Annotated in this window: 46 protein-coding genes, 1 tRNA gene and 3 rRNA genes (2 of these 50 running past the window's edge); 41 read left to right on the top strand and 9 right to left on the bottom strand. The window is 67.8% G+C overall.

Annotation, left to right across the window (positions count from 1 at the left end; all coding sequences use genetic code 11):
• The 3 genes from LEL84_RS05045 to LEL84_RS05035 all read right to left on the bottom strand — a co-directional run.
• Window positions 1-461: the 5' portion of a hypothetical protein gene (locus LEL84_RS05045; RefSeq protein ID WP_226513475.1), read on the bottom strand. It extends 229 nt beyond the left edge of the window; 461 of the gene's 690 nt are visible here — the first part of the coding sequence; it begins with the start codon at window positions 459-461; its stop codon lies beyond the left edge, outside the window.
• A 106-nt stretch (window positions 462-567) separates the two neighbouring features.
• The gene (locus LEL84_RS05040) at window positions 568-1,662 is read right to left on the bottom strand and encodes a DoxX family protein (protein ID WP_068971017.1); all 1,095 of its coding nucleotides are present in this window, start codon (window positions 1,660-1,662) and stop codon (window positions 568-570) included.
• Between the two features lie 238 nt (window positions 1,663-1,900).
• The gene (locus tag LEL84_RS05035; protein WP_211540574.1) at window positions 1,901-2,599 is read right to left on the bottom strand and encodes an MBL fold metallo-hydrolase; all 699 of its coding nucleotides are present in this window, start codon (window positions 2,597-2,599) and stop codon (window positions 1,901-1,903) included.
• A gap of 241 nt (window positions 2,600-2,840) precedes the next feature.
• Here LEL84_RS05035 and uvrA point away from each other — a divergent pair, with 241 nt between their 5' ends.
• Window positions 2,841-5,723 (top strand): excinuclease ABC subunit UvrA, encoded by a 2,883-nt coding sequence (gene uvrA / locus LEL84_RS05030; RefSeq protein WP_226513474.1) that lies wholly within the window; start codon window positions 2,841-2,843, stop codon window positions 5,721-5,723.
• A 114-nt stretch (window positions 5,724-5,837) separates the two neighbouring features.
• Here the strand turns inward: uvrA and LEL84_RS05025 are convergent, their stop codons facing one another.
• The gene (locus LEL84_RS05025; protein WP_058253855.1) at window positions 5,838-6,125 is read right to left on the bottom strand and encodes a hypothetical protein; all 288 of its coding nucleotides are present in this window, start codon (window positions 6,123-6,125) and stop codon (window positions 5,838-5,840) included.
• A 73-nt stretch (window positions 6,126-6,198) separates the two neighbouring features.
• Window positions 6,199-6,624 carry a DUF1844 domain-containing protein gene (locus tag LEL84_RS05020; protein WP_058253854.1) on the bottom strand — a complete coding sequence of 142 codons (426 nt, stop codon included), beginning with the start codon at window positions 6,622-6,624 and terminating at the stop codon, window positions 6,199-6,201.
• Between the two features lie 265 nt (window positions 6,625-6,889).
• On the opposite strand from LEL84_RS05020, the gene infC reads away from it, so the two are divergent.
• The 40 genes from infC to LEL84_RS04820 all read left to right on the top strand — a co-directional run bounded on the left by infC (window position 6,890) and on the right by LEL84_RS04820 (window position 54,831).
• On the top strand, window positions 6,890-7,531 hold the full coding sequence (gene infC, locus LEL84_RS05015; protein ID WP_162540013.1) for a translation initiation factor IF-3: 642 nt from the start codon (window positions 6,890-6,892) through the stop codon (window positions 7,529-7,531).
• Window positions 7,532-7,676: 145 nt separating this feature from the next.
• On the top strand, window positions 7,677-7,871 hold the full coding sequence (rpmI, locus tag LEL84_RS05010; RefSeq protein WP_012834577.1) for a 50S ribosomal protein L35: 195 nt from the start codon (window positions 7,677-7,679) through the stop codon (window positions 7,869-7,871).
• A gap of 43 nt (window positions 7,872-7,914) precedes the next feature.
• Window positions 7,915-8,295 (top strand): 50S ribosomal protein L20, encoded by a 381-nt coding sequence (gene rplT, locus LEL84_RS05005; RefSeq protein WP_010844357.1) that lies wholly within the window; start codon window positions 7,915-7,917, stop codon window positions 8,293-8,295.
• 47 nt (window positions 8,296-8,342) lie between these two features.
• A complete protein-coding gene (locus tag LEL84_RS05000; protein WP_226513473.1) occupies window positions 8,343-9,152 on the top strand; it encodes a TrmH family RNA methyltransferase in 810 nt (269 codons plus the stop codon).
• A 46-nt stretch (window positions 9,153-9,198) separates the two neighbouring features.
• Complete coding sequence (locus tag LEL84_RS04995; protein WP_319005271.1) at window positions 9,199-11,679, top strand: Tex family protein; 2,481 nt, start codon at window positions 9,199-9,201, stop codon at window positions 11,677-11,679.
• 110 nt (window positions 11,680-11,789) lie between these two features.
• Window positions 11,790-13,184, top strand: coding sequence for an acyltransferase (locus LEL84_RS04990; RefSeq protein ID WP_226513472.1), 1,395 nt, complete (start codon window positions 11,790-11,792; stop codon window positions 13,182-13,184).
• A gap of 124 nt (window positions 13,185-13,308) precedes the next feature.
• On the top strand, window positions 13,309-14,361 hold the full coding sequence (pheS, locus tag LEL84_RS04985) for a phenylalanine--tRNA ligase subunit alpha (RefSeq protein WP_226513471.1): 1,053 nt from the start codon (window positions 13,309-13,311) through the stop codon (window positions 14,359-14,361).
• Between the two features lie 63 nt (window positions 14,362-14,424).
• Complete coding sequence (pheT, locus tag LEL84_RS04980) at window positions 14,425-16,902, top strand: phenylalanine--tRNA ligase subunit beta (RefSeq protein ID WP_226513470.1); 2,478 nt, start codon at window positions 14,425-14,427, stop codon at window positions 16,900-16,902.
• Window positions 16,903-16,960: 58 nt separating this feature from the next.
• Window positions 16,961-18,010 carry an N-acetyl-gamma-glutamyl-phosphate reductase gene (gene argC, locus LEL84_RS04975; protein ID WP_058253847.1) on the top strand — a complete coding sequence of 350 codons (1,050 nt, stop codon included), beginning with the start codon at window positions 16,961-16,963 and terminating at the stop codon, window positions 18,008-18,010.
• Entirely contained in the window at window positions 18,007-19,269 is a 1,263-nt protein-coding gene (argJ, locus tag LEL84_RS04970) for a bifunctional glutamate N-acetyltransferase/amino-acid acetyltransferase ArgJ (protein ID WP_226513469.1), read from the top strand. Before argC ends, argJ begins: the two co-directional genes overlap by 4 nt.
• Window positions 19,266-20,183 carry an acetylglutamate kinase gene (gene argB, locus LEL84_RS04965; RefSeq protein ID WP_226513468.1) on the top strand — a complete coding sequence of 306 codons (918 nt, stop codon included), beginning with the start codon at window positions 19,266-19,268 and terminating at the stop codon, window positions 20,181-20,183. Before argJ ends, argB begins: the two co-directional genes overlap by 4 nt.
• Window positions 20,180-21,373, top strand: coding sequence for an acetylornithine transaminase (locus LEL84_RS04960; protein WP_137810674.1), 1,194 nt, complete (start codon window positions 20,180-20,182; stop codon window positions 21,371-21,373). Before argB ends, LEL84_RS04960 begins: the two co-directional genes overlap by 4 nt.
• Complete coding sequence (gene argF, locus LEL84_RS04955; protein ID WP_058253843.1) at window positions 21,370-22,293, top strand: ornithine carbamoyltransferase; 924 nt, start codon at window positions 21,370-21,372, stop codon at window positions 22,291-22,293. The genes LEL84_RS04960 and argF overlap by 4 nt, the downstream gene beginning before the upstream one ends.
• A gap of 13 nt (window positions 22,294-22,306) precedes the next feature.
• Window positions 22,307-22,813, top strand: a complete 507-nt coding sequence (locus LEL84_RS04950) for an arginine repressor (RefSeq protein WP_010844368.1) — start codon at window positions 22,307-22,309, stop codon at window positions 22,811-22,813.
• 159 nt (window positions 22,814-22,972) lie between these two features.
• Complete coding sequence (locus LEL84_RS04945; protein WP_058253842.1) at window positions 22,973-24,172, top strand: argininosuccinate synthase; 1,200 nt, start codon at window positions 22,973-22,975, stop codon at window positions 24,170-24,172.
• Window positions 24,169-25,641, top strand: coding sequence for an argininosuccinate lyase (argH, locus tag LEL84_RS04940; protein WP_058253841.1), 1,473 nt, complete (start codon window positions 24,169-24,171; stop codon window positions 25,639-25,641). The genes LEL84_RS04945 and argH overlap by 4 nt, the downstream gene beginning before the upstream one ends.
• Window positions 25,642-25,736: 95 nt before the next feature.
• On the top strand, window positions 25,737-28,733 hold the full coding sequence (locus LEL84_RS04935; RefSeq protein WP_226513467.1) for an AMP-binding protein: 2,997 nt from the start codon (window positions 25,737-25,739) through the stop codon (window positions 28,731-28,733).
• Window positions 28,734-28,738: 5 nt separating this feature from the next.
• Window positions 28,739-28,960 (top strand): Trm112 family protein, encoded by a 222-nt coding sequence (locus LEL84_RS04930; protein ID WP_058253839.1) that lies wholly within the window; start codon window positions 28,739-28,741, stop codon window positions 28,958-28,960.
• A gap of 59 nt (window positions 28,961-29,019) precedes the next feature.
• The gene (gene tyrS, locus LEL84_RS04925) at window positions 29,020-30,354 is read left to right on the top strand and encodes a tyrosine--tRNA ligase (RefSeq protein ID WP_226513466.1); all 1,335 of its coding nucleotides are present in this window, start codon (window positions 29,020-29,022) and stop codon (window positions 30,352-30,354) included.
• A 450-nt stretch (window positions 30,355-30,804) separates the two neighbouring features.
• Window positions 30,805-32,327, top strand: a 16S ribosomal RNA gene (locus LEL84_RS04920).
• A 426-nt stretch (window positions 32,328-32,753) separates the two neighbouring features.
• A 23S ribosomal RNA gene (locus LEL84_RS04915) occupies window positions 32,754-35,882 on the top strand.
• Window positions 35,883-36,068: 186 nt separating this feature from the next.
• A 5S ribosomal RNA gene (gene rrf, locus LEL84_RS04910) occupies window positions 36,069-36,185 on the top strand.
• The 16S, 23S and 5S rRNA genes sit together here, the layout of an rRNA operon.
• Window positions 36,186-36,317: 132 nt before the next feature.
• Window positions 36,318-38,534, top strand: coding sequence for an HAD-IIA family hydrolase (locus tag LEL84_RS04905; RefSeq protein WP_226513465.1), 2,217 nt, complete (start codon window positions 36,318-36,320; stop codon window positions 38,532-38,534).
• 11 nt (window positions 38,535-38,545) lie between these two features.
• The gene (locus LEL84_RS04900; protein ID WP_226513464.1) at window positions 38,546-38,836 is read left to right on the top strand and encodes a hypothetical protein; all 291 of its coding nucleotides are present in this window, start codon (window positions 38,546-38,548) and stop codon (window positions 38,834-38,836) included.
• 52 nt (window positions 38,837-38,888) lie between these two features.
• A complete protein-coding gene (locus LEL84_RS04895; RefSeq protein WP_226514245.1) occupies window positions 38,889-39,776 on the top strand; it encodes a TlyA family RNA methyltransferase in 888 nt (295 codons plus the stop codon).
• Window positions 39,777-39,846: 70 nt separating this feature from the next.
• The gene (locus tag LEL84_RS04890; protein WP_058253151.1) at window positions 39,847-40,866 is read left to right on the top strand and encodes an NAD kinase; all 1,020 of its coding nucleotides are present in this window, start codon (window positions 39,847-39,849) and stop codon (window positions 40,864-40,866) included.
• Between the two features lie 2 nt (window positions 40,867-40,868).
• Window positions 40,869-42,623 carry a DNA repair protein RecN gene (recN, locus tag LEL84_RS04885; RefSeq protein ID WP_226513463.1) on the top strand — a complete coding sequence of 585 codons (1,755 nt, stop codon included), beginning with the start codon at window positions 40,869-40,871 and terminating at the stop codon, window positions 42,621-42,623.
• Between the two features lie 102 nt (window positions 42,624-42,725).
• Window positions 42,726-43,913: a putative cytokinetic ring protein SteA gene (gene steA, locus LEL84_RS04880; RefSeq protein WP_058253215.1), complete on the top strand. Its 1,188-nt coding sequence runs from the start codon at window positions 42,726-42,728 to the stop codon at window positions 43,911-43,913.
• 3 nt (window positions 43,914-43,916) lie between these two features.
• The gene (locus tag LEL84_RS04875) at window positions 43,917-44,852 is read left to right on the top strand and encodes a copper transporter (RefSeq protein ID WP_065629797.1); all 936 of its coding nucleotides are present in this window, start codon (window positions 43,917-43,919) and stop codon (window positions 44,850-44,852) included.
• Between the two features lie 142 nt (window positions 44,853-44,994).
• A complete protein-coding gene (locus LEL84_RS04870; RefSeq protein ID WP_226513462.1) occupies window positions 44,995-46,794 on the top strand; it encodes a CTP synthase in 1,800 nt (599 codons plus the stop codon).
• A gap of 5 nt (window positions 46,795-46,799) precedes the next feature.
• Window positions 46,800-47,435: an NUDIX domain-containing protein gene (locus tag LEL84_RS04865; RefSeq protein ID WP_226513461.1), complete on the top strand. Its 636-nt coding sequence runs from the start codon at window positions 46,800-46,802 to the stop codon at window positions 47,433-47,435.
• Window positions 47,432-48,352, top strand: coding sequence for a site-specific tyrosine recombinase XerD (gene xerD, locus LEL84_RS04860; RefSeq protein WP_065629799.1), 921 nt, complete (start codon window positions 47,432-47,434; stop codon window positions 48,350-48,352). The genes LEL84_RS04865 and xerD overlap by 4 nt, the downstream gene beginning before the upstream one ends.
• A 133-nt stretch (window positions 48,353-48,485) precedes the next feature.
• A complete protein-coding gene (locus LEL84_RS04855; protein ID WP_388029988.1) occupies window positions 48,486-49,454 on the top strand; it encodes a ParA family protein in 969 nt (322 codons plus the stop codon).
• The gene (locus LEL84_RS04850; RefSeq protein ID WP_083207271.1) at window positions 49,451-50,377 is read left to right on the top strand and encodes a segregation and condensation protein A; all 927 of its coding nucleotides are present in this window, start codon (window positions 49,451-49,453) and stop codon (window positions 50,375-50,377) included. Before LEL84_RS04855 ends, LEL84_RS04850 begins: the two co-directional genes overlap by 4 nt.
• Window positions 50,374-51,132 (top strand): SMC-Scp complex subunit ScpB, encoded by a 759-nt coding sequence (gene scpB, locus LEL84_RS04845; RefSeq protein ID WP_065629800.1) that lies wholly within the window; start codon window positions 50,374-50,376, stop codon window positions 51,130-51,132. Before LEL84_RS04850 ends, scpB begins: the two co-directional genes overlap by 4 nt.
• A 6-nt stretch (window positions 51,133-51,138) precedes the next feature.
• Entirely contained in the window at window positions 51,139-52,071 is a 933-nt protein-coding gene (locus LEL84_RS04840) for a pseudouridine synthase (RefSeq protein ID WP_058253158.1), read from the top strand.
• Window positions 52,068-52,781: a (d)CMP kinase gene (cmk, locus tag LEL84_RS04835; RefSeq protein ID WP_058253159.1), complete on the top strand. Its 714-nt coding sequence runs from the start codon at window positions 52,068-52,070 to the stop codon at window positions 52,779-52,781. Before LEL84_RS04840 ends, cmk begins: the two co-directional genes overlap by 4 nt.
• On the top strand, window positions 52,778-54,217 hold the full coding sequence (der, locus tag LEL84_RS04830) for a ribosome biogenesis GTPase Der (RefSeq protein ID WP_058253160.1): 1,440 nt from the start codon (window positions 52,778-52,780) through the stop codon (window positions 54,215-54,217). The genes cmk and der overlap by 4 nt, the downstream gene beginning before the upstream one ends.
• Window positions 54,218-54,343: 126 nt before the next feature.
• Window positions 54,344-54,607 carry a GlsB/YeaQ/YmgE family stress response membrane protein gene (locus LEL84_RS04825; protein WP_065629874.1) on the top strand — a complete coding sequence of 88 codons (264 nt, stop codon included), beginning with the start codon at window positions 54,344-54,346 and terminating at the stop codon, window positions 54,605-54,607.
• Window positions 54,608-54,757: 150 nt separating this feature from the next.
• Window positions 54,758-54,831, top strand: a tRNA-Pro gene (locus tag LEL84_RS04820).
• A gap of 57 nt (window positions 54,832-54,888) precedes the next feature.
• Here the strand turns inward: LEL84_RS04820 and LEL84_RS04815 are convergent.
• The 4 genes in view from LEL84_RS04815 to LEL84_RS04800 are tightly spaced (at most 42 nt apart) and all read right to left on the bottom strand, a layout consistent with a single transcriptional unit that may run on beyond the window.
• Window positions 54,889-55,977: an ATP-binding protein gene (locus LEL84_RS04815; RefSeq protein ID WP_068972167.1), complete on the bottom strand. Its 1,089-nt coding sequence runs from the start codon at window positions 55,975-55,977 to the stop codon at window positions 54,889-54,891.
• 37 nt (window positions 55,978-56,014) lie between these two features.
• Window positions 56,015-56,488, bottom strand: coding sequence for a GNAT family N-acetyltransferase (locus LEL84_RS04810; protein ID WP_226513460.1), 474 nt, complete (start codon window positions 56,486-56,488; stop codon window positions 56,015-56,017).
• A 42-nt stretch (window positions 56,489-56,530) separates the two neighbouring features.
• Entirely contained in the window at window positions 56,531-57,472 is a 942-nt protein-coding gene (locus tag LEL84_RS04805; protein ID WP_226513459.1) for a diiron oxygenase, read from the bottom strand.
• Window positions 57,469-57,671 carry the end of a prephenate dehydrogenase dimerization domain-containing protein gene (locus LEL84_RS04800; protein ID WP_226513458.1) on the bottom strand. Its footprint extends 679 nt past the window's final position, so 203 of the gene's 882 nt are visible here — the last part of the coding sequence; the start codon falls outside the window, past its right edge; its stop codon occupies window positions 57,469-57,471. The genes LEL84_RS04805 and LEL84_RS04800 overlap by 4 nt, the downstream gene beginning before the upstream one ends.

Genomic DNA, 57,671 nt, shown 5'->3' with positions numbered 1-57,671 from the left:
CCGTGCCGGGACACGTACAGGTCGAAGGTCGCAGGCGGGGTCCACTCGTCCGGAAGGAGGGGAGAGGGACGGCCGAGAACGGGGTGGTCGCGCGTAGTCACTGTCTGTCGATCATAGTTGGGTTCGGTGGCGTCGAGAGCATCGATGTGTGTGTTACCCAGCCAGGCCGCGGTCGTCGTGATCGCGCCCTCACCTGCGAGGATCGGTGCGGCCGGGATGTATCCCCGGGCCGCGACATGGGCGGAATGGCCGACTGTGATGTTCGCGACGCGGACCGTGCGGAGGCAGATCCGGTCCGTCGACGGAACGTGGGCGAGCTTGCGACGTAGAACGTCGGGGGCGGCATTCGACCCGACCGCTACCACGAGCCGCGAGCCGGCCGACGGGACCGTCCCGAACGGCGGACCCGCGAGCGTCATCTCGTGCAGCGAGGCCTCTCTCAGCGCCGCGGACGCGGGCACCCAGGGATAATCCTCTGGCGGGTGCTCCGCGTCCGTGGTCGTGAGATCGGTTGTGCTCAGGGTCGTGCTCGTATCTGTTGCTCGTGCGCGTGGAGACCCCGAGGGATCAGCGACGTGCCTTGCGCAGACGCTTGCGACTCTGCTCGGCGGAGTCCTCGGCAGCTGCGGCGAGCTGGCGTGCGGTCTCGGCGAGCTCGGCCGACCGTGCGCGGGCGACGTCGGCGAGTTCGGCCGACCGATCGCGTGCCACGTCGGCGAACTCCGGTGCGCGCTTGCGGGCGGTGTCGGCGAGATCGGACGCACGGTCGCGGGCCGAATCGGCGATCTTCGGAGCCTTCTTCTTCGCCTGCTTCTGCGCCTTCGCGGCCTGCTTCTGGGCCTTCTCGGCCCGCTTCTGCGCTTCCTTCACGAGCTTCGGGCCCCGCTTGCGTGCCGTCTCGGCGAGATCAGACGAACGCGCGAGCGCCGTGTCGGCGAGCTCCGACGACCGGTGGAGAGCCGCGTCGGCGACGACCGGGGCGCGGTCCTTGATGCGATCCGCGACATCGGAGGCGGTCTCGGCGGCCTTTCCGGCCAACTCGAGGGAGCGCTTCTGCGCGGCTTCGGCGATCTCGGGTGCGTGCTCGCGGAACTTCGCCGCGGCGTCGGCGGACCGCTCGGAAACGATCTCGGCGCCGTCGTGGGTGCGCTCGACGAGGTGCTCCCAGGTCGACGACCCGGCGGCGGCACCGATCGGCAGCGCCGCGGCCACAGCGGATGCCTTCTGACGGCCGCGCCACGCGAGCGACGGCTTGCCCTCGGTGTCGACCGCCGCCAACAGGACTCCGCCGAGCAGGCCGACGTTCTTGATGAACGCGTTGCGCTGGGCTTCCTTCTTGACCGGGTCCGCCTCGTTCCAGAAGTCGGTGCCGGCTGCGGTCGTCGGGATCAGGGTGCCGGCCAGGACGACGGACGCGACGCGCGGGAACTTGCCGGTGGCGAGCAGGATTCCGCCGCCGATCTGGGCGGCGGCGTTGATCTGCACCAGGGTCTCGGTGTTCTCCGGGATCCGGCCGGCCACCTCGGGCGGGAGCGACGACCGGGCCTTGTCCACGACCGGCTCGGCGGACTGCGCGATCGGTTTGGGGCTCCGGATGGCGTCCACGCCGCTGGCGACGAACGCCGAGGCGAGGAGCGGACGGGCTATACGGCGGAGAATCATCGGTCACAACCTTCTTCAGTCGGGTTTGGCTATCGAGATCCGTCGGGTGAAGCGCGTTTCTGGCCCGTTCAACGCTACCCTGTCACAACGAATCTGCAGGTCACTCGGCGTGCCGTGACCGGTTTGCGTACCTACGGGGCATCGCGGGTCACGACTCGCCGAACGATCCGAGGAACAGGTAACCGCCCGCGACGGAGACCAAACACTCGGGAGTCGACCGGCGTCGCCCGCCTCCGTATCACCAGCGGCGCTCACGCCATTCGGGGAGTGACCCGCGCTCGGCGCCCAGGGTCGTGTCCTTGCCGTGGCCGGGGTAGACGACGGTCGAGTCGTCGAAGCGGTCGAACAGCTTCGTCGAGACGTCCTCGAGGAGGGTGTCGAAGTCCTCCGGCTTCCAGGTCTTGCCGATCCCGCCGGGGAAGAGGCAGTCACCGGTGAACAGGTGCACGGTTCGCTGACCGCTGTCGTCGACGTCGGTGAGTGCGAGAGCGATCGATCCCGGGGTGTGCCCGACGAGGTGGATGGCCTCGAACGTGAGGTCGCCGACCTCGAGGACATCACCGTCGTCGACGAGGCGGTCGGGGGTGATGGGCAGTTCACCGGCGTCGAGGCGCCCCGCCGCGGTCGGCACCCCGGTGGACTCGGTGACGGCGGCGAGGGCCTGCCAGTGATCGAAATGCTGGTGCGTCGTGAAGATGAGCTTCGGTGTGCCCTCGACGGCCGACAAGACCTCGGTGATCGTCTCTGCGTCGTTGGCCGCGTCGATGATCAGCTGATCGCCCGTCGCACGCGAGGTCACCAGGTAGACGTTGTTGTCCATCGGGCCGACGGACAGCTTGACGATGGTGGCCGACGACAGCGTGCGGCGCTGTGGGGTCTTCGACTCGGAGAGGTCGCCGGTGTAGTCGTCGCTGATCGGTGTCGCTGGGGAGGTCATGCCGACAGGCTATGACAGTGGGCAGCCGGAATGTGACGGTCGCGACCATGAAACCCGGCGTGGCGCGCGTATCCTGGACCATCGGTTCGGCGATGACACGCGGGCGGCGAGACCGATCGCCCGGTCGTCGGACTCCGAATCTCCCCGGGGCGAGTGCATGGCGACGTTTCTGTCGGTGGCCGTCGGTACTGTGCCCGTGCGCCGTCTGTGCGCCCTGTGACTCGAGAATGTAAGGACTGCAGTGGTTGATCGTCTGATCGTCCGAGGTGCCCGCGAACACAATCTGCGCGGCATCGATGTCGACCTGCCCCGGGACAGCCTCATCGTCTTCACGGGGTTGTCGGGATCGGGCAAGTCGTCCCTCGCCTTCGACACGATCTTCGCGGAGGGGCAGCGGCGCTACGTGGAGTCACTGTCCGCCTATGCGAGGCAGTTCCTCGGGCAGATGGACAAGCCGGATGTGGACTTCATCGAGGGCCTCTCGCCCGCGGTGTCCATCGATCAGAAGTCGACCAACCGCAATCCCCGGTCGACCGTCGGCACCATCACCGAGGTCTACGACTACCTCCGTCTCCTCTACGCCCGCGCCGGCAAGGCGCACTGCCCGATCTGCGGCGAGCCCATCGCCAAGCAGACACCCCAGCAGATCGTGGATCAGGTGCTCGCGATGGACGAGGGCACGCGCTTCCAGGTGCTCGCGCCGGTCGTGCGTACCCGCAAGGGAGAGTTCGTCGATCTCTTCGCCGAGCTCCAGACGCAGGGCTTTTCCCGCGCCCGCATCGACGGCGTCGTCCATCAGCTGACCGATCCGCCGAAACTGAAGAAGCAGGAGAAGCACGACATCGAGGTGGTCGTCGACCGCCTGGTCGTCAAGTCCAGCGCCAAGCAGCGCCTGACGGATTCGGTCGAGACCGGTCTGCGCCTGGCCGACGGCATCATCGTGCTGGACTTCGTCGACCTCGAGGAGGATGACCCGGAACGCGAGCGCCGCTTCTCGGAGCGGATGGCCTGCCCGAATGCGCATCCGATCGCGATCGATGACCTCGAACCGCGGTCGTTCTCGTTCAACTCGCCGTACGGCGCCTGCCCGGAATGCGACGGGCTCGGCATCCGCAAGGAGGTCGACGAGGAGCTCGTCGTGCCCGACCCGGAGATGTCGCTCGCCGAGGGTGCGATCGCGCCGTGGTCGACCGGGCACAACGCCGATTACTTCCTCCGGTTGATGTCGGGTCTGGCCGATCAGATGAAGTTCGACATCAATACGCCCTGGAAGAAGCTGCCGATCAAGGCGCGTAGGGCCCTGTTGAACGGCAGCGACCACCAGGTCCACGTCAAGTTCCGCAACCGGTACGGCCGCACCCGCTCGTACTACACCGAGTTCGAGGGCGTGCTCTCGTTCCTCGCGCGTCGCATGGACCAGACCGAGTCCGAGCAGATGAAGGAGCGGTACGAGGGCTATATGCGGGACGTGCCGTGTCCTGCCTGTCAGGGTGCGCGCCTGCGCCCGGAGATCCTTGCCGTCACGCTCGACCACCCGGAGTTCGGGCCGAAGTCGATCGCCGAGGTGTGCGCCCTGTCGGTCGCCGACTGCGCCGATTTCCTCGACCAACTGCGGCTCGACTCCCGGCAGGCCGCGATCGCGGGACGGGTCCTCAAGGAGGTTCAGGCCCGCATCCGCTTCCTGCTCGACGTCGGACTCGAGTATTTGTCGCTCGAGCGCGCCGCGGGTTCATTGTCCGGTGGTGAGGCGCAGCGCATCCGCCTGGCCACCCAGATCGGTTCGGGTCTCGCGGGCGTGCTCTATGTCCTCGACGAGCCGTCGATCGGTCTGCACCAGCGCGACAACCGTCGGCTCATCGACACGTTGACCCGTCTTCGGGATCTGGGCAACACACTGATCGTCGTCGAACACGACGAGGACACCATCCGCGCCGCCGACTGGATCGTCGACATCGGTCCCCGGGCCGGGGAGCACGGCGGGCACGTCGTGCACAGCGGCAGTTACAAGGACCTGCTGAAAAACCGGAAGTCGCTGACCGGTGCGTACCTCGCCGGTCGCGACACCCTGCCGGTTCCGGACATCCGGCGGCCGATCGATCGCAAGCGCCAGCTGACGGTCGTCGGTGCGCGGGAACACAATCTCCGTGGCATCGACGTGTCGTTCCCGCTCGGCGTGATGACCGCTGTCACCGGTGTCTCGGGGTCGGGCAAGTCGACGCTCGTCAACGACATCCTGGCCACCGTGCTCGCCAACAAGCTCAACGGTGCGCGTCAGGTGCCCGGGCGTCACACCCGCATCAAGGGTCTGGACAACCTGGACAAGCTCGTGCAGGTCGACCAGTCGCCGATCGGGCGCACCCCGCGGTCGAACCCGGCCACCTACACCGGTGTCTTCGACAAGATCCGCACGTTGTTCGCGGCGACGACCGAGGCGAAGGTGCGCGGTTATCAACCGGGCCGGTTCTCGTTCAACGTCAAGGGCGGCCGCTGCGAGGCGTGCACCGGTGAGGGCACGATCAAGATCGAGATGAACTTCCTGCCGGACGTGTACGTCCCGTGCGAGGTCTGTCACGGCGCGCGGTACAACCGCGAGACCCTCGAGGTGCACTACAAGGGCAAGACCATCTCCGAGGTGCTCGACATGCCGATCGAGGAGGCCGCCGACTTCTTCGAGCCCGTCACCTCGATCCATCGCTACCTGAAGACACTCGTCGACGTCGGTCTGGGCTATGTCCGGCTCGGGCAGCCGGCGCCGACGCTGTCCGGCGGTGAGGCACAGCGCGTGAAGCTGGCGGCCGAATTGCAGAAGCGGTCGATGGGCCGGACGGTCTACATCCTCGACGAGCCGACCACCGGTCTGCATTTCGAGGACATCAAGAAGCTGCTCGCCGTGATCAACGGTCTGGTCGACAAGGGCAACACGGTCATCGTGATCGAGCACAACCTCGATGTCATCAAGACCGCCGACTGGGTCATCGACATGGGGCCCGAGGGTGGCGCGGGCGGTGGAACCGTGGTCGGCGAAGGTACTCCGGAGGACATCGCCGCGACCCCGGGCAGCCACACCGGCAAATTCCTGGCCGAGATCGTCGACATTGGTCACGCGGTGGCGTCGGTCGGCTGAGTCGCCGAACGCGAATCGCCACTTCCGTTGTAGCAGCGCTGGTTTGTGACCGGCGCGCGTCAACGGGAGTGGCGATGTGCGTGTTCGGAGGGGAATGCGCGGCGGGGGAGTGCGCTACGAACCCATCGACTTGCGGATCTCCTCGAGTCGCTTCTTCGCGGCCTCGTCGCGTTTGCGCATCATCTCGTCGACGGACTGGCCCTCGGCGCTCGCCTCCGCCAGCTCCTGCGACCCGATCGCGGTGGTGATGCGGTTCTCGATCTTGTCGCGCACGAAGTCGAAGGTCGGGACGCCGCTGTCGGAGTAATTCGGATCGGGAACCGCTCCGGGCACCGGGCCGGTCGGCACGATCTCCGCATCGATGATCTCGTCGGACCGTCCGGGCTCCTCGGCATTCGTCATGGGTCCAGCGTAGGCCCTCCGCTGGTCGAGTAGCGCCGGCCGAGCGGAGCGAGGCCGCCGCGTGTCGAGGCCACTACCGCCGAGGCGCGCGAACCGGGCCGGTGTACTTCTCGCCCGGGCCCTCGCCGGGTTCGTCCGGGTATGCACTTGCCTCCCGGAACGCCAGCTGCAGGCCCTTCAGGCCGTCGCGGATCGGTGCGGCGTGGATGCCGAGATCGGCTTTCGACGCGTCGACGATGCCGGCCAGGGCGGTGATCAGGGTGCGGGCCTCGGGCAGGTCGATCCGGTCGGCCGGGGTCCCCTCGGCCAGGCCGAGCTTCTCGGCCGCCGCGCTCATCAGCATGACGATGGATCGGGTGATGACCTCGATGGCCGGAATATCGCCCAGGTCACGGACGTTGTCGGGATCGGTGTGCGCCGCATCTCCCAGGTCGGCGCCATCGCCCGTCGCACCCTCCGGGGGTAACGGTGCAGGTGACGAATAGGAGTTCTCGGCCATGGCTGTTAGACTCCCATAGCACGACCGCCCTGGTATGCGCCGGGGTCGTAAGTGGAGTTCCGCTCCCACCGTTCGACGCGAGGTTCTCGCAGTTGCACGGTCCGGTTCACGCCGATCGTCGCAGATCGCATCTCTGGATGCTGAGCTGTACGTCTTCGGCAGCGTGTGTCAGCACTGGCACGCGTGGACGAACCGGTCGGTATCGGAGCCCCGCGGACATCAGTCCCGGGGCTTCCTTGCTGAGGTGTCCCGCAGGTTCTCTTGCATACGTCCCTCGCCACGACGCGACGGTTACCACTGCAGGATTGAACAAGGAGGCCCCATCAGCACTGAGACCCGCATCAACGAGCGCATCCGCGTCCCTGAGGTCCGACTCGTCGGACCCAACTCGGAGCAGGTGGGCATCGTGCGTGTTGAAGATGCGCTTCGCTTGGCCTACGAGGCCGATCTCGACCTGGTCGAGGTGGCCCCGGACGCCCGTCCGCCGGTCTGCAAGATCATGGACTACGGCAAGTTCAAGTACGAAGCGGCCCAGAAGCAGCGCGAATCGCGTCGCAACCAGCAGATGACCGTGATCAAGGAGCAGAAGCTCCGTCCCAAGATCGACGACCACGATTACGAGACCAAGAAGGGTCACGTCATCCGGTTCCTCGAAGCGGGATCCAAGGTGAAGGTCACCATCATGTTCCGCGGCCGCGAGCAGTCGCGCCCCGAGCTCGGCTACCGACTGCTGCAGCGCCTGGGCAACGATGTCGCCGACTACGGCTTCGTCGAGACCTCGGCCAAGCAGGACGGCCGCAACATGACGATGGTCCTCGCGCCGCACAAGGGTGCGAAGACCCGCCAGAAGGCGCAAGAGAGCCGTGAGCGTTCCGGTGGCCCGAAGGCCGCCCCTGACGCGAGCTGATCCGCGAGCACTGAGCGGACGAGAACTGAGTCGATCGGCCGGACGAGAGTCCGAACCGCTCCGGCCGAGATCACGACACGCGAACACGGTACACACCGGACCTCGCCGGGTCCGGTGCCCGAGTTCGCCCGAGAAAAGGAAGAACATGCCGAAGAGCAAGACCCACAAGGGCACCGCGAAGCGCTTCAAGGTGACCGGCAGCGGAAAGATCGTCCGCCAGAAGGCCAACCGCCGCCACCTGCTCGAGCACAAGTCGTCCCGGCGCACCCGTCGTCTCGACGGCACCACCGTCGTCAGCGAGAACGACGCCCCGCGCATCAAGCGACTGCTCAACCGCTGACGCCAGCGACCCCAGACATCTGACAAGCAAAAGGATCTAACACATGGCACGCGTGAAAAGGGCCGTCAACGCCCAGAAGAAGCGTCGGTCCACCCTCGAGGCATCCAAGGGCTACCGCGGACAGCGGTCGCGCCTCTACCGCAAGGCGAAGGAGCAGCAGCTCCACTCGCTGAACTACGCCTACCGCGACCGTCGCGCGCGCAAGGGTGAGTTCCGCAAGCTGTGGATCTCGCGTATCAACGCCGCGGCCCGCGCCAACGACATCACCTACAACCGACTCATCCAGGGCCTCAAGGCCGCGGGTGTCGAGGTCGACCGCAAGGTGCTCGCCGACATCGCCGTGACCGATCCCGAGGCCTTCACCGGTCTCGTCGAGGTCGCCCGCAAGGCACTGCCGGCCGACGTCAACGCGCCGGCTGCCTGATTGCGCACCAGCACCCACGACCCGCGAGTCGCGCGGACGAACCTCCGATGACGGAGGTGCTGTCCGAGCGATCCTCGCGGGTCGTGTCGTATGCGAAGCTGCATCGCGCCGCCGAGCGGCGCGAGCACGGCCGCTTCCTCGCCGAAGGTGCCAATGCCGTCGCCTCGGCGCTGGCCGTCGGACGGGCCGAGGCGGTCCTGGTCGCCGACGACGAGCAGTTCCGTCATCGCGATCTCGTCGAGACCGCCGCGGCGGCCGGCCTCCCGGTGTCGGTGATCACCAGCCGCGCCGCCTCGAAGCTGGCCGAGACGTCCACACCCACGGGCATCTTCGCGATCTGCCCGTTGCTCGACGTGCCGCGCGACGCCGTCCTCACCGCCGGGCCGCGACTCCTCGCGATCGCGGTCGAGCCGCGGGAGCCCGGGAACGCGGGCACGCTCATCCGCTGCGCCGACGCGATGGGCGCCGACGCGGTGATCCTGCTCGGCGATGCCGTCGACCCCCACAACGGCAAGTGCGTCCGTGCGAGCGCGGGAAGCGTGTTCACGGTGCCCGTGGTGCGTGAGCGCGCCGTCGACGACGCCCTCGACGCCATCCGGGGGTCCGGCATCAGCCTGTTGGCGACCGCGGCCGATGGCGAGGTCGCCCTGGACGCGGCGGGCGACATCCTCTCCGGCCGCGTCGCATGGCTCTTCGGCAACGAGGCGCACGGCCTGTCGGTCGAGGTGCAGCGCTACGCCGACCACCGCGTGTCGATCCCCATCCGTGGCCGCGCCGAGAGCCTGAATGTCGCTGCCGCGGCGGCCATCTGTCTGTACGAGAGCGCCCGTGTCCACGGCGCGGCGGGTCGCGTCTGACCGCTGTCCGAGTCGGCCGGTAGGGTCGGCGATCGTGTCAGAAACTGTGTCACCCGACTCCGCGCCCGAACCCGCACCCGCGACCCCCGGCTCGCCGGCCGCTGCACCCCAGACGGTGCGCGCGCCCGATCCCGCGGTCGTGAACTCCCGCATCGCGTCGGCGATCGCGACCGAACTCGGGGTGGGCGCCGGTCAGGTGCGATCGGCGATCGAGTTGCTCGACGGGGGATCGACGGTTCCGTTCGTAGCCCGATACCGCAAGGAGGCCACCGGCGGGCTCGACGACGCGCAACTGCGTACCCTCGACGAGCGTCTCGGATACCTGCGCGACCTCGAGGCCCGACGCCAGGCCGTCCGCGAATCCATCGCCGCGCAGGGCAAACTCGACGCCGCACTCGATGCGCGCATCCTCGAGGCCGACACCAAGGCGCGCCTGGAGGACATCTACCTGCCCTACAAGCCGAAGCGCCGCACCAAGGCCCAGATCGCACGCGAGGCCGGACACGAGCCGGTGGCCGATGCACTGCTCTCGGACCCGACGACGGACCCGGCGACCTTCACCGCCGAGCAGCTCGACGGTGCCCGCGCGATCGCCGTGGAGCGGTTCGCCGAAGACGCCGACCTCGTCGGCGAACTCCGTGAGCTGATGTGGCAGACCGGAGTGCTGCGCACGGCGGTTCGCGACGGCAAGGAGTCGGCCGGCGCCAAGTTCGCCGACTACTTCGAGTTCTCCGAACCGTTCACCTCGCTTCCGTCGCACCGGGTGCTGGCCGTGCTGCGCGGCGAGCGCGAGGAGATCCTGTCGGTCACCCTCGACGCCGACCCGGAAGCGGCCGACCGGCCCGCCGGCCCCGGACCGTACGAGCAGCGCATCGCCGCCCGGTTCGGCATCGCCGATCAGGGGCGTCCGGCCGACCGGTGGCTCACCGACACGGTGCGCTGGGCATGGCGGACCAAGCTGTTCGTCGGGCTGTCCCTCGACGTCCGGATGCGGCTGCGTCAGGCCGCCGAGGCCGACGCGGTCGCCGTGTTCGCGACGAACCTCAAGGACCTCCTGCTGGCCGCGCCCGCCGGGTCCCGTACGACGATGGGTCTCGATCCCGGCCTACGCACCGGCGTGAAGGTCGCAGTGGTGAACGCGACCGGAAGGGTCGTCGACCACGCGACGATCTATCCGCACGAGCCCCGGCGCGACAAGTCCGGCTCGCTCGAGGTGCTCGGCGCACTCGTCGAGAAGCACGGCGTCGAACTCATTGCCATCGGCAACGGCACCGCCTCACGCGAGACCGATGCGCTCGCCGGCGAGCTGCTGGCCGCGATCAAGGAGGCCGGCAAGAAGCCGCCGACGAGCGTCGTCGTGTCCGAGGCGGGTGCCTCGGTCTACTCGGCGTCGGCGTACGCGTCGAAGGAATTGCCGGACCTCGACGTCTCCATCCGCGGCGCGGTCTCGATCGCCCGCCGGTTGCAGGATCCGCTCGCCGAGCTCGTGAAGATCGATCCGAAGTCGATCGGGGTGGGGCAGTATCAGCACGACATCTCCGAGACCCTGCTCGCGCGCTCACTCGGGGCGGTCGTCGAAGACGCGGTGAACGCGGTCGGCGTCGACGTGAACACCGCGTCGGTGCCGCTGCTGTCCCGCGTGTCCGGCATCACCGCGGGCCTCGCGGAATCAATTGTCGCGCATCGTGACACCAATGGTGCGTTCCGGGATCGCAAGCAGATCACCGCGGTGCCCAGGCTCGGCCCCAAGGCATTCGAGCAGTGCGCCGGCTTCCTGCGCATCGCCGACGGCGACAATCCGCTCGACGCGTCGAGCGTGCACCCGGAGGCGTACCCGGTCGTCACGCGCATCCTCGAGAAGGTGGGCACCGATGTCCGGTCGCTGATCGGCGACACCGCGACCCTCACCAAGTTGCGACCCGAGGAGTTCGTCGACGAGACGTTCGGTCGTCCGACCGTCATCGACATCATCGCCGAACTCGACAAGCCCGGGCGCGACCCGCGGCCGGAGTTCAAGACCGCAACGTTCGCCACGGGCATCGAGAAGGTCTCCGACCTGACCCCGGGGATGGTCCTCGAAGGTCAGGTCACCAACGTGGCCGCCTTCGGCGCATTCGTCGACGTCGGCGTGCACCAGGACGGCCTCGTCCACGTCTCGGCGATGGCACACCGCTTCGTCTCCGACCCCCACGAGGTCGTCAAGTCCGGCGACATCGTGAAGGTGAAGGTCATGGACGTCGACATCGACCGCAAACGCATCGGGCTGTCGCTGCGGCTCGACGACGAACCGGGCAGTGACGGCAAACCCTCCCGCGCGCCGCGCGGGCAGGGGCGGGAGGACAGTGCTCGTGGCGGCGGCAATCAGCCGCGGAGGAACGATCAGCGTGGCGGCGGACGGGGCAACCCGGGCGGCCAGGGCCGGGGCGCTCAGGAACAGGGCAACCGAGGCGGGAACCGGAACGATCGACGCCCGGCACCCAGCGGGGCGATGGCCGACGCGCTCAAGCGAGCCGGCTTCGGTAAGTAGGGTCGCGGCCCGGGCGGGCCGGTTGTGTATTCGCGGATGCGGGGATTGCCGACCCCGAGCGAGTAGTTTCCCTCAGGCCGTGCCGGTCGCCGCGGTCGAGACTCGACGCCATGCCCAGCATCGTCTCGGGACGGCCGGCGTCGACCGGTCTGCCCACGCCCCGTGAACTCGCCACCCTCACCGGGGACCGCGACCGCGTCATCGACCTGATCCGCATCATGTCGCTGGCGGTCGTGGTCGCCGGCCACTCGATCATGCTCACAGTCGACGTGACCGACGACTCGGTTCATCTCGGCAACACACTCGGCGACGTGCCCGCACTGCAGCCGGCGACCTGGCTGCTGCAGGTGCTGCCGCTGTTCTTCTTCGCCGGTGCCGCCGCGGCGACCCGCGGCTGGACCTCGCGCGGCGACGGTGACACACCGACCGCCGGGCAGTGGCTCGTCGCCCGAACGCAACGGTTGATGCGCCCGGTGTTCTGGTACCTCGGTGCCGTCGCGGCCGTGTACGCCGTCCTGTCCGGCACCGGTGCCACGGCGGCGGCCGACGTGGTCGCGCGTCTCGGGGTGCAGTTGCTGTGGTTCCTCGGCGCCTACCTGCTCGTGCTGGCGGTGGTCCCGTTCCTGCAGCGACTCCGGTCCGTCGGTGGTGTGCTGGCCGCCCTGGTGGTGTGTTGGGGGAGCACGGCGATCGTCGACGCCGTCCGACTGACGGACGGCCCCGCAGCGCTCGGCTACCTGAACTTCCTCGCCGTGTGGACGATCCCCGCGGTCCTCGGGGTCGCGTACGCCAAGAGGATCCTGCGGCCTGGGCTCGCCCTCCTCGCGGCCGCCGGTGCGCTGGCAGCCGACCTCGTCCTCGTCACGTGGGGACCCTACGAGGTCTCCCTCGTGACGGTTCCGGGCCAGCACCTGTCCAACATGAGTCCGCCGAGCCTGCTGCTCGCCGGACACGCGATCGTGTTGTGCGCGGGCGCGATTGCGGTGCGCCGGTTCCTCGCGCGGATCGCCGACCGTCCGCGCGTCTGGTGGTGGGTGGTGCTGGGCAACCGGGGCGCGATGACGCTGTATCTCTGGCATCTGCCGGTGCTCGCGGCGATCATCGGTCTGTGCGCCGCGGCCGGCATCGACCGCGCCGACGTCGGCGCGGCGTCCTTCCCGACGATCGTCGGGGCGCAGACCGTGTTGCTCCTCGCGGGCATGGTCCCGGTGGTCGCGATCCTGTCCCCACTCGAGAACCGGTCCCTGCCGTGGTGGGACGAACCGGTCGCCCGGCGCAGCGGACCGGTGCGGAACGCGGCCCTGCTGACGGCGCTGGCCGGGCTCGGCGTGGCGGTCCTGATGCTCGCGCGCGGCGGTCTGACCGGCGACGGTGTGTGGTGGCTGATCATGGGCCTTGCCTGTGCCACCTGCTCGCGTTGCCTCGCGGTTCCCGCCGGTCGTCCGACGGCAGCGCCAGGGCTTCCCGGTGACGACGCCTCCCTGCAGGTCAGCGCCCCGCGGTAGTCGACTACCCTCGACGGGAGTCATCGTCGGCGCCGGAGGTGTCCGCCGGCCCGTTGGGTCGGCGTGCACAGCGCGACGACGATGCCGACCATCCATCGATCGACGCACGAGGAGCACGCCCACCGTGGCCACTTCCGCCGACGCAACGGCATTCCCGGGACCCGACGACCTCGAGGCGGCCGCGACGTCGGCCATCGAGGACTTCGAGGCGGCGGCCGACCTCGATCAGCTCGCCGCGGCCAAGTCGGCGCACCTCGGTGACCGCTCGCCGATCGCACTCGCCCGGCGCGCGCTGGGTTCCCTCCCCAAAGAGGAGCGTTCCGAAGCCGGCAAGCTGGTCAACCAGATGCGCGGCCGGGTGTCGGCGGCCCTGGAGGCGCGCACCGCCGTCCTCGACGCCGAACGGGACGCGGCGGTCCTCGTCGCCGAATCGATCGACGTGACCCTGCCGAGCGGCCGGCGTCCGGTGGGTGCGCGACATCCCATCACCGTCATCGCCGAGCAGGTGGCCGACGTGTTCGTCGGTATGGGCTGGGAGATCGCGGAGGGCCCGGAGGTCGAAACCGAGCACTACAATTTCGACGCGCTCAACTTCCTGCCCGACCACCCCGCCCGGTCGATGCAGGACACCTTCTACATCGCGCCCGAGGGATCGCGGCAGGTCCTGCGGACGCACACCTCGCCGGTGCAGGTGCGCTCGATGCTGAGCCGCGACCTGCCCATCTACGTGGCGTGCCCGGGCCGGACGTTCCGGACCGACGAGCTCGACGCCACCCACACCCCGGTCTTCCATCAGATCGAGGGACTCGCCGTCGACAAGGGACTCACACTGGCGAACCTGCGGGGCACCCTGGAAACCTTCGCGCGGGCACTCTTCGGACCGGAGACGACGACCCGCATGCGGGCGAGCTACTTCCCGTTCACCGAACCCTCCGCCGAGGTCGACGTGTGGTTCCCCGCCAAGAAGGGCGGACCCGGCTGGGTCGAGTGGGGCGGCTGCGGCATGGTCAACCCGAATGTGTTGCGCGCCAGCGGTATCGACCCGGATATGTACTCCGGCTTCGCGTTCGGCATGGGCCTGGAACGCACCCTGCAGTTCCGCAACGACATCTCCGACATGCGGGACATGGTCGAGGGGGACATCCGGTTCACCCTCCCGTTCGGTCCGGCCGCCTGACCGGCATCGCGCAGATCCCGCCCCGACGACTCCTCACGACGCGACGAAAGTAGTTGATACACAGTGCGTGCACCACAGTCCTGGTACACCGAGGTCCTCCGCGCCGGCGACCCGCAGTGGTCGGCGACCACCGATCAGATCGACGCCGGTTTCGTCCGTGTCGGGTTCGAGATCGAGGACATCGAGGCGTTCCCGGAGATCACCGGACCGCTGGTGATCGGTCGAGTAGAGACTATCGAGGAGCTCACCGAGTTCAAGAAGCCGATCCGGTTCTGCACGGTCGCGGTTGGTGAGGACGAGCCCCGCGGAATCGTCTGCGGTGCACGCAACTTCGCCGAGGGTGACCTGATCGTCGCCGCGCTGCCAGGGGTTGTGCTCCCCGGTCCCTTCGAGATCGCCTCGCGCAAGACCTACGGCCGGGTGTCCGACGGCATGATCTGCTCGGTCTCCGAGCTGGGTATCGGCACCGATCACAGCGGCATCCTCGTGCTCGCGCCCGGGACCGCCGAACCGGGCGCGGACGCCCGCGAGGTCCTGGGCCTCGCCGACGCGGCGATCGACGTCAACGTCACCCCCGACCGCGGCTACGCGTTCTCGGTGCGCGGCCTGGGCCGCGAGCTCGCGGGCAGCTTCGGGGTCCCGTTCGTCGATCCCGGACTCCGGGCCGCGGACCTGGCGGACGACGGGTCGGCCCCGGCGTGGCCGGTCGCCATCGACGAGAACTCTGGCGCGATCCGCTACACCGCTCGGGTCATCACCGGTGTGGACCCGACTGCGATCTCCCCGTGGTGGATGCAGAAGCGGCTCATGGTCGCCGGTATCCGCCCCATCTCCGCGATCGTCGACATCACCAACTACGTCATGATCGAACTCGGTCAGCCGCTGCACGCCTTCGACGCCGACCGTGTCACCGGAGCCGTCACGGTCCGGTCGGCCCAGCCGGGGGAGAAGCTCACCACCCTCGACGACACCGTCCGCGTCCTCGACCCCGAGGATGTGCTGATCGCCGACGAGACCGGACCGATCGCCCTCGCCGGTGTCATGGGCGGCGCGAGCACCGAGGTGGGTCCCGAGACGACGACGGTGCTGCTGGAGTCGGCGACCTTCGATCCGGTTCGGGTCTTCCGCACCGCGAAGCGCCACAAGCTGACCTCCGAGGCCAGCAAGCGGTTCGAGCGGATCGTCGACCCCGAGATCACCGCGGTGGCCTCCGACCGCGCCGCCCGGCTGATCGTCGAGATCGCCGGCGGACGCATCGCCTCACCGCTGTCCGAGACCCATGTCCAGACCCCGATCCGGTCGACCATCGCCATCGCTGCCGACGAACCGGACCGGGTCGCGGGCGTCAGCTATCCGCCGGGAACCACCCTGACGCGGCTGACCGAGGTCGGTTGCGTGGTGACCGGGACCGACGAGCTGGACGTGTTCCCGCCCTCGTGGCGACCCGATCTGCGGCAACGCGCCGACCTGGTCGAGGAGGTCCTGCGTCTGGAGGGCTTGGAGGACATCCCCGCCGTGGTTCCGCGCGCGCCCGGCGGCACCGGACTCACCCCGGTTCAGCGACGCAGGCGCAGCGTGGGACGCACCCTCGCGCTCGACGGCTACGTCGAGGTCCTGCCGTATCCGTTCATGCCGGCCGGCGTGTTCGACCTCTGGGACCTGCCCGCCGACGATGAGCGCCGGCGCACTGTGAAGGTCCTCAACCCACTCGAATCCGATCGCCCCGAGCTCAACACGACGTTGCTTCCGGGTCTCCTCGAGATGGCGGCCCGCAACATCGCACGCGGTCAGCGGGATCTGTCGCTGTTCACCATCGGTCAGGTCGTCATCGCCGGCGATCACGTCGCCGCGGTGGACGCGCTCGACGTCACGCGCCGCCCGACCGACGAGGAGATCGCGGCGCTCGACGCATCGCTGCCCCATCAGCCGCTGCACGTCGGCGTCGTCCTCACCGGACTGCGCGATCCCGCGGGCCCCTGGGGGCCGGGACGCGCCGCCGACCACCTCGATGCCTTCGAGGCGGCGCGCACGATCGGTCGCGCGGCGGGGGTGACCGTCGAGCTCACCGCCGACGATCAGCGCCCATGGCATCCCGGCCGCTGCGCGCGGCTGACGGTCGACGGCCGCACGGTCGGTTACGCCGGCGAACTCCACCCCGCGGTGCTCGAGCGGGCCCATCTGCCGAAGCGGACCTGCGCGGTGGAGATCGACATCGACGCACTGCCCTTGGACGCGCGACTCCCGGCGCCGTCGGTGTCGGTGTTCCCCGCGGTCCTGCAGGACGTCAACGTCGTCGTCGGAGGGGAGGTCCCGGCTGCGGACGTCCAGAAGGCGCTTCGTGAGGGGGCCGGCGACCTGCTCGAGGACATCGCGCTGTTCGACGTCTTCACCGGTGAACAGGTCGGCGCGGGCAACAAATCGTTGACGTTCTCGCTGCGGTTCCGCGCCCCGGACCGTACCCTCACCGAGGACGAGGCCAACGAGGCCAAGCTGGCCGCCGTCGATGCAGCCGCCGCGCGGGTGGGGGCCCGTCTCCGCTGACCCCATCGGCGTGTCACCCCGCCGTGAATTGATTTGCAGCCTGCTGCATAATGATCACATGGCTTCGACAAGCAAGGTGAGGGTGGCGGTGGCCGGCGCGAGCGGCTACGCGGGTGGCGAGATACTCCGGTTGCTGTGCGGGCACCCCCGTCTGCGATCCGGCGAACTCGAGATCGGCGCGCTCACCGCGGGTGGCAATGCCGGGACGCTCCTGGGTGCGCACCATCCCCATCTGCTCCCGCTGGCCGACCGGGTCCTGGAGGACACGACACCGGAGATCCTCGCCGGACACGACGTCGTCTTCCTGGGCCTGCCGCACGGCGCATCCGCGGTGATCGCCGATGCCCTGCCGCCGACGACGCTGATCATCGACTGCGGGGCCGACTTTCGGTTGCGCGACGCCGGTGAATGGACGTCGTACTACGGCGGAGACCACGCCGGGACCTGGCCGTATGGTCTGCCCGAGTTGCCCGGCAACCGGGAAACGCTCCGGGACGCGAGCCGGATCGCGGTGCCCGGTTGCTATCCGACGGTGTCGATCCTGTCGTTGCTCCCGGCCATCGCCGCGGGCATCGCCGATCCGCACGTGACCGTCGTCGCGGTGAGCGGGGCATCGGGTGCCGGACGGTCGCCCAAGGTCGACCTGCTGGCGTCCGAGGTCATCGGGTCCGCGCGGGCCTACGGCGTGGGCGGGGTCCACCGGCACACGCCGGAGATCTCCCAGGCGCTCTCGGCCGCCGCGGAACAGCCGGTGACCGTCTCGTTCACGCCCATCCTCGCCCCGATGGCCCGCGGCATCCTCGCGACGTGCACCGCGCGCACCGGGGCCACCGCGGAGGAGGCCCGCGCCGTCTACGAGAAGGCCTATGCGGACGAGGAATTCGTGCACGTGCTGCCGGAGGGGCGGCTGCCTGCCACCGGTTCGGTGATCGGCTCCAACGCCGTCCAGCTCGGCGTGACCGTCGACGAACGCGCACAGACCCTCGTGGTCGTCGGCGCGGTCGACAACCTGACCAAGGGGACCGGCGGCGCCGCAGTCCAATCGATGAACCTGGCGCTGGGCTGGACCGAGAACGAGGGACTGAGCACCGTGGGAGTGGCACCGTGACCGGATCGCAGGGCAGCGCGGAAACAGAGCAGGACCGGATCGAGGGCGGCGCCCCCGGAGATCACCCGCGGCTCGTGCGGAACCAGGGCGTCACCGCGCCCCTGGGGTTCCGGGCCGCCGGAATCGCGGCGGGCATCAAGGCATCCGGTGCGCTCGACCTCGCACTCGTCTTCAACGAGGGCCCCGACCATTCCGCCGCCGGCGTCTTCACCCGCAACCAGGTGAAGGCGGCACCGGTGCTGTGGTCACAGCAGGTCCTCACCACCGGCCGGCTGCGCACCGTGATCCTCAACTCCGGCGGCGCGAACGCCTGTACCGGACCGGGCGGCTTCCAGGACACCCACAAGACCGCGGAGGCGGTGGCCGACGCGCTCAGCAACTGGGGGACCAGCACGGGCGCCGTGGAGGTCGCGGTGTGCTCCACCGGACTGATCGGCGACCGGCTGCCGATGGACAAGGTCCTCGCCGGGGTCACCGAGATCGTCCAGGACATGGGCGGCGGCCTGTCCGGCGGCACCGACGCGGCCCACGCGATCATGACCACCGACACCGTCCCCAAACAGGCTGCGCTGCACCATCCGCAGGGGTGGAACGTGGGCGGCATGGGCAAGGGCGCCGGAATGCTGGCACCGTCGCTGGCGACGATGCTGGTCGTGCTCACCACCGACGCGGTGGCCACCGCCGAGCAGCTCGACACCGCCTTGCGCAGGGCGACGGCACGCACCTTCGACCGGCTCGACATCGACGGCTCGTGCTCGACGAACGACACGGTTCTGCTGCTGAGCTCGGGCGCCAGCCAGATCCCGGTCGAGCAGAGCGATCTCGACGACGCGGTGTTCGCCGTCTGCGACGATCTCGCCGCCCAGATGATGGCCGACGCCGAGGGCGTCACGAAGCGGGTCGTCATCACGGTCACCGGGGCGCACACCGAGGACGACGCGCTGACCGTCGCCCGTGCCGTCGCGCGAGATTCGCTGGTGAAGACCGCCCTCTTCGGGTCGGATCCGAACTGGGGGCGGGTACTCGCCGCGGTCGGCGCGTCGCCGGTGACCGTCGATCCCGACCGGATCGCGGTGTCGTTCAACGGCAACCCGGTGTGCGAGAACGGTTTCGGGGTCGAGGGCGCGCGAGATGTGGACCTGTCCGGCCCCGACATCGCCGTCGTCGTCGACCTGAAGCTGGGAGAGTCGGCGGCCAGTGTCCGGACCACCGACCTCTCCCATGCGTACGTCGAAGAGAACTCGGCGTATTCGTCATGAGCGAGACAAAATCGGGCGTCCACCCGATCGACCCCGCGGCCGGCCTGGCCAAGGCGAAGGTCCTCGCCGAGGCCCTGCCCGCGCTGCAGCGACTCGCCGGTGCGACCGTCGTCGTCAAGTACGGCGGCAACGCCATGATCGACGACGAGTTGAAGAAGGCGTTCGCGGCGGACATGGTCTTTCTGCGCGCCTGCGGCATGCATCCCGTGGTGGTTCACGGTGGTGGCCCGCAGATCTCGGCGATGCTGAAGCGACTGGGACTCTCGGGTGAGTTCAAGGGCGGGTTCCGGGTGACGACCCCCGAGGTCATGGACGTCGCCCGCATGGTTCTCTTCGGTCAGGTCGGGCGGGAGCTCGTGGGGCTGATCAACTCGCACGGACCGTATGCCGTCGGCATCACCGGTGAGGATGCCCACCTGTTCACCGCGACGCGGCGCACGGTGCTCGTCGAGGGTGTTCCCACCGACATCGGCCTCGTCGGCGACATCGCGTCGGTCAACACCTCGGCGGTGCTGGATCTGGTTGCCGCCGGCCGCATCCCGGTCGTCTCGACGATCGCGCCGGACCGCGACGGGGTGGTGCACAACATCAACGCCGACACCGCGGCCGGTGCTCTCGCCGAGGCGCTGGGGGCGTCCCGGCTGGTGATGCTGACCGATGTCGAAGGCCTGTACACGGACTGGCCCGACCGCGGATCCCTGGTGTCCCAGATCGACACCGACACACTCACCGCGCTGTTGCCGTCGCTGGATTCCGGCATGGTCCCCAAGATGGAGGCCTGCCTGCGCGCCGTCACCGGCGGCGTCGACCGCGCACACGTGATCGACGGGCGTGTCGCCCATTCCGTACTGGCCGAACTGTTGACCGAGAGCTCGACCGGCACCACCGTCGTCGCGCCTGAGGAGGACGCATGACCGCGCCACTGCAGCAGCGCTGGGCACAGTCGCTGATGAACAACTACGGCACACCCCCGATCGCCCTGGTGGAGGGCTCGGGAGCGTATGTCACCGACGCCGATGGCAAGCGCTACCTCGACCTGCTCGGCGGGATCGCGGTGAACGCCCTCGGCCACGCCCACCCGGCGATTGTCGACGCGGTCACCCGCCAGCTCCAGACGCTCGGGCACGTGTCGAACCTGTACATCGCCCCGCCCGTCGTCGAACTCGCCGAGGCATTGCTCGGCCGGTTCGGTCATCCGGGTCGCGTGTTCTTCTGCAACTCCGGCACCGAGGCGAACGAGGCCGCGTTCAAACTGGCCCGACGGACCGGCCGGCCCGAGATCGTCGCGGCGGAGCAGGCCTTCCACGGACGCACCATGGGTGCGCTCGCGATGACCGGTCAGCCCGCCAAACGCACTCCGTTCGAACCGATGCCGCCGGGCGTCCGGTTCGTTCCCTACGGTGACGTCGACGCGCTCGACGCCATGGTCACCGACCAGACCGCCGCGGTGATCCTCGAACCGATCCTCGGCGAGGCCGGCGTCGTCGTGCCCCCGGCCGACTACCTGGCGGCCGCTCGCCGGATCACCGAGGAGCGCGGCGCGCTGCTGATCCTCGACGAGGTGCAGACCGGCGTCGCTCGCACCGGTACGTTCTTCGCCCATCAGCAGGTGGGCGTGGTCCCCGATGTGATGACGCTTGCGAAGGGGCTGGGCGGTGGCCTCCCCATCGGCGCGTGCATCGCCACCGGCCCGGCGGCCGATCTGTTCGGGCCGGGCCAGCACGGCACCACTTTCGGTGGCAATCCGGTCAGTGCGGCCGCCGCGCTGGCCGTCCTGAGGGTCATCGAAGCCGACGGTCTCCTCGATTCCGTTGCCGCGGTGGGGAAGTCGATCGCGACCGGCATCGAGGACCTGCAGCATCCGCTGGTCTCGCATGTGCGTGGATCCGGCCTGTTGCTCGGTGTCGTGCTGACGCAGCCGCTCTCGCAGCGCGTCGAGGCCGCCGCCCGGGACGCGGGGTTCCTGATCAACGCACCCGCGCCCGACGTCCTGCGCCTGGCCCCGCCGCTGATCCTCACCGAGGAGCAGGGACAGGATTTCGTGCGCGCGCTACCGACACTGCTCGACACCGCCGCCACATCGAACGAGGGGGACAAGCCATGACCAGACATTTCCTGCGCGACGACGACCTGACCCCGGCCGAGCAGGCCGAGGTGCTCGCACTCGCGGCCGAGGTCAAGGCGAAGCCGTTCGACTTCCGGCCGCTGGAGGGCCCCCGCGGGGTCGGGGTGATCTTCGACAAGAACTCCACCCGCACCCGGTTCTCGTTCGAGGTCGGCATCGCCCAGCTCGGCGGTCATGCGGTCGTCGTCGACGGCCGGACGACACAGCTCGGCCGCGAGGAGACCCTGGAGGACACCGGCCTCGTCCTGTCCCGCTTCGTCGACGCCATCGTGTGGCGGACGTTCGGGCAGGACCGGCTCGAAGCGCTGTCCTCGACCGCCACGGTGCCGGTCGTCAACGCGCTGTCCGACGAGTTCCACCCCTGCCAGGTGCTCGCCGACCTGCAGACGATCGCCGAGCACAAGGGCCAGCCGGCGGGCCTGACGATGACGTACCTGGGTGACGGCGCGAACAACATGGCGCATTCGCTGGCGCTCGGCGGCGTCACGGCCGGCATGCACGTCGTCCTCAGCTCGCCGGACGGCTTCCAGCCGGACCCGGCGGTGATCGCCGACGCCGAGAAGCGTGCCGCGCAGACCGGCGGCTCGGTGACGCTCGAGACCGACCCCGTCGCCGCCGCGACGGGGGCCGACGTCCTGGTGACCGACACCTGGGTGTCGATGGGGCAAGAGGACGACGGAAAGGACCGCACGGCGCCGTTCCGGCCGTACCAGATCAACGATGACCTGCTCATGCATGCCGCCGATGATGCGATCGTGCTGCACTGCCTGCCGGCCCATCGTGGCGACGAGATCACCGCCTCGGTGATCGACGGACCCCGCAGCGTCGTGTTCGACGAGGCGGAGAACCGCCTGCATGCGCAGAAGGCGCTGCTGATCTGGCTGCTGGACCACCAGTGAGCGGACACCCACGATGACCGCCGGAGCCGAACCCTCGGAGAGCCGCCTCGCCGCCACCCGGGCGGGGCGTCATGCGCGCATCATCGAGATCCTGTCCACGCATCAGGTACGCAGCCAGTCGGAGCTGCAGCGGTTGCTCGCCGAGGAGGGCGTCGACGCCACCCAGGCCACCCTGTCACGCGACCTCGACGAGCTCGGGGCCGTGAAGCTCCGGGCCGCGGACGGCGGCGCCGGGGTCTACGTGGTGCCCGAAGACGGTTCGCCCGTCCGCGGGGTGTCCGGCGGCACCGACCGGCTCGGCCGGCTCGTGTCGGACCTCCTGGTCTCGACCGACAGCAGTGGCAACCTCGCGGTGTTGCGAACGCCCCCGGGCGCCGCGCACTACTTGGCGGCTGCGCTCGACCGGGCGCGCCTGCCCGACGTCGTGGGGACGATCGCCGGGGACGACACGATCTTCGTCGTCGCGCGCGAGCCGCTCGACGGAGCGGAACTCGCCCGCCGGATCGAGGGCCTCGTGTAACCCTCGCCGCATCGACATTCTCGGTTCCGCCTCCGCGGAACCGGCAGACCACACCAAACGAACAGCCGAGACGCCGCCAACCGGATACCCGGGCGGTGTCGTCGGAACACCGGGGCCGATGATGGACTCGGTCATCGCGCAGAACAGGAGCTTCACCTCATGGCAGAACGTGTCGTACTCGCATACTCGGGCGGCTTGGACACCTCGGTCGCGATCAGCTGGATCCAGAAGGAGACCGGCAAAGAGGTCGTCGCCGTGGCACTCGACCTCGGTCAGGGCGGCGAGGACATGGAGGTCATCCGCCAGCGCGCACTCGACTGCGGCGCGGTCGAGGCCGTCGTGGTCGACGCCCGCGACGAGTTCGCCGACGAGTACTGCCTCGGCGCGATCACCTCGAACGCTCTCTACATGGACCGTTATCCGCTCGTCTCGGCGCTGTCGCGCCCGCTGATCGCCAAGCACCTGGTCACGGCCGCCCGTGATCACGGCGGCACCGTCGTCGCCCACGGATGCACCGGCAAGGGCAACGACCAGGTCCGCTTCGAAGTCGGTTTCGCCACCCTGGCGCCCGATCTGCAGGTGCTCGCGCCGGTCCGCGACTACGCCTGGACCCGCGAGAAGGCGATCGCCTTCGCCGGGGAGAACGACATCCCGATCAACGTGACCAAGAAGTCGCCGTTCTCGATCGACCAGAACGTGTGGGGACGCGCCGTCGAGACCGGCTTCCTCGAGGACCTGTGGAACGCGCCGACCAAGGACGTCTACGACTACACCGAAGACCCCACCGTCAACTGGAACTCGCCTGACGAGGTCATCATCGGCTTCGACAAGGGCCGCCCGGTCAGCATCGACGGCCGCCCGGTGAGCGTCCTCGAGGCGATCCAGGAACTCAACCGTCGGGCCGGCGCCCAGGGCGTCGGACGCCTCGACGTGGTGGAGGACCGCCTGGTGGGCATCAAGAGCCGCGAGGTCTACGAGGCGCCCGGCGCCATGGTTCTCATCCGCGCACACGAAGAACTCGAGCACGTGACCATCGAGCGCGAGCTCGGCCGCTACAAGCGCGGCACCGACCAGAAGTGGGCCGAGCTGGTGTACGACGGTCTCTGGTTCTCGCCGCTGAAGCGGTCGCTGGACGCGTTCGTCGCCTCCACGCAGGAGCACGTGACCGGCGAGATCCGGCTGACCCTGCACGGCGGCACGATCGCCGCGACCGGCCGCCGCAGCTCGGAGTCGCTCTACGACTTCAACCTCGCGACCTACGACGAGGGCGACACCTTCGATCAGTCCGCGGCCCGCGGCTTCGTCGAGCTGCACGGCCTGTCGTCGAAGATCGCCGCGAAGCGGGACCTGAATCTGTGAGTGCGGGCACCGGCGGCGGCAGCGGCCCGGAGACCGGCGGGACGACCAACCAGGGTTCGCTCTGGGGCGGTCGCTTCGCCGGTGGACCGGCGGAGGCGATGGCCGCGCTGAGCAAGTCGACCCATTTCGACTGGGCCCTGGCCCCGTTCGACATCGAGGCGTCCAAAGCGCATGCACGGGTGCTGAACAAGGCCGGGCTGCTCACCGCCGAAGACCTCACCGGAATGCTCGACGGGCTCGATCGCCTGGCCGCCGATGTCGCCGACGGCAGCTTCGGGCCGGCCGAGTCCGACGAGGACGTCCACGGCGCCCTCGAGCGTGGCCTGATCGAGCGCGTCGGTCCCGAACTCGGGGGCCGGTTACGCGCGGGGCGCTCACGCAACGACCAGGTCGCGACCCTGTTCCGGATGTGGCTGCGCGCCGCCATGCGGCGGGTCGCGTTGGGCCTGCTCGACGTCGTCGACGCGCTCACCGCACAGGCGGCGGCCCATCCCGACGCGATCATGCCGGGCAAGACGCACCTGCAGGCCGCACAGCCGGTCCTGCTGGGGCACCATCTGCTGGCGCACGCGCAACCACTCCTGCGCGACATCGACCGGCTCGCCGACGCGGATCGTCGAACCGCGGTGTCGCCCTACGGTTCCGGCGCCCTGGCCGGCTCCTCCCTGGGCCTCGATCCGGCGGCGATCGCCGCCGACCTGGGCTTCGACGCACCCGCGGAGAACTCGATCGATGCCACCTCATCGCGCGACTTCGCTGCGGAGGCCGCGTTCGTCTTCGCGATGATCGCAGTCGACCTCTCCCGGTTGTCCGAAGAGGTGATCATCTGGAGCACACCGGAATTCGGCTACGTGACGCTGGCCGACGCGTGGTCCACCGGCAGCTCGATCATGCCGCAGAAGAAGAACCCGGACGTCGCCGAACTCATGCGCGGCAAGGCCGGTCGTCTCATCGGCGACCTCACCGGATTGCTCGCCACACTGAAGGCGCAGCCGCTGGCGTACAACCGGGACCTGCAGGAGGACAAGGAACCGGTCTTCGACGCGGTGGCCCAACTGGAGCTGCTGCTGCCCGCGGTGACCGGCCTGGTCGCCACGCTGGAGTTTCACACCGATCGCATGGCGGAACTCGCGCCGGCGGGTTTCACCCTGGCCACCGACATCGCCGAATGGATGGTCCGACAGGGCGTGCCGTTCCGGGTGGCGCACGAGGCCGCGGGTGCGTGTGTCCGCGAGGCCGAGTCCCGGGGCGTCGGCCTGGACGAACTCGACGACGCGACGCTGGCCGGTGTCCATCCGGCGCTGACGCCGGCGGTGCGTGACGTCCTGACCGTCCGCGGTTCGGTCGAGTCGCGCAACGCGCACGGCGGTACCGCACCCGGACAGGTCCGGCGGCAGATCGACGTCGTCACGGCCCAGACCGCCGATCTCCGGACACGCTGGACCGCTGGGCACGGCGGGCGCCACTGATCCCGCACGACTGGGTACAGTGACCTGTGTCACCGACGCCGCGTCAATCAACGCGCTGGTGAGGCCGGTACACCGACGACAGGAGGATCGACACGATGGCGGTGTGGGACGGGGGCCCCGATCTCGTGGGGGTGGTCGGCAGGGTGTTGGCCACTGCGCAGAACGGCCTCGAGGTGCTGCGGTTCGGTGGACTGGAGACCGGCACCGAACCGGCGCCCTTCGCGGTCGTCGAGACACACAAGATGTTCCGGCTGCGTCGGTATTTCCCGAACGATCCGTCGACCGGTCCGAACATCGTCCTGGTGCCGCCGATGATGGTGTCGGCCAACGTCTATGACGTCACCGAGCACAACGGTGCGGTGTCGATTCTGCACCGCAACGGCATCACGCCGTGGGTCGTCGACTTCGGTTCACCCGACTCCGAAGAAGGCGGGATGGAACGCAATCTCGCCGACCACGTGGTCGCGATCAGCCACGCGATCGACCTGATCGTCGAGGCGACCGGCCGTGACATCCACCTCGCCGGGTATTCGCAGGGCGGGATGTTCGCCTACCAGACCGCGGCCTACCGCCGGTCCAAGGGGATCGCGAGTCTGATCACGTTCGGCAGCCCCGTCGACGTCCTCGCCGCACTGCCCCTGGGGCTGCCCGCGGGACTGGTGGCCCCGGCGGCCGAGTTCCTGGCCGACAAGGCGTTCTCACGCAACCTCTGGGTGCGGGATTGGATGGCGCGCACCGGCTTCCAGCTCCTGGATCCGGTGAAGACGGTGCGCAGCCGCATCGACTTCCTGCGCCGTCTGCACGATCGTGAGGCGCTGCTGCCACGGGAGGACCAGCGCCGCTTCCTGGAGGCCGACGGCTGGGTCGCATGGTCCGGCCCGGCGATCGCCGAGCTGCTCCGGCAGTTCGTGGCGCACAACCGCATGGTCTCCGGCGGCTTCGTGATCAACGGCGATCTGGTGTCCCTCGCCGAGATCACCTGCCCGGTGCTCGCGTTCGTGGGCGATGCCGACGACATCGGGCAACCGGCGGCGGTACGGGGCATCGTCCGCGCCGCGCCCGACGCGGAGGTGTACGAATCCACCCTGCCGGCCGGACATTTCGGACTCGTGGTCGGCAGCGCGGCCGGTGAACACACCTGGCCGACGACCTCCGACTGGGTGAACTGGCTCTCCGACAACGGTCCGCGCCCCGAACTCGTCTCCGAGATGTCGCTCGTCGAGCCGGGTCACGGCGGCGGGGTCAGCCTGTCGTCGCGACTCACGCACGGTGTGGGGTCGGTGGCCGACGCCGGCACCGCCGCCTCACGCGAGTTGCTCGGCCTGGCCAACTCCCTGCAGCGCACCTCGCGGGCGGTCGCCTCGGAGTCGGTGCGGACCGTCCCCCGACTGTTCCGGCTGGGACAGATCCAGAGCGGGACGCGCATCTCCCTGTCGAAGCTGATGGCCGAGAACACCAAGCGCGGCGGCGACAAGGAACTGTTCCTCTTCGAGAACCGTGTGCTCACCCACGCCCAGGTGAACACGCGTATCGACAACGTGGTGGCCGGGCTGGTCGACTGCTGCATCCGCCCCGGTCAGCACATCGGCGTCCTGATGGACACCCGGCCGAGCGCCCTGGTCGTCATCGCGGCGCTCTCGCGTCTGGGCGCGGTGGCGGTGCTGCTCGCCGCGGACGCCGACGTCCGCGAGATGATGCGGCTCGCCGACAGTTCGGTCATCGTCACCGACCCCACCAATCTCGATCTCGCCAGTGCCGCCTCTGACCGTGTCCTGGTGCTCGGCGGCGGCAGTGGCGACTCCCGGGCGATCGACGGTGCGGACGGCACCTCGATCGTCGACATGGAACGCATCGATCCCGACGAAGTCGTGATGCCGACCTGGTACCGGCCCGACCCCGGCCTCGCGGGTGACCTCGGGTTCATCCTGTTCAGCCGGGCTTACGGCAAGCTCGTTCCATGGCCGGTGACCAACCACCGGTTCGCGATGTCGGCCTTCGGCGCCGCGGCCGCGGCGGCGCTCACCGACCGCGACACCGTGTACTGCCTGCCGCCGCTGCACCACGCGTCGGGGCTGCTCACGACCCTGGGGGCGACGGTGGTCGGGCGGTCGAGGATCGCGCTGTCGAACGGCATCGATCCCACGAACTTCGCCGTCGAGGTGCAGCGCTACGGCATCACCGTCGTGTCCTACACCTGGTCGATGCTCAGCGGCATCGTTCGCGACCCCGACTTCCACATCAACCAGCACAACCCGATCCGGTTGTTCATGGGCTCGGGTATGTCGGCGGGACTCTGGGAGGACGTGTGCTCGAGTTTCCCCCGCGCGCGCATCCTCGAGTTCTTCGCGACCGCCGACGGCTCGGCGATCCTCGCGAACGTCTCCGGGGACAAGTTGTCCTCCGTCGGCCGGCCACTGCCGGAGACGAACCCCGTCGAGGTCGCGGCCTACGACATCGTCGGCGACCGGTTGCTCATCGACGACTTGGGCTTCGTCCGCCGGGCGGAGACGGGGGAGCCCGGTCTGCTCCTCGCCAAGGCCAAGCACAAGTTCGACACCAACGGGACGGTGCTCCGCGACGTCTTCACGACGCGTGATCGGTGGGAGGTGTCGGGTCACTTGTTCGTGCGCGACGCCGACGGCGACCTGTACTTCCTCGGAGCGACCGACCGCGTGCTCCGGACCGCGGACGGCCCGGTGTTCATCCCCCCGATCGCCCACGCCCTGTCCCGACTGAAGAGCGTCGACCAGGTCGTCGTCTACGGTGTCGGCGAACCCGGCCACCAGGTCGTCGTCGCGGCGATGACCCTCCGGCCCGGGGTCACGCCGGACTCGCTCACGGTCACACAACTGCGGATCACGCTGGGGGAGTACCGGGCCGAGGAGCGCCCTCATCTCGTCCACGTCGTCGACGAGATCCCGCAGTCGGCGTCGTTCCGCCCGCTCAGCACCGGTCTGGTCGAGGAGGGACTTCCGAAACCGGGTGCGCGCGTCTGGTATCGCGACGACGAAGGGCGCTATCGCAGGTACACGAGGACCGTGGCGGAGAAGCTGGACTGGAGCGGGACCTCGACGCGCAATGCCCTAGGCTGATCCGGGTGACGACACGCGCTGAGGCCATCGACCCGATCGTGCGCGAACGCCTGGCCTGCCCGCAGGACCACGGTCCGCTGGTCGACGCCGGCGACGAGCTCTACAACCCGCGGCTGCATGTCGCCTACCGCATCGACTCCGACGGCATTCCGGTGATGCTCGTCGACGAGGCGCGCACGGTCGACGACGCCGAGCACGAGCGCATCGTCGGTTCTCAGCCGGAGTAGCCCGCCTGCGGGCGTCACCTCGACCGCACCTCGATCTCGACGGATGACAAGATCGAGGGGTGAGTGCTGACAACGTCGAACCCCCCCGACCGGCCGAGTCCTCCCGGCCGACTGCCGTCCCCGCCACCGTCGACATCCTCGACGAACTGCAATGGCGCGGGCTGATCGCCCAGTCCACCGATCTCGGTGCACTGGGGGAGGCGCTCGCGAACGGACCGGTCACGTTGTACGCGGGCTTCGACCCGACGGCGGCGAGTCTGCACGCCGGCCACCTCGTCCCGTTGCTGACCCTCAAGCGTTTCCAATTAGCGGGTCATCGTCCGATCGTCCTCGCGGGCGGTGCCACCGGTCTGATCGGTGATCCCCGCGACGTGGGGGAGCGGACGATGAACTCGGCGGACACCGTGGCCGAGTGGGCCGCGCGTATCGATGCGCAGCTTCGGCGGTTCGTCGACATCGACGACACCCCTACGGGCGCCGTGGTGGTGAACAACCTGGACTGGACCGGCAAGCTGTCAGCGGTCGAGTTCCTCCGCGACCTGGGTAAGCACTTCTCGGTGAACGTGATGCTCGCGCGCGACACGGTGAAGCGACGCCTCGAGGCCGACGGCATGAGCTACGCGGAGTTCAGCTACCTGCTCCTGCAGTCGAACGACTTCGTCGAACTGAACCGCCGGTACGGATGTGTGCTGCAGATCGGTGGTTCCGACCAGTGGGGCAACATCGTCGGCGGCGTGGATCTGGCCCGTCGACTCGACGGCTCGGCGCTGCACGGGATGACGGTTCCGCTCGTGACCTCGTCGGACGGCAAGAAGTTCGGCAAGTCCACGGGTGGGGGCAGTCTGTGGCTCGACCCGGACCTGACGAGCCCCTACTCCTGGTACCAGTACTTCGTGAACACGGCGGACGCCGATGTCATCCGTTACCTGCGCTGGTTCACCTTCCTGGGGCGCGAGGAGATCGACGAACTCGAACGTGCCACCGCCGAGACCCCGCACCTGCGGCGCGCACAGCGCACACTCGCCGCCGAGATGACGACCCTCATCCACGGTCAGGCCAACACCGATGCGGTCCAACTCGCCAGCCAGGCACTGTTCGGGCGGGCCGAGCTCGATGAACTCGACGAGGCGACCCTCGCGGCCGCAGTCGGGGAGACCTCGATCGCCGAATACGGCGAGGCCCGTCCGACGATCATCGAGTTGCTGGTCGACACGAAGCTATCGGAGTCCAACAAGGCTGCTCGCCGTGCAGTGTCCGAGGGCGGCGCCTACGTGAACAACACCAAGATCACCGACCCGGAGTGGCAGCCGGCCGACGCCGATCTGCTCCACGGGCGGTGGTTGGTGGTGCGTCGCGGCAAGAAGAGCTTCGCCGGCGCCAGACTAGGCCTCTGACCTGGCGATTTGACGCGTTGTTCGCGCCTGTGTAACTTAATCGACGCACCGCAGAGAGCAACTCCCCCGGAGCCGCAAGCCCCGGGGAAGTAACAGTGCCCGAGCCACTCGCTCAGGCCGCCTGTGCGGGCCACTCCCGAGAACAAGATCGCGAGTATTTTTCGCGCTCTGGGAGAGCTCATCGGAGCCGGCTTCACATCGAAGGCGTCTGGTGGGTGTGTGTTCTTTGAGAACTCGATAGTGTGTTGGTGGATTGTTTGATGCCATATTGTGGTGTCAGATGGTTTGCTTGGATGATGTGTCCGCGGCTTTGATTGTCGCGTGATGCTGATGAGTTTATTTTTTGATGCCAGTTTTTTTTGAGGATTATTTTGGTCAGGTTTTGCTTTCCTGGTTGAAGATTTTGTGTTGAAACGCCGGCCTTTCGGGTTGGTTTGGTTTCTACATTTTTTCATGGAGAGTTTGATCCTGGCTCAGGACGAACGCTGGCGGCGTGCTTAACACATGCAAGTCGAACGGAAAGGCCCAGCTTGCTGGGTACTCGAGTGGCGAACGGGTGAGTAACACGTGGGTGATCTGCCCTGCACTCTGGGATAAGCCTGGGAAACTGGGTCTAATACCGGATATGACCAACTGTCGCATGGTGGTTGGTGGAAAGCTTTTGCGGTGTGGGATGGGCCCGCGGCCTATCAGCTTGTTGGTGGGGTAATGGCCTACCAAGGCGACGACGGGTAGCCGACCTGAGAGGGTGATCGGCCACACTGGGACTGAGACACGGCCCAGACTCCTACGGGAGGCAGCAGTGGGGAATATTGCACAATGGGCGCAAGCCTGATGCAGCGACGCCGCGTGAGGGATGACGGCCTTCGGGTTGTAAACCTCTTTCACCAGGGACGAAGCGTGAGTGACGGTACCTGGAGAAGAAGCACCGGCCAACTACGTGCCAGCAGCCGCGGTAATACGTAGGGTGCGAGCGTTGTCCGGAATTACTGGGCGTAAAGAGCTCGTAGGCGGTTTGTCGCGTCGTCTGTGAAATTCTGCAACTCAATTGCAGGCGTGCAGGCGATACGGGCAGACTTGAGTACTACAGGGGAGACTGGAATTCCTGGTGTAGCGGTGAAATGCGCAGATATCAGGAGGAACACCGGTGGCGAAGGCGGGTCTCTGGGTAGTAACTGACGCTGAGGAGCGAAAGCGTGGGTAGCGAACAGGATTAGATACCCTGGTAGTCCACGCCGTAAACGGTGGGTACTAGGTGTGGGTTCCTTTTCACGGGATCCGTGCCGTAGCTAACGCATTAAGTACCCCGCCTGGGGAGTACGGCCGCAAGGCTAAAACTCAAAGGAATTGACGGGGGCCCGCACAAGCGGCGGAGCATGTGGATTAATTCGATGCAACGCGAAGAACCTTACCTGGGTTTGACATACACCAGACGCGGCTAGAGATAGTCGTTCCCTTGTGGTTGGTGTACAGGTGGTGCATGGCTGTCGTCAGCTCGTGTCGTGAGATGTTGGGTTAAGTCCCGCAACGAGCGCAACCCTTGTCCTGTATTGCCAGCGGGTTATGCCGGGGACTTGCAGGAGACTGCCGGGGTCAACTCGGAGGAAGGTGGGGATGACGTCAAGTCATCATGCCCCTTATGTCCAGGGCTTCACACATGCTACAATGGCTGGTACAGAGGGCTGCGATACCGTGAGGTGGAGCGAATCCCTTAAAGCCAGTCTCAGTTCGGATTGGGGTCTGCAACTCGACCCCATGAAGTCGGAGTCGCTAGTAATCGCAGATCAGCAACGCTGCGGTGAATACGTTCCCGGGCCTTGTACACACCGCCCGTCACGTCATGAAAGTCGGTAACACCCGAAGCCGGTGGCCTAACCCCTTGTGGGAGGGAGCTGTCGAAGGTGGGATCGGCGATTGGGACGAAGTCGTAACAAGGTAGCCGTACCGGAAGGTGCGGCTGGATCACCTCCTTTCTAAGGAGCACACAACAACACGTGTTTCAGCAGGCGTCTGTTCTGCGGCACGTGTGTGTTCGAGGGTGAAACATCAAACACGCCACGCAAGGTGCCGGCCTCATATGGGCAGGCGCTGGTGGTGAGCTTGCCGGGTGACTGGCTCGCTGCTCCCAACACACTATCGGGGTTCTGAGAGAACACACGTTTTCTCTGAGCTGGTCATCGTGAGGTCGTGCTGATGCATCCTGTGATGGGGTGTGGAGCGGCCAAGTGGTGATCGGCGTGTGTTGTTTGAGAAGTGCATAGTGGATGCGAGCATCTTTATTTCCAACCAATGCTCCAACGTTGTTGGGGTGCTTGGTCTGTGATTTAGCAGATAATGTTTTGAGTGTTTGTGTGATGTCTACATTCGATCCTCCTTGTGGGGGTTGTTTGTAGGTGTTGTTGTAAGTGTGTAAGGGCGTTCGGTGGATGCCTTGGTACCAGGAGCCGATGAAGGACGTGGTAGGCCGCGATAGTCCTCGGGGAGTTGTCAAACGAGCTGTGATCCGAGGGTGTCCGAATGGGGAAACCCAGCACGAGTGATGTCGTGTTACCACCAGCTGAATGTATAGGCTGTGTGGGGGGAACGTGGGGAAGTGAAACATCTCAGTACCCATAGGAAGAGAAAACAATTGTGATTCCGTGAGTAGTGGCGAGCGAAAGCGGAGGAGGCTAAACCATGCGCATGTGATACCGGGTAGGGGTTGTGTGTGTGGGGTTGTGGGGTTCGTCTTCTTCCATCTGCCTGTGGAAGCGTGAGTGAGAAAACTGTGTGTTAGGTGAAGTGGCCTGGAATGGTCTGCCGTAGTCGGTGAGAGTCCGGTAGCTGAAAACACATGGTCTTGCGTGACGGTGTCCCCAAGTAGCAGCGGGCTCGTGGAATCTGCTGTGAATCTGCCGGGACCACCCGGTAAGCCTGAATACTTCCTGGTGACCGATAGCGGACTAGTACCGTGAGGGAAAGGTGAAAAGTACCCCGGGAGGGGAGTGAAATAGTACCTGAAACCGGACGCTTACAATCCGTCAAAGCCTGTGCCTTCGGGGCGGGTGATGGCGTGCCTTTTGAAGAATGAGCCTGCGAGTTAGTGTTCGGTGGCGAGGTTAACCCGTGTGGGGTAGCCGTAGCGAAAGCGAGTCTGAATAGGGCGAGAGAGTCGCCGGGTCTAGACCCGAAGCGGAGTGATCTACCCATGGCCAGGGTGAAGCGTCGGTAAGACGTCGTGGAGGCCCGAACCCACTTCAGTTGAAAATGGAGGGGATGAGTTGTGGGTAGGGGTGAAAGGCCAATCAAACTCCGTGATAGCTGGTTCTCCCCGAAATGCATTTAGGTGCAGCGTCACATGTTTCTTACTGGAGGTAGAGCTACTGGATGGCCGATGGGCCCCACAGGGTTACTGACGTCAGCCAAACTCCGAATGCCGGTAAGTGAGAGTGTGGCAGTGAGACTGCGGGCGATAAGGTTCGTAGTCGAGAGGGAAACAGCCCAGATCGCCGGCTAAGGCCCCTAAGCGTGTACTAAGTGGAAAAGGATGTGGGGTCGCGAAGACAACCAGGAGGTTGGCTTAGAAGCAGCCACCCTTGAAAGAGTGCGTAATAGCTCACTGGTCAAGTGATCCTGCGCCGACAATGTAGCGGGGCTCAAGTACACCGCCGAAGCCGCGGCACTCACACGTTAGCCCGTCGATCTTCTATGGAGGGTCGACCAGGTGTGTGGGTGGGTAGGGGAGCGTCCTGCATCCGTGGAAGCGCCGGAGTGATCCAGGTGTGGAGGGTGTGGGAGTGAGAATGCAGGCATGAGTAGCGAAAGCAGAGTGAGAAACTCTGCCGCCGAATGACCAAGGGTTCCTGGGCCAGGCTAATCCGCCCAGGGTGAGTCGGGACCTAAGGCGAGGCCGACAGGCGTAGTCGATGGACAACGGGTTGATATTCCCGTACCCGTGTATCCGCGCCCATGCTGAATCAGTTGTACTAACCATCCTGATCCCCCGGGAGCACCTTCGGGTGCCGAGTGGGGTGATGCATGGGACCTTGGCTGGTAGTAGGCAAGCGATGGGGTGACGCAGGAAGGTAGTGGGGCCAGTCAGTGGTTGTACTGGTGTAAGCCTGTAGGGCGAGTGATAGGCAAATCCGTCACTCACATAGCCTGAGAGGTGATGCGTAGCCGTTGTGGCGAATTCCATGATCCTATGCTGCCGAGAAAAGCCTCTAGTGAGTTGGTACACGGCCCGTACCCCAAACCAACACAGGTGGTCAGGTAGAGAATACTAAGGCGATCGAGAGAACTGTGGTTAAGGAACTCGGCAAAATGCCCCCGTAACTTCGGGAGAAGGGGGACCCAGACTGGTGACGATCTTTTCGGTCTGAGCTGGTGTGGGTCGCAGAGACCAGAGAGAAGCGACTGTTTACTAAAAACACAGGTCCGTGCGAAGTCGTAAGACGATGTATACGGACTGACGCCTGCCCGGTGCTGGAAGGTTAAGAGGACCGGTTAATCACTTCGGTGGTGAAGCTGAGAATTTAAGCCCCAGTAAACGGCGGTGGTAACTATAACCATCCTAAGGTAGCGAAATTCCTTGTCGGGTAAGTTCCGACCTGCACGAATGGCGTAACGACTTCTCTGCTGTCTCAACCACAGACTCGGCGAAATTGCAGTACGAGTAAAGATGCTCGTTACGCGCGGCAGGACGAAAAGACCCCGGGACCTTCACTATAGCTTGGTATTGGTGTTCGGTTCGGTTTGTGTAGGATAGGTGGGAGACTGTGAAGTGGGCACGCCAGTGTTCATGGAGTCGTTGTTGAAATACCACTCTGATCGTATTGGACTTCTAACCTCGGACCCTGATCGGGTTCAGGGACAGTGCCTGGTGGGTAGTTTAACTGGGGCGGTTGCCTCCTAAAAGGTAACGGAGGCGCCCAAAGGTTCCCTCAGCCTGGTTGGCAATCAGGTGTTGAGTGTAAGTGCACAAGGGAGCTTGACTGTGAGACGTACATGTCGAGCAGGGACGAAAGTCGGGACTAGTGATCCGGCACCGGCAAGTGGAAGCGGTGTCGCTCAACGGATAAAAGGTACCCCGGGGATAACAGGCTGATCTTCCCCAAGAGTCCATATCGACGGGATGGTTTGGCACCTCGATGTCGGCTCGTCGCATCCTGGGGCTGGAGTAGGTCCCAAGGGTTGGGCTGTTCGCCCATTAAAGCGGCACGCGAGCTGGGTTTAGAACGTCGTGAGACAGTTCGGTCTCTATCCGCCGCGCGCGTAAGAAACTTGAGGAAACCTGTCCCTAGTACGAGAGGACCGGGACGGACGAACCTCTGGTGTGCCAGTTGTCCCGCCAGGGGCACTGCTGGTTAGCTACGTTCGGAAGGGATAACCGCTGAAAGCATCTAAGCGGGAAGCCTGTTCCAAGATGAGGTTTCTCACCCCCTTCGCGGGGTTAAGGCCCCCCACAGACCATGGGGTTGATAGGCCAGAACTGTACGCACAGCAATGTGTTCAGGTGACTGGTACTAATCGGCCGAGGACTTACCAACAACACCCACAACATCACCAAACACGGTTTTGGTGTGTTCGCATCCACTATGTACTTCTGAAACAACACACTCCTCCGGGTGGCTTCGCCCCCCGGACACCCCCCAACAACACCACGGTGTGACCGGGGTGGTGAGAGGTGACAAACAAACACACGCACACTACGTGAGCGTGTTGTTTCACAAAGTTACGGCGGCTATAGCGGAGGGGAAACGCCCGGCCCCATTCCGAACCCGGAAGCTAAGCCCTCCAGCGCCAATGGTACTGCACCCTAATCAGTGTGGGAGAGTAGGACACCGCCGAACACAATTTCAGAAAGGCCCCGTATTCGATGATTTCTTTCGTCGGATACGGGGTCTTTTTCGTGCGTCGGTCGCCTGATGCGTCATCGCCGGGCGGCACTACTCAGCAAGGTTCGAGGGCATAGATTGGCAGCTATGAGTGATCGTGATCGTCCGCGCCGCGACGGGCGCGGCCAGCGGGACACACGTGGACAGCGGGATGGCGGTCGAGGTGGCCGGAATGATCGTCCGGGGCGTGACCGCGGATCTGATCGCGGCAGCCGGCAGCCCGGGCCACCGCTACCCGAGGACATCGCGGCGTCGGATCTCGATCCCGAGGTGCGCCGTGATCTGCTGACGCTCGACAAGGCCAACGCCGAGATCGTCGCGCGGCACCTGGTGATGGTGTCGCGCATCCTGCTCGAGGATCCCGTCCAGGCGCTGGAACATGCACGTGCCGCTCGCGCCCGTGCTTCCCGGGTCGGCGTCGTTCGCGAGACCGTCGGCATCGCTGCCTACAACGCGGGCGAGTGGCAGGAGTCGGCGACCGAACTCCGCGCAGCCAAGCGCATCACCGGCAACCCGGCCCTGCTGCCGCTCATCGCCGACTGCGAACGCGGACTCGGGCGCCCCGAACGTGCCGTCGAGATCGCGCGCGGTGACGAGGGACGGTCACTGACCGGCGACGATGCCACCGAGATGCGGATCGTCGAAGCCGGTGCCCGCATGGACCTCGGCGAACCCGAGAAAGCCGTCGTCACCCTGCAGGCCGAAAACCTCAAGCCCGGGCAGCTCGGTACCGGCCCGGCCCGGCTCTTCTACGCGTATGCGTCCGCCCTGGAGGCCGCCGGTCGTCGCGACGACGCGATCACCTGGTTCATGAACGCGGCGGCCGCCGATGTCGACGACGTGACCGATGCCGAGTTCCGGCTGACCGAACTGGCCAACGACGACCAGCCGTCCGAGAGCGCGGGAGTGAACGGCGCTGCGCCAGGCGAGCTCGACAGCCCGCTGTCGGTGCCGGCTGTCGAGCGGGACATCGACTCCGATGCGGACCCGATCCCGCCCGCCTCGGCGCCTGCGCCCGATGTCACTCCCGCAATCGATTCACCTGCTGCGTCCGGTGCCATCGAGAACGACACCATCGAGAAGGACACCATCGAGGCCGTTCCGGGTACGGCCGACCTGTCACAGACCTCGAATTCGGTGGCGGTGTCAGCCGTTGCCGAGGAAGAGGGAGATGCCGGCGATGACGTGATCGCCGAGTCGACCATCGTGGAAGGGGTGCCCAATCCCCTCGCCACCCTGGACGAGTCGTCGGGAACCGAGTCTGCGGCCGAACCCGCCATCACATCGCCGTCCGATTCCGTGACCCTTGTCGATCGTCACGACGCACTGCTCCTCGACCTCGACGGCACGGTGTTCGCCGGGCACCACGCGCTGCCGAATGCGCTCGATGCCCTCGCCCGGCTGAACATCCCGCGGTTCTTCGTGACCAACAACGCGAGCCGGCGGCCGTCCGAGGTGGCCGCGCACCTGCGTGAGCTGGGGTTCGAGGCGACCGACGACCTCGTCGTCACGAGTGCACAGTCGGGCGCGCGGCTGCTGTCCGAACATCTCGAGCCGGGTTCGCGTGCACTGGTGATCGGTACCGACGGACTCGCGCAGGAAGTCCGCGAAGTCGGTGTCGGGGTGACGCGTAGTGCCGACGACCGACCGGCCGCGGTGATCCAGGGACACTCGCCGGACACCGGTTGGGCGCAACTGTCGGAGGCGGCGCTCGCGATCCGGGCCGGCGCGCTGTGGATCGCGACGAACATCGACGCCACCCTGCCGTCCGAGCGGGGCCTGCTCGTGGGGAACGGTTCAATGGTCGCCGCGCTGCGCAACGCGACGGGCAAGGAGCCCATGGTGGCCGGCAAGCCCGCCGCACCGTTGATGGCCGACGCGATCGCGCGTGCTCGGGCGAGTGCGCCGCTCGTGGTCGGGGACCGGCTGGACACCGACATCGAGGGCGGCCATGCCGTCGGTATCGAGAGCGCTCTGGTCCTGACCGGTGTGAGCACGGTCGACGATCTGCTGTCGGCGCCCCCGGAGCAGCGGCCCACCTACGTTCTCGACGACCTCGCCGGCCTGTTCGTCGACATCGACGCCGTGCGGGTGTCCGACCAGCCCGGTTGGGACATCACCGTCGAGGGTTCGACCGTGCGGGTCGCCGGTTCCGGCGCGGAGGCGGGACTGGTGCCCGCGCTCGCCGCCGCCACCTGGGCCGCGGTCGATGCGGGGTCCGCGGATCCGGACGAATTGCGGGTGATCGCGGAGGGGGCCGCGAGGACCAAGCTCGAGTCCCTCGGTGTCACAGTCGTCGGCTAGCGTGGTCCACGATGACTCACCCGACCGCCTCCGCGGCTGACCCAGGACCGTCCCGGCCCACGCCGGGAGCGATGCCGCGTCGGCAGTTCGACCCCGTCGCCGATGCATTCGCCACCGCCGATGGGGTCGGGGAGCTGCCCGACGTGGAGGCCGAGGTCACCGAGATGCTCGCGCAGGTCGACGAGATCCGTGAATCGGCGGGTGACGCCTTCTCGCTGGCGGCGCTCGAACGGCAGGCGGCGCTTCTCGAGCAGGCCCATGACTCGCTCACCGCGGCCCTCGACGCCGTGGACCGACGATGAGACCGGCCTCGGTGCGGACGCCGGAGTCGTCCACGAGGGAGCGGTTCTGACCATGGTCGCCAGAGCACGACTCGATGCCGAACTCGTCCGCCGAGGTCTCGCCCGATCGCGCGAGCAGGCGCGTGAGCTCGTCGATGCCGGGTCGGTCCGGGTCAACGGGACCATCGCGTCGAAGGCGGCCACCGGGGTCACCCGTGACACCCCGATCGTCGTCGACGAGGGTCCGCGAGACGACTGGGCGTCACGAGGCGCGCACAAGCTCCTCGGTGCGCTCGAGGCGTTCGAGCCGGGTGGCCTGACGGTGGAAGGGCGTCGGTGCCTCGACGCCGGCGCATCGACCGGGGGATTCACCGATGTGCTGCTGCGCCGCGGGGCCCGCGAGGTGGTCGCCGCGGACGTCGGATACGGACAACTCATCTGGCGGTTGCAGAACGACGAGCGCGTCGTGGTCCATGACCGGACGAACGTCCGGCACCTCGAGCCCGGGTCCATCGGCGGCCCGGTCGACGTCGTGGTCGCCGACCTGTCGTTCATCTCGTTGGGCCTGGTGCTGCCCGCGCTGGCCCGCTGTTGCGCGCCGGGCGCCGACCTGCTGCCGATGGTCAAACCGCAGTTCGAGGTCGGCAAGGACCGGGTGGGGTCGGGCGGCGTGGTCCGCGATCCCGCGCTGCGCGCCGAGGCGGTACTCGGGGTGGCGACCGAGGCCGCCGCGCACGGACTGCGGACGCGCGGTGTGGTGGCGAGCCCGCTGCCGGGGCCGTCCGGGAACGTCGAGTACTTCCTGTGGTTGCACAACGAGCACGTCGACCGGACGGGCGAGGAGTCGGGGTGGGGCGATAGGGTCGACCGGGCGGACTCGACCGACGCGGATCGCCTCGCCGGGTCCCCGGACGAACTCCGGGCCATGATCGAACAGGCGGTCGCCGCGGGTCCGCGCTGACCGTCGGGTCCGCGTGTCCGTACCGACACCGCACTTGTGCCAGACCGCACTTCGATGGAGGGGATCACCAGTGACCGACGATCCGGCACCGGACCACACCGGTGCCCGTGAGTTCTTGGTGGTCGCCCACACCGGACGCGAGAACGTGCTCGAGACCATCGAGGCGATCGCGCGCCACTGCGCGGCCGCCGACGTCGCGCTGCGCGTGGTCGACCACGACACCCTCGACCGCGACGCCCCCGATCACGATGTGCTGTACCGGAACAACGAGGGCGAGTCGCCCCGTCCCCGCAACGTTCCGGTCGACCCTGAATACCTGCGTTCGCTCGGCGCGGTCGTCGAGGTCACGACGGCCGAGTCCGCGACGGCAGAGGGCTGCGAACTCGTCATCGTCCTGGGCGGTGACGGCACCTTCCTCCGGGCCGCCGAGCTGGCCTATCCCGCCGAGGTCCCGGTCCTGGGTATCAATCTCGGACACATCGGCTTCCTCGCCGAGGCCGAGGCGCATCGCGTCGACGAGGTCATGACCCAGCTGATCGCCCGGGACTACCGCATCGAACCGCGGATGACCCTCGACATCGCCATCGTGGACCCGGCCGACCCGGATCCGCCGACCGCGTGCAGCTGGGCGCTCAACGAGGTCGCGGTCCTGAACACGAGCAACAACGGTGTCCTCGAGCTCGTGACCGAGGTCGACGGCCGGCCGGTCTCGGCCTTCGGCGCCGACGGAGTGCTGGTGTCGACACCGACCGGATCGACGGCCTACGCGTTCTCCGCCGGCGGGCCGGTGATGTGGCCCGACCTCGAGGCCATCCTGGTCGTGCCGAACAACGCCCACGCCCTGTTCGCCCGGCCGATGGTGACGAGTCCGCGATCGCGGATCGCGGTGGAGGTGGACAAGAACGGGCGGTCTGCGCTGGCGCTGTGCGACGGCCGACGCGCACTCGACGTGCCCGCGGGAGCGCGGGTCGAGGTGGTGCGCAGCGAACGGTCGGTGCGTTGGATCCGGATCGATTCCGACCCCTTCGCCGACCGACTGGTCACCAAGTTCGCCCTCCCGGTCACGGGATGGCGAGGGAGGCAGGCATAGTCGTGCTCGAAGAGATCTCGATCACCGGTCTCGGTGTCATCGAGGAGGCGCAGGCGCGCTTCCATCCGGGATTCACGGTGCTCACCGGCGAGACCGGAGCGGGCAAGACGATGATCGTCACCAGCCTGCACCTGCTGTCCGGTGCCCGCGCCGACGCGACGCGCGTCCGGACCGGCAGCCCCAAGGCAGTCGTCGAGGGCCGGTTCCGGCTCGCGAACAACGGCGGAGCGCACCGGGATCCGGTCGTCGCCGACATCCTGGACTCCACCGGAGCCGAACTCGACGACGACGACACCGTCATCGCGGTCCGGTCCGTCAGCGCCGACGGACGATCCCGCGCCCATCTGGGCGGTCGGTCCGTCCCGGTGGGCGTCATGGGCCAACTCACCACGGCGGTCCTGGCCATCCACGGCCAGAACGACCAGTTGCGGCTCCTCCGGCCCGAACACCAGCGCGCGGCACTCGACACGTTCGCCGGCCCGAAGGCGGCTGCGGCGCTGGACTCATACCGGAAGGCACGAATGGCCTGGGTCGAGGTCCTCGACGAACTCGACGCCCGGCGCGCCAACTACCGCGAACTCGCGCAGGAAGCCGACCGGCTGCGGTTCGGCATCGACGAGATCGCCGCCGTCGATCCGGTGCCCGGCGAGGACGAGGAGCTGACCGCGACGATCCGTCGGCTCTCCGACCTGGAGTCCATCCGTGGTGCCGCCGACCAGGCGCACGCCATCGTCGCCGGGGATTCGGGATCATCGGTCATCGAAGGACTCGGAACGGTGCGCACGCTGCTGGAGACCGCGGCCGACGACACGCTGCGTGATCTCGTACCGCGCGTCGCCGAGGCGCTCACCGTCATCACCGATGTCGGCGCCGAACTGACCGCCTTCACGTCGGGCCTACCCGCCGACGCCGAGGAGCTCGACAAGTTGCTCGCCCGTCAGGCCGAGCTGAAGACGCTCGTCCGCAAGTACGCGCCGGATGTCGACGGGGTGATCGACTGGCGCCACAAGGCCGAGGCCCGGCTCGCGGAGATCGAGGACCCACGGGCCTCCATCGAAGAACTCGAGGTCGCCGCGACGGCGGCCCGGGACAAGGTGCAGGCCGCGGCGGACAAGTTGCACACGCTGCGGTCGAAGGCCGCGAAGTCGATGGCCGACAAGGTGTCTCGCGAGCTCAAGGGACTGGCGATGGGCGACTCGGCGCTGGCGGTCGCGGTCAACCCGGACGCGGCGACGCCCGACGACCGGCTGGCCGTCACCGTCGCGGGCACCGCCGCGCACGCCGGCGCCGACGGCGCGGACAAGGTCGAGTTCGCACTTCTCGCCCATCCCGGCGCCACGCCGCTGCCCATCGCGAAGTCGGCGTCGGGCGGCGAACTGTCGAGGGTCATGCTCGCCCTCGAAGTCGTCCTCGCCGCACCCACCTCGGGATCGGTGATGGTCTTCGACGAGGTCGACGCCGGGGTCGGTGGTCGCGCGGCCGTGGAGATCGGGAAGCGGTTGTCGAGGCTGGCACGAGCACACCAGGTGATCGTGGTGACCCACCTCCCTCAGGTCGCGGCGTTCGCCGACAACCACCTGGTCATCGGCAAGAGCAAGAAGGGGGCGCTCGTCACCAGCAGTGTGCGCACGCTCGATCGCAGCGAGCGAGTGGCGGAGTTGGCCCGCATGCTCGCGGGCTTGGGGGAGTCCGACACCGGGCGCGCCCATGCCGAGGAACTGCTGGCCACCGCGGAGGCGGAGCGCGCCGCCGACTGAGCACCGCGGACGGTGAAACACATGATGCGTGTGTGACAAAAGTTGCTGCTGTTACGGCGCGCCTCCCCGGCTGAGGCGTGCCTTCGGCCGATCATGGCCGTCATGAAGATGCCTGCACTGCTCGCGCGTAACACCGAAGAACTGCCTGGCGTGACCGGTATCGCCAGAATCGACAAGAACACGAAACGGCTGCTCAACCGCGTCGGGCCGGGCGACATCGCCATTCTCGACGAGGTCGACCTCGACCGGGTGACCGCCGACGCGCTCGTCGAGGCCAACGTCGTGGCCGTGGTCAACGCCTCGCGGTCGATCACCGGCCGCTACCCCAACCTCGGACCCGAGGTCCTGGTGGCCTCCGGCATCGTGCTGCTCGACGATGTGGGTCCGGAGATCTTCAAGCGGGTCAAGGACGGTGCCAAGGTGCGGGTCCACAACGACCGGCTCCTCGTCGGCGAACGGCGACTCGCTCTCGGTACCGAGCTCGAGGAGCGCGACATCGCCGACATCATGATCGGTGCCAAGGCGGGCCTCGTCGACCATCTCGAGGCGTTCTCGGGCAACACGATCGAGTTCATCCGCAGCGAGTCGCCGCTGCTGATCGACGGGGTCGGTGTGCCGGAGATCGACGTCGACGTCGCAGGCCGTCACGTCGTCATCGTCGGCGAAGGTGCCGACCGTGCCGCCGACCTCCGCTCGCTGAAACCGTTCATCAAGGAGTACCAGCCCGTCATGGTGGGCGTCGGAGCCGGTGCGGACACGCTGATGAAGGCCGGGTACAAGCCGTCGATCATCGTCGGCGATCCCGAGACCATGAAGACTCCGACGCTGAAATCCGGTGCACAGCTGGTGCTTCCGGCCGACACCGACGGACACGCGACCGGGCTCGAACGCATTCAGGACCTCGGCATCGGGGCCACCACGTTCCCGGCCGCCGGGTCGGCCGGCGACCTCGCGTTGCTGCTCACCGACTACCACGGCGCCGACCTGATCGTCACCGTCGGCTACCCGGGATCGCTCGACGACTTCTTCGACCGGTCGCGCCGGGAGAGCAATCCGTCGATGTTCCTGACCCGACTGAAGGTGGGCCAGAAGCTCGTCGACGCGAAGGCGGTCGCCACGCTCTACCGCAGTCGGGTGTCCGGTGCCGCGATCGCGTGTGTCGTGCTCGCGGCACTCGTCGCCGTCATCGCCGCCGTGCTGCTGTCGAACGCGGGCACCGACATCACCGACTGGATCGTCGTGCAGTGGAATGCGCTGCTCGACTGGGCTCGAGAGGTCTGGAACCGGTAGCCGATGATCTCGCTACGACAGCATGCGATCTCGCTGGTCGCGGTCTTCCTCGCGCTCGCCCTGGGACTGTTCCTGGGTTCGGGATTCGTCGGGGACCGCGTCAACTCGATGACCGGCACGAGTCGTGACCGCATCGGCGACCTGGAGAGCGAGCGCGACGATCTCAACGCAAAGCTCAACGCCTCCAACAGCTTCGACCTCGCCATCACACCCCGGCTGATCGCGAACAAGCTCAAGGGGCAGTCCGTGCTGGTGGTCACCGCACCGAACGCGGCGGACGCCGATGTCGATGCGGTCAAAGAATCGATCTCGGGTGCCGGTGCCCGATTCGGCGGACAGATCGGTTTGACCGACGCACTGCTCACCGACGGCAAGTCCGAGGAACTGCGGACGATCGTCGACCAGACCATTCCGCCGGGCACGATGCTGCGCGCGGAACTGACCGATTCCGGGGGCCGGGTCGGGGACCTGCTCGGGGCCCTCGTGCTGTCGAACGAGACAGCGCGACCGGCGTCGTCCGGGGACCGTCGGACCGGGCTGGCGACACTGCGCGACGGTGGGTTCATCGACTACGCCGACAACGCGATCACCCCGACCGATCTGGTGGTGGTGGTGACCGGTGACGAGTTCGGTCCGGACTCCGGTGCGCAGGGCACGCTGGTCGGCCGCCTGGCCGCCACGCTGTCGGCACGCGGGGTCGGCGGGGTACTGGTCGGACGCACCGGCTCCGCGGCGGGCGGGTCGCCGATCGCCATCGTCCGCTCGGATCCGTCGCTGGCCAACGCGGTCTCGACCGTCGACAACATCGACCAGCCGACGGGTCTCATCACGACGATCCTCGCCCTGGCCGCCGAGGCCGACGGGACGACCGGCTCCTACGGCACCGGACCGGGCGCGACCGCGATCACCGTCGGTGCCGACGGACGACCGGCTGCCTGAGATCGAGTCCGCCACCGCACGCGAGTACCGCCACACCCGTCGACGGTGTGGCGGTGCGGCGTCGGGCGTCGGTGGTGTTACCCTGGAGTCCCGTAGGTAATCAGGGCATCGGCCCCGATTCGGCCGACGGGAGACACTTCTTTTGCGACCACTTCGCCATGTACACGACACCAAGCACATCTTTGTGACCGGTGGCGTCGCCTCTTCGCTGGGCAAGGGCCTGACGGCCTCCAGCCTGGGTCAGCTTCTCACCTCGCGGGGCCTCCGGGTCACCATGCAGAAGCTCGATCCGTATCTGAACGTCGATCCGGGCACCATGAATCCGTTCCAGCACGGTGAGGTGTTCGTGACCGAGGACGGCGCCGAGACCGATCTCGACGTCGGACATTACGAGCGTTTCCTCGACCGCAATCTCTCGCAGTCGGCGAATGTGACCACCGGACAGGTGTATTCGTCGGTCATCGCCAAGGAGCGCCGCGGCGAGTACCTCGGTGAAACCGTTCAGGTCATCCCGCACATCACCGACGAGCTCAAGTCGCGCGTGCTGGCCATGGCCGAACCCGACGCCGACGGTGAGGTGCCCGATGTGGTCATCACCGAGATCGGTGGCACGGTCGGCGACATCGAGTCGCTGCCGTTCATCGAGGCCGCGCGACAGGTGCGCCACGACGTCGGCCGCGACAATGTCTTCTTCCTGCACGTCTCGCTCGTGCCCTACCTCGCGCCGTCGGGGGAACTCAAGACCAAGCCGACCCAGCACTCGGTCGCCGCGCTGCGCAACGTCGGCATCCAGCCCGACGCGCTGATCCTGCGCTGCGACCGCGATGTGCCCGAAGGGCTCAAGAAGAAGATCGCGCTCATGTGCGACGTCGAACTCGACGGCGTGATCTCCACCCCCGACGCCCCGTCGATCTACGACATCCCGAAGGTGCTCCACAGCGAGCACCTCGACGCCTACGTGGTCCGCAAGCTCGGTCTGCCGTTCCGCGACGTCGACTGGACGGTGTGGGGTGAGCTCCTCCGCCGTGTGCACGAGCCGCGCGAGACAGTGCGTGTCGCGCTGGTCGGCAAGTACGTCGATCTCCCCGACGCCTACCTGTCGGTGACCGAGGCCATCCGCGCCGGTGGCTTCGCCTGGAAGGCGCGCACCGAGATCAAGTGGGTGCCGTCGGATGAGTGCGCCACCCAAGCCGGCGCGCAGGCCGCCCTCGGCGACGTCGACGCGATCCTGATCCCCGGCGGTTTCGGCATCCGCGGCATCGAGGGCAAGGTCGGTGCCATCTCGTACGCACGGCGGCGCGGGATCCCGCTGTTGGGCTTGTGCCTCGGGCTGCAATGTGTGGTCATCGAGGCGGCCCGTTCGGTCGGCCTCGACGAGGCCAGCTCGACCGAGTTCGACCCGGAGACCCCGCACCCGGTGATCTCGACGATGGCCGATCAGGCCGACGCGGTGGCCGGCGACGCCGACCTGGGCGGCACCATGCGACTCGGTGCCTACGACGCCGTGCTGAAGGCCGGGTCCGTCGTCGCCGAGGCCTACGGGACGCGGGAGGTGTCCGAGCGTCACCGTCATCGCTTCGAGGTCAACAACGCCTACCGCGACAAGATCGCCGACTCCGGGCTCGTGTTCTCGGGTACCTCGCCCGATGGGCACCTCGTCGAATTCGTCGAGTACCCCAAGTCGGTGCACCCGTATCTGGTTGCCACGCAAGCACACCCGGAGCTCAAGAGCCGGCCGACCCGCCCGCATCCGCTGTTCCGGTCGTTCATCGAGGCGGCCCTGAAGTACAAGGCGGCCGAACGTCTTCCGGTCGACCTCGGTGACGACTACGAGTCGAAAGACGCTCCCGCGGACGCGGTGGCCGCCGTCAACGCGGTCACGGTGGAACCGGTGGCCGGGCTGGGCGAGGCAGTCCTCGACGACCCTGCCGGCAGGGACTGACCGCGTTGGGCCACGACTTCGAGGTCAAGGAGAGCCGCACCGTCTACGACGGCGCGATCATCACCCTCCGGGTCGACGACGTCGAGATGCCGGGCGGGCGCGTCGCCGAGCGGGAGGTCGTCGAACATTTCGGCGCCGTCGCGATCCTGGCGCGCGACGACGCCGGCCGGGTGGCGATGGTGCGGCAGTACCGTCACCCGATCGGCCGACGTCTGCTCGAGTTGCCCGCCGGGTTGCTCGATCAGGCCGACGAAGAACCCCTGGCCGCCGCCCAGCGCGAGCTGGCCGAGGAGGCCGACCTCGCCGCCGACTCGTGGCACGTCCTGGTCGACCTCGCGTTGTCACCCGGCTTCACCGACGAGGCGCTGCGGTTGTATCTCGCCGAGGGGCTGCACCATCTCGACGCGGCCGAACGCGTCGACGAGGAAGCCGACATGTCGATCGAGTGGGTGCCGCTCGACGACGCCGTCGCGAAGGTGTTGTCGGGGGAGATCGTCAACGCGACGAGCGTGGCCGGCATCCTGGCCGCGGCCGCAGCCAGCGGGTCGACGGCCGGCCTCCGCGGCGTCGACGCCCCGTGGCCGGACGAGCCGACCGCGTTACGGAACCGACGTGCCGACGATGGGGGCCGCCGGTCGTGACCCTGGCCGCCGACATCGCGCGCTACCTCGATCACCTGACGGTGGAGCGGGGTGCGGCGGCCAACACAGTGTCGTCCTACCGGCGCGATCTCGAGAGGTATCGCGGGTATCTCGACCGGCGGGGGATCCCGTCACTCGACGCCGTGACCGAAGAGGACATCCGCGAGTTCCTCGTCGAACTCCGTCGCGGTGACGCCGAGGCGGGCTTCGCCCCGCTGGCGGACAGTTCGATCGCGCGAACCCTGGTCGCCACCAGGCGTTTTCACAAGTTCGCGGTGGACGAGGGGATCGTGCCGACCGACGTCGCGCACGATGTCCGGCCGCCGCGCGCGGCGCGGCGCCTGCCGAAATCCCTGCCGGTCGACGAGGTGCTCGCCATTCTCGATTCGGCCGGCGTCGAGGACCATCCGCGCGGGTTGCGGGACCGCGCGCTGCTGGAATTCCTCTACAGCTGCGGGGCGCGGATCTCCGAGGCCACCTCCCTCGATCTCGACGATCTCGATCTCGACGACATGCGCGCGGTTCGCCTCCGGGGCAAGGGCGGGAAAGAGCGTCTCGTGCCGCTCGGCGGGCCCGCCGTCCAGGCACTCGAGGCGTACCTCGTCCGCGGGCGACCCGCGCTGGTGTCACGGGCGACGCCCGCGGTGTTCCTGAACGCGCGCGGTGGGCGGCTCTCGCGGCAGAGCGCCTGGCAGGTGCTCGTCACCGCGGCCGAACGAGCCGGCCTCGACAAGGCGGTCTCGCCGCACACCCTCCGGCACAGCTTCGCGACCCATCTGCTCGACGGCGGCGCCGACGTCCGCGTCGTGCAGGAACTCCTGGGCCATGCCTCGGTCACCACCACGCAGGTGTACACGCTCGTGACGGTCAACACGATGCGGGAGGTCTATGCCGTCGCCCATCCGAGGGCGCGTTGACCCCGCGGATCCCCCGGGCGCGCCGACGCCGGGATGACCGGGGAGATGTCCTAGGCTGATACGAGGCTCGGCCGTGAACGGACAACTGAACTACCGAGAAGCGGCATCGAACAGCGAAGGGAGCGGCGGACACGTGACCACTCCGAGCGCACCCCTGTCTGGCGCCCGTCCGGGAGGGTCTGGCGCCCGTCCGGGAGATCAGTACAGCATCCAGGTGTCGCCCGGAAACGACACCGACGAGGCCGAGCACGATGCCGACGAGATCGGCCCCACCGGGCGGCCGTATCGCGACGTACCCGAGCCCGCTCCGCTGGACCGTCACGGACCCGCCACGGTGATCGCGGTCTGCAATCAGAAGGGCGGCGTCGGCAAAACGACGTCGACCATCAATCTCGGTGCTGCGCTTGCCGAATACGGTCGTCGGGTCCTGCTCGTCGACCTCGACCCGCAGGGTGCGCTGTCCGCGGGACTCGGTGTGCCGCATCACGAGCTGGAACAGACCGTCTACAACCTCCTCGTACCGCCGCAGGTGGCCACCGACGAGGTCCTGATGCGGACCCGCGTCGACGGTCTCGACCTGCTGCCCAGCAACATCGACCTGTCGGCCGCGGAGATCCAGCTGGTGACCGAGGTGGGTCGCGAGCAGTCGCTCGGCCGGGCACTGCATCCCGTGCTCGACCGCTACGACGTCGTCCTCATCGACTGCCAGCCGTCGCTGGGTCTGCTCACTGTCAACGCGCTGGCCTGCGCCGACACCGTGCTCATCCCGATGGAGTGCGAGTACTTCAGCCTGCGCGGGCTGGCTCTGCTCACCGACACGATCAACAAGGTGCGCGACCGGCTCAACCCGCGCCTGGACCTCGGCGGCATCCTGGTCACCATGTTCGACGCCCGCACACTGCACTCCCGTGAGGTGATGGCCCGCGTCGTCGAGGTGTTCGGCGACGCGGTCTACGACACCGTCATCGCCCGCACCGTCCGGTTCCCGGAGACCAGCGTCGCCGGGGAACCGATCACATCGTGGGCGCCGCGGTCGGCCGGCGCGAAGGCGTACCGGGCGCTCGCACGCGAGGTGATCGCCCGCAACGTCACGCCCGCATGACGACCGGCACCGACCAGGCAGTCCCCGAACCCGCCGTGTCCGAAACCGCCGTATCCGAACCCGGCGCGTCCGATTCGGTTGTGCCCGAAGATGCTTCGAGCGCGGCGGAAGCGTCGTCCGAGGTCGGTGCCGAGGAGTCCGGTTTCCGGGTCAAGCTGCGCAACTTCGAGGGTCCGTTCGACCTGCTGCTGAACCTGATCTCGCAGCACCGCCTCGATGTGACCGAGGTGGCGCTGCACGAGGTGACCGACGACTTCATCGCCTACACCCGCGCACTCGGCCCGGAGATGGGGCTCGACCAGACGACCGAATTCCTCGTCGTCGCGGCGACGCTGCTGGATCTCAAGGCGGCTCGCCTGCTGCCCTCCGGCGAGGTCGATGATCCGGAGGACCTCGCACTCCTCGAAGCCCGGGACCTGTTGTTCGCGCGGTTGCTGCAGTACCGCGCCTACAAGCAGGTCGCCGCTCTGTTCGGCGAACTCGAGGCCGCCGCCCTGCAGCGCTACCCACGCGCGGTGTCGCTCGAGAAGCGCTTCGAGGATCTGCTGCCGGAGGTCACCCTCGGTGTCGACGCCAACGGCTTCGCGCAGGTCGCCGCGGCGGGGCTGACGCCGCGTCCGGTGCCCACCGTCGGCCTCGACCATCTGCATGACGTCCAGAAGGTGTCGGTTCCGGGCCAGGCACGTCGGATGGCATCTCTCCTCAGTGCGGTACCGGGCACATGGCTGACCTTCGGCGAGCTGACCGCGGACTGCGAGAACGTGCTGGAGATCGTCGGTAGCTTCCTCGGCCTGCTCGAGTTGTTCCGGGAGCAGGCCATCACCTTCGAACAACCCGAGGCACTCGGCGATCTCGCGGTGATGTGGACGGGGGAGCGCGGTGCCGACGACCTGCGCATCGACAAGGCAGAGGACTACGGATGACTGATCACGCTCCTGAGGTCGACCACCACGACCCGACCGGCGTAGCCGAGGGAGAGGACCCGGGACCGGCCGAACCCGAGCAGACCACTCTGCAGGGCGAAGGGGAGTACCTCGACGACGCGCGACTCCGTTCCGCCCTGGAGGCGGTGCTGCTCGTCGTGGACACCCCGGTCACCACCGAAGAACTCGCGAACGCCGTCGACCAGGACCGCACGCGGGTCCGGGAGACACTCAACGCCATGTCGTCGGAGCTCACGGCGTCGGGCAGCGGCATCGATCTGCGCTTCGCCGGCGACGGCTGGCGTTACTACACCCGGGCGGAGTACGCCCCCTACGTGGAGCGGCTGCTGCTCGACGGCGCGCGGTCGAAGCTCACGCGGGCGGCGCTCGAGACGCTGGCGGTCATCGCCTACCGGCAACCGGTCACCCGGGCACGGGTGAGCGCCATCCGCGGCGTCAACGTCGACGGCGTGATCCGCACCCTCGTCGCTCGCGGACTGATCAACGAGGTCGGCAGCGAACCGACCACGAACGCGACGACCTATGCCACCACCGAACTCTTCCTGGAACGGCTCGGGCTGGCGTCACTGTCGGAACTGCCCGATCTGGCGCCCCTGCTGCCGGACGTCGACCTGATCGACGACCTCGACGAGGAGCTGCTCTCGGATCCCCGATTCGCCAAACTGTCCACCCAACCGTCAGACTCGAATGAACTGATCATCGACGGTGGCACCACCACCGACTCACAGGACTGAGAGAACATGGCATCCGCTGGCCGAGATGGCTCACCGGGAAAACGCCGCAAGGGCGCGCCCGCACAACAGCCGCGAACCAAGAAGACCCACCGCAAGGGGTCGTCGAAGCCGAACGCCGAAGTGGGCCGGATCCGGCTGAACAACGCCCGACCGGCGCGGCACCAGACACCTGAGCACGGCGAGGGTGCCGGCGCCAACTACGTCGAAGACGGCGTCCGCCTGCAGAAGGTGCTCGCCCAGGCGGGGGTGGCCTCGCGCCGCGGCGCCGAGGAACTGATCGCGGCGGGTCGTGTCGAGGTCGACGGGGAGATCGTCACCGAGCAGGGGCTGCGCATCGACCCGGACACCGCGATCATCCGCGTCGACGGTGCCCGCGTGATCATGGACGAGACCCGGCAGTACCTCGCCTTCAACAAACCCAAGGGCTGGCAGTCGACGATGTCCGACGACCAGGGCCGTCCCTGCGTCGGTGATGTGGTCGCCGAGCGGGTCATGGCCGGTCAGCGTCTGTTCCACGTCGGCCGCCTCGACGCCGACACCGAGGGTCTGCTGCTGCTGACCAACGACGGTGAACTCGCGCACCGGTTGATGCACCCGTCCTTCGAGGTGCCCAAGACCTACCTCGCCACGCTCAAGGGCGAGGTGCCCCGCGGGATCGGACGTCGCATGCGCGAGGGCGTCGAACTCGACGACGGCCCGGTGACGGTCGACAAGTTCACCGTGATCGAGGTCCACGAGGGCCAGTCGCTGGTGCGGATCACCCTCCACGAGGGTCGCAACCGCGTGGTGCGGCGCATGATGGACGAGGTCGGCTTCCCTGTCGTCAAACTGGTTCGCACCCATGTCGGTTCGGTCGCGTTGGGTGAGCAGCGCCCGGGCAGCCTGCGCGTCCTCGGCAACGACGAGGTCGGTGGACTGTACAAGGCGGTCGGCCTGTGAGCGACGGAGCTTCGGAGTCCGCCGGCGGGACCACGCATGTCGTGGCGATCGACGGTCCGGCCGGTACGGGCAAGTCCTCGGTGTCCAAACTCCTGGCCGCCGAGGTCGGCGCCAGCTATCTCGACACCGGCGCGATGTACCGCGCAGTGACTCTCGCCGTTCTCGATGCCGGTGTCGCGCTGGATGATCCGGCCGGAATCGCCCGCGTGGTCGCCGACGTCGCCATCGAGTTGGTCCCCGATGGGGACGGCGCCAAGGTCTTCCTCGACGGGCGCGACGTCTCCGGGCCGATCCGCACCGACCACGTCACCAGCGCCGTCTCCGCGGTCTCGGCGGTACCCGAGGTGCGCACCAAACTGGTTGCGCTGCAACAGCAGAATGCGCAGGGCCGGTTCGTGGTCGTGGAGGGGCGCGACATCGGGACCGTGGTGTTCCCCGACGCCGACGTCAAGATCTTCCTCACCGCGACACCCGAGGCGCGGGCCGAGCGCCGGCACAAGCAGAATCTCGCCGGCGGTCGCGACAGCGACTACGACGCGGTGCTGGCGAGCGTGAACCGCCGCGACCATCTCGACTCGACACGCAAGGTCTCGCCGTTGCGCGCGGCCGACGACGCGACCGTCGTCGACACCAGCGACAAGACCCTCGACGAGGTGCTCGCGGAACTGAGCGGCCTCGTCGCGACCCGGATCGGAGCAGTGGAACGGTGAGTGACGACTACTCGAACGACCTCGCGGCGCTACCCGGCGACGGCACCTGGTCGGACGAATCCGACTGGCAACTGACCGATGTCGGGGGAGCCGACGACGCGTCCGGTGTCGAACACATGCCGGTGGTCGCGATCGTCGGGCGGCCGAACGTCGGCAAGTCGACGCTCGTCAACCGCATCCTGGGGCGTCGTGAAGCCGTGGTCGAGGACATCCCCGGCGTCACCCGGGACCGGGTGTCGTACGCGGCGTCGTGGTCGGGCCGGCGGTTCACCGTCGTCGACACCGGTGGTTGGGAACCCGACGCGAAGGGCCTGCAGCAGGCCGTCGCCGCGCAGGCCGAGCTGGCGATGCGCACCGCCGACGCGATCGTCGTCGTCGTCGACGCCACGGTCGGCGCGACCGCGACCGACGAGGCTGTCGCACGGGTCCTGCGACGCTCGAAGACCCCGGTCATCCTGTGTGCCAACAAGGTCGACAGCGAGCGACTCGAGTCCGACACCGCATCGCTGTGGTCGCTGGGACTCGGTGAGCCGTATCCGGTGTCGGCCGCACACGGCCGCGGCGCCGGTGATCTGCTCGACATCATCCTGGACAAGCTGCCCGAGACCCCGCGGGAGGCACCGACTCTCGGTGGCCCGCGTCGCGTCGCCCTGGTGGGCAAGCCGAACGTCGGCAAGAGTTCGCTGCTGAACAAGCTCACCGGCACCGAGCGGTCGGTGGTCGACAATGTCGCCGGGACAACCGTGGATCCGGTCGACGAACTCGTCGAACTGGGCGGCAAGACCTGGAACTTCGTCGACACCGCCGGTCTGCGCCGCAAGGTGCGGACCGCGAGCGGCCACGAGTACTACGCGTCGTTGCGGACGCGGTCGGCGCTCGACGCGGCCGAGGTGGCGATCCTGCTGATCGACGCGTCGGAACCGATCACCGAACAGGATCTGCGGGTGCTGTCGCTCATCATCGAGAGCGGCCGCGCCCTCGTGATCGCGTTCAACAAATGGGATCTCGTCGACGAGGACCGCCGGTACCAGCTGGACAAGGAGATCGACCGCGAGCTGGCCCGCGTGCCATGGGCGCGTCGGGTGAACATCTCGGCGTCGACCGGCCGGGCCGTCCAGAAGTTGGTCCCCGCACTGGAATCCGCGCTCGACTCATGGGACAAGCGCATCTCGACCGGCCCGCTGAACAACTGGCTCAAGGACGTCATCGCCGCCAATCCGCCGCCGCTGCGCGGTGGCCGGCAGCCGCGCGTGATGTTCGCGACCCAGGCCTCGGTGCGGCCGCCGACCTTCGTGCTGTTCACCACCGGCTTCCTCGAGGCGGGCTATCGCCGGTTCCTGGAGCGGCGCTTGCGCGAGGAATTCAACTTCGACGGTTCGCCCGTCCGGATCAACGTCCGCGTCCGCGACAAGCGGGAGCAGCGCCGCAAACGCTGATCACCGTCCGGCGACTCCACCACCGTTGGGCAGGTCCGCCACCGCGCAGGTGGCGGACCTGCCCATCTCCGGTGGATGTGTCGCGTGCCGGTGGCGCACGACACCTGCTGTGAGATACTGCGTCTCGTGCTCATCCTGGCAATCATCGTTTTCGGCATGGTCATCGGCGCCCTGGCGCAGATCCTCCTCGGCGGCAAGAACCTGCGCACCGTCGACTGGGGTCTCGCCCTGGTGGCCGGCATCGTCGGCTCCTTCGTCGGCGGGCTGCTCATCAGCCTGCTCTCCGGCGACGGGCTCGAGCTCCGCCCGAGTGGCATCATCGGCTCCCTCGTGGGTGCCGTTCTGGTGACCGCCGGGTGGATCTTCTTCAAGAAGCGTTCGACCGTCTAGCAGCCGGTGTCAGATGTAGCGCTTCGTGGCGGCAGAAGCAACGACACACTACATCTGGCCACCGGCCCGAATTGAGGCCTGACCAGGCGATTGGTTCGGAACCGTGCTCGTCGGCTAGGCTTTACATCGCTCCGCTTCTCCAGGGAGCAACGGGCTGTGGCGCAGTTTGGTAGCGCACTTGACTGGGGGTCAAGTGGTCGCAGGTTCAAATCCTGTCAGCCCGACAGAAAACCCCGGTGAGCGTCGCTCACCGGGGTTTTGTTCTCAGAACCATCGACCGCTCACACGACCAGCGGCACCGCGACGTCGGCGCCGCCTTCCTCGGTGATCCGGGCACCCATCTGCGTGTACGTGGGCGCGGTGATGAACCCACCGGCGAGGAGTGCCTCACCCTGGCGGAACCCGGGCGACTCCGCCAGGAGGTGTTCGGGTACGAAGCCGAAGGTGTCGGCCAGCTCGGCGAGATCGCGTGGGGCGTTCATCCGCATCAGGCACAGGTTGTCGCACTGGGACAGGACATTGGGGTGGATCTTGGTCGGCCGCTGGGTCGACAACAGCAGCCAGAGGCCGAACTTGCGTCCCTCGGCCGCGATCTGCACGACCCGGTCGATCAACGCCTGCTCCACCGCGCTGGTGGCCTGCGGTGGGCAGATGTTGTGGGCCTCGTCGATCACGATGAGTATGGGGCGCCGCTCGTCGCGGTGGGCCCAGAGGTGTTCGAGCACACTGAGAGCGGCGACCTTCGGTTCCGCTGGGTGGGCGAACCCACCCAGGTCGAGCACGGTCGCCTGGGGTCGCTCGTCGATGACGTCGGTCGCTGCGAGGTCACCCCGCGCCCAGAGTGCCCAGTCGAGGACCTGCAGATTCTCGATACGCTTGGCCAGCCGCTGATGTCCGGGGTCGGCGGAACTGCGCAGCGCATCGAGGTAGGTCGTCTGGTCGGATGTCTCGGTGAGCGTGGCGTCGGCGTGCAGCAGGACGTTGTACTCGTCGGCGTCGGCGATCGGATCCAGCTGCAGGACCGCGGCCTTCGCGGCCAGGGGCAGGGTCAGGAATCGCGTCCGCAATTGCGGTCCGTCACGTCGCGTCGAATGCAGGACCCGGATGTCGGATGCCGCGATCGCATCCGCGGCGGCGGGGTCCGCGGTACCCCGTGTCTCGGGCAACCGGGTGAAATCCGCGTTCGGATCGAGGATCAGCAACGGGAGTCGGGTCCGGAGCAGCAGCTGTTCGAGAACCACCCCGAGCGCGTAGGTCTTCCCGGAGCCGCTCTGGCCGCACCAGAAGGTGTGCCGATTGAACTTCTCCGCGGTGAGGAGGACGTCGGTCGTCGCGTTGTCGCGATGGCTTCCCACTGTCAGCTGAACCACGCCCGTACCTTACTGGCACGGGCGGGATTCCATCGGATTACGGAGCGGTCAGCTCCTTGCGGAGAACGAACGCCCGATCGCCGGTCTCGGGGTCGCGCAGCGGGAACCCGTGCCGGGCATAGAAGCGGTGCGCGTCGACGTCGGGTTCGTCGACCTCGATCTCGAATTCCCCGGCGCCCCGTCGCGCCGCCTCGGCAACCGCGGCGGTGAGGACGGCACCACCGAGTCCGCGGCTGCGTTGGCCAGGCGTGGTGTACATCTCGTCGAGCAGGGCGATGCCGCCGTCGACCCAGACGTTGGTCCGGATGGTCACCAGACCCAGCGAGGTGATCGGGTCGCCGGCCACGATCGCGAAAGTCGAACTGCGCGAGAGCAACTCGGTCAGCCGACCAGCTAGGAAGGCCGGTCCGGGCGACGGTTCGCCGTACTCGCGGTTGAAGGCGTCGAGCAGCTCGGCCATGGTCGCCGCGTCGGCCGGTGTCGCCACTCGCGGGCTGTAGGGCTCGTTCACGGTCACCACCGTAACCGCCCACCCGACGAACACCGGCGCAGGTCAACCCAGGGCGCCGAACCGGGCGAGTAGCCGGTCGACCGCACTGCAGTCCTGCAGGACTCGCCGTCGATCAGGATCCTCGGCGGACTCGCGCAGCATCGTGGCGCCGTCCGGGATCTGCTCGGCGGCGAGAATGGCCGACCACGCGGCGGTGTCGGCAGCCGTGAACGCGTCGACGCCGTCGCGCAGCGCATGCGCAAGGATGAGCCGGTCGTCCGGGCCGAGCCGGTCGTGGACCATCGCGATCATCTCACCGGCGACCGAGCCGTGCGCGCGCTCGTCGCGGCGGTGCAGGGCGACGGTGGCTTGGTGAACCGGTTGGATCGTCCGATCCTCGGCGATCAACGTGAGGTAGTCCCCGATGGAGGTCTCGGCGACCGTCGCGTATGCCAGGGTCGTGAGCGCCGCGGCTCGTGGCGACTCCGCACGTGCGAGCGCAGCCCGATGGCGGCGCACCATCAACGACTCGGGCAGTGTGGCATCCGGGAGCGTCCAGGCACGCCGACGGCGGGTCAGCGCGGAAGCGTTCAGATGCATCAGCGTGTGGTACTCCTCGTCGACCATCGACTGGACGACCGCCGCCCTCCCGGCGTCGGAGAACCCGGTGCCGAAGGCGTCCCGGAACAGCAAGCCGAAACCGGGTGTGACCACGTCTTGTTCGATGTAGACGACGTTCTTGTTGTAGGCGATCCACCCCCACGCCCGGACCCGGGACCGGCAGTTCTCGTCGAGCCCGTTCCATCCCGGATGTCCGGCGAAGGGGAGCAGTGTCTCGGGATAGTCGACGCAATCGTCGTCGTAGAGATCGTCCATGGTCGGGCCGTCGAGTTCGGGCTCGGTGCGGCGCACCGTGGCCCGCCGCGACCAGCTGCGCACCAGCCCACGGATCACCGCCGTCTCCACCGGGTCGGCGGCGTCGTGGTCGGGCAGCGTGCCGGTCACGACGCCAACCCGGCGAACAGTCGCGCGCACAGCCCGGCATACTCGCTGCCGCGATCGCCCAGCGGCGCTCCGGCCCGGGCGAGCAGCGCCGTGAACTCGTCGGCGTCGCTGTCGCAGGTGGCGGAGACCCGGGACACCGCACGCGCCAACGCATCCCGGGCCGTCGACGCGCACGGGTTCGACGACTGCACGTCCCGGT

It is taken from the genome of Gordonia sp. WA4-43, assembly GCF_020520305.1.
Lineage (GTDB): Bacteria > Actinomycetota > Actinomycetes > Mycobacteriales > Mycobacteriaceae > Gordonia > Gordonia hongkongensis.
Note: the sequence above shows the minus strand (reverse complement) of the source record. Positions and strands in the feature narration are given on the sequence as shown.

Excerpts from the sequence above, each read along its gene's own strand:
- LEL84_RS05040 (WP_068971017.1), bottom strand. The coding sequence starts at position 1,662 with ATGATTCTCCGCCGTATAGCCCGTCCGCTCCTCGCCTCGGCGTTCGTC.
- LEL84_RS05035 (WP_211540574.1), bottom strand. The coding sequence starts at position 2,599 with ATGACCTCCCCAGCGACACCGATCAGCGACGACTACACCGGCGACCTC.
- LEL84_RS05025 (WP_058253855.1), bottom strand. The coding sequence starts at position 6,125 with ATGACGAATGCCGAGGAGCCCGGACGGTCCGACGAGATCATCGATGCG.
- LEL84_RS05020 (WP_058253854.1), bottom strand. The coding sequence starts at position 6,624 with ATGGCCGAGAACTCCTATTCGTCACCTGCACCGTTACCCCCGGAGGGT.
- rpmI (WP_012834577.1), top strand. The coding sequence starts at position 7,677 with ATGCCGAAGAGCAAGACCCACAAGGGCACCGCGAAGCGCTTCAAGGTG.
- rplT (WP_010844357.1), top strand. The coding sequence starts at position 7,915 with ATGGCACGCGTGAAAAGGGCCGTCAACGCCCAGAAGAAGCGTCGGTCC.
- LEL84_RS05000 (WP_226513473.1), top strand. The coding sequence starts at position 8,343 with ATGACGGAGGTGCTGTCCGAGCGATCCTCGCGGGTCGTGTCGTATGCG.
- LEL84_RS04990 (WP_226513472.1), top strand. The coding sequence starts at position 11,790 with ATGCCCAGCATCGTCTCGGGACGGCCGGCGTCGACCGGTCTGCCCACG.
- argC (WP_058253847.1), top strand. The coding sequence starts at position 16,961 with ATGGCTTCGACAAGCAAGGTGAGGGTGGCGGTGGCCGGCGCGAGCGGC.
- argB (WP_226513468.1), top strand. The coding sequence starts at position 19,266 with ATGAGCGAGACAAAATCGGGCGTCCACCCGATCGACCCCGCGGCCGGC.
- LEL84_RS04960 (WP_137810674.1), top strand. The coding sequence starts at position 20,180 with ATGACCGCGCCACTGCAGCAGCGCTGGGCACAGTCGCTGATGAACAAC.
- argF (WP_058253843.1), top strand. The coding sequence starts at position 21,370 with ATGACCAGACATTTCCTGCGCGACGACGACCTGACCCCGGCCGAGCAG.
- LEL84_RS04950 (WP_010844368.1), top strand. The coding sequence starts at position 22,307 with ATGACCGCCGGAGCCGAACCCTCGGAGAGCCGCCTCGCCGCCACCCGG.
- LEL84_RS04945 (WP_058253842.1), top strand. The coding sequence starts at position 22,973 with ATGGCAGAACGTGTCGTACTCGCATACTCGGGCGGCTTGGACACCTCG.
- LEL84_RS04935 (WP_226513467.1), top strand. The coding sequence starts at position 25,737 with ATGGCGGTGTGGGACGGGGGCCCCGATCTCGTGGGGGTGGTCGGCAGG.
- LEL84_RS04905 (WP_226513465.1), top strand. The coding sequence starts at position 36,318 with ATGAGTGATCGTGATCGTCCGCGCCGCGACGGGCGCGGCCAGCGGGAC.
- LEL84_RS04900 (WP_226513464.1), top strand. The coding sequence starts at position 38,546 with ATGACTCACCCGACCGCCTCCGCGGCTGACCCAGGACCGTCCCGGCCC.
- LEL84_RS04895 (WP_226514245.1), top strand. The coding sequence starts at position 38,889 with ATGGTCGCCAGAGCACGACTCGATGCCGAACTCGTCCGCCGAGGTCTC.
- steA (WP_058253215.1), top strand. The coding sequence starts at position 42,726 with ATGAAGATGCCTGCACTGCTCGCGCGTAACACCGAAGAACTGCCTGGC.
- LEL84_RS04875 (WP_065629797.1), top strand. The coding sequence starts at position 43,917 with ATGATCTCGCTACGACAGCATGCGATCTCGCTGGTCGCGGTCTTCCTC.
- LEL84_RS04850 (WP_083207271.1), top strand. The coding sequence starts at position 49,451 with ATGACGACCGGCACCGACCAGGCAGTCCCCGAACCCGCCGTGTCCGAA.
- scpB (WP_065629800.1), top strand. The coding sequence starts at position 50,374 with ATGACTGATCACGCTCCTGAGGTCGACCACCACGACCCGACCGGCGTA.
- LEL84_RS04840 (WP_058253158.1), top strand. The coding sequence starts at position 51,139 with ATGGCATCCGCTGGCCGAGATGGCTCACCGGGAAAACGCCGCAAGGGC.